This window comes from Bradyrhizobium sp. CCBAU 051011 (assembly GCF_009930815.1).
In the GTDB taxonomy this organism is placed as follows: Bacteria; Pseudomonadota; Alphaproteobacteria; order Rhizobiales; family Xanthobacteraceae; genus Bradyrhizobium.
Genome location: NZ_CP022222.1, coordinates 5,922,931 through 5,979,129 on the forward strand (window position 1 = coordinate 5,922,931; position 56,199 = coordinate 5,979,129).

The following is a 56,199-nucleotide window of genomic DNA, read 5'->3' on the forward strand; positions in this document are numbered from 1 at the left end:
GGCTGACGCCGATCGGTGGTCAGGACAAGATCTTCAACCGCGATGGATTGCTCGCCCACAGCTACATGCTCGGGCCGAGCGGACAATCCAACGGCTGCGTCTCGTTCAAGGATTACTACGCCTTCCTCGATGCCTACAAGAATAAGGGCATCCGCCGTCTCGCGGTGCTGGCGAAGGTTCAGTAGGGCCGTAACCGCCTCGGAAGGTGGCGTACTTGGTACGCGGCCGCAAACTCTTTCCACGTCATTGCGAGCGAAGCGAAGCAATCCACCCCTCCGCACGGGGATAGATGGATTGGCCCGTCGCTTCGCTCCTCGCAATGACGGCGGAGGGAGGTGCTGCGCGCTATGATCGCCCTGCTACAGTCGACCTCGGCGACGAAAAATTCCTGCGTGGGGGCTTGCAATCCCTGGATGCTTGCTTTATTTCCGCGCTCCTTCGCTTTGGCCATGGGTTCGGGCTCGTTGTGATCCCGACTGGCGCGGGCCGGTCTCCGGTTTCGTGTTCCGCCGAATGAAGACCGTGATTGTAGCTCATGGAGAGCATCGGGATAAAACCCGAAGGCATCGGTTCGATTCCGATCTGTCGCACAACAAAGGATAGCTCAGTTTGGTAGAGCAGATGACTATGAATCATCCTGTCGCGGGTTCGAATCCTGCTCCAGCGCTCCGTTTCAGCCTAAAAAGCTGATACCTCTGAAGGGGACCGGACGCGCGCTTCAGTCGCGGTCCGGCCGTCTTGCCGAAAGGCTTTTCGTCCGAACTCAGACACTGTGAGACCGGCTTTGCGCCGCGGTGGATACCGCTTGCGCTGATGCCGGGTGGCTACGTGCGAACGCTCGACTTGCGTCGAGCGATCGCACGCGTGCGCCCGTCGTCGCGCAGGCTCAAACCCGGCCCGCCGATTTTTCAGGAAGCGTCGTCCGCGTCCTCACGTCCTTTGCAAAACGAAACCCGCTTTCCGACCCCGCGAGGGCCGGAGGGCAAACCATGGAGGCGTGCCATGACCTGGCATTTGCTGATGAAGACGCTGACGGTGAAGGATGGCGAGCGCGCCTTGCTGACGCGCAACGGCAGGCTCGAGCGCGTGCTCGAACCCGGTCGTCACCGGCTGATCGATCTGCGGCGTCAGTTGATGGCGGAGATCTTCAACGTCGTTCGCACCGAATTTCCCGCGGAGCGCTACGCGGTGCTGAAGGCCGCGCGGCCTGATCTCGCGGCGGAATTGTTCGAGGCGGTGGAGACGAAGGCGAACGAGATCGCCATCGTCAGCCTCGACGGCCGTCCCGTGCACCTGATGACGCCCTGGCAGGCGCGCGTCTACTGGAAGGTCGCAACCTCAATCGATGTCGAGCGCATCGATGTGGCCAGCGATCCCCGCGTGACCGCGCGTCACCTGGCGATGATCGAGCGCAACCGTCCCACCATCGTGACGGAAGCGGTGGTCGAGAACCACGAGGCCGGTCTGCTCTACGTCGAGGGCCGGCTGGTGGAGCGGCTCGCGCCCGGCCGGCACGCGTTCTGGATCGCCGGCCGCAAGATCGAGGTGAAGCGCCTCGATCTGCGTCCCCAGGCGGTCGAGATCACCGCGCAGGAAATGCTGACGAAGGATCGCATCGCCCTGCGTGTGACCTTGACGGCATTCCGCCGGATCGTCGACCCCGAGCGCGTGGTCGCGGCCGTGCCCGACGTGGATGCGTGGCTGTACCGCCTGGTGCAGTTCGCGATCCGCGAGGCGGTGGCAGGCCGCACGCTCGACGAGGTGCTCTCGGCGAAGGCTGCGCTGGACGCGGAGCTGCGGGACTATGTCCGCGACCGTGTCGTGGACAGCGGTGTCGAGGTCACGGAGCTCGGTGTGAAGGATGTGATCCTGCCCGGCGAGATCCGTGAACTCGTCAACAAGGTCGTGGAGGCGGAGCGGGTCGCGAAGGCGAACCTGATCCGCCGGCAGGAAGAGACCGCGGCAACGCGCTCGCTCCTGAACACCGCCCGGTTGATGGAGGAGAACCCTCTGCTGCTGCGGCTCAAGGAGCTGGAGTCGCTGGAGCGGCTCGTTGAGAAGGTCGGCCGGATCGACCTGCATGCAGGCGACGGGCAGGGCCTCGACGCGCTGCTGAGCAAGCTGGTCCGCATCAAGTCCACGGAGAACGCGTAAGAAGAAGGGTCGCCCATGGGCGGCCCTTCACTGAATGAACGGAATGCGACAAGGAACGATAAGTTCGTCGGGGCCAAAACATGAGGGTATCTCAGACCATTGACGGCAACACCCTGATCGCCTGGGGCTTTCGACCCGGGCGCTGGTTCAAGGATGCCTTGGAGACCGCCAGCATCATGCGTGCCGGCGGCGCGGATGACGATGCGATCTTTGTCGCGCTGCAGGCCATGCAGCCGATCGAAACACTGATGCGGACCAACGGCCTCCAATTCTCGATGCTGATCGATGCCGAGAACGAGTTGGAACGTGACAACATCGCAGCGGTGGCCCAGCACATGGATGCGTTGATGCGAGTCCCGACGATCGTGGCCGGCGCCGTGATGCCCGATGCCTGCCCGTCGGGCACGGCGATCGGCACGATCCCGGTCGGCGGAGTCGTGGCATGTGACGATGCGATCCATCCTGGATTCCATTCGTCGGACATTTGCTGCTCGGTCGCCATTACCGTGTTTGCTCGCAAGGATGATCCCAAGCGCATTCTTGATGCCGTTCAGGATGTCACCCATTTCGGTCCGGGGGGCCGAGACGGCATTCACATGCCGCCCGACGAGATTATGTCGAAGTTTGCCGGCAATCCGTTCTTGAGGGGACTCGAGAGGTTCGCGATCGGTCACTACGCCACGCAAGGCGACGGCAATCACTTTGCCTATGTCGGTCACCTCAAATCGACGGGTCATGCCGCATTGGTGACGCACCATGGCTCTCGCGGCCTTGGTGCCCAGGTTTACAAGCGCGGAATGGCTATCGCCAGAAAGCACACGGCGATTCACGCGCCGAAGACCCCCGACCACAGTGCTTGGATCAAGGCGTCAAGCGATGACGGCCGTGCGTATTGGGAAGCTTTGCAGATCGTGCGACTCTGGACCAAGGCCAACCACCATGCGATCCACGACCTTACCGCCACGAAGATCGGAAATGGTGTCGCCGATCGCTTCTGGAACGAACACAACTTCGTCTTCAGAAAGACAGATGGCCTGTTCTATCACGGCAAGAGCGCTACCCCGAACTGGGCCGGTTTCTCGGATGATGATGACGGGCGCACCATCGTTCCGCTCAACATGGCCGAGCCGGTCCTGCTTCTGAAGCACAAGGACAACAAGGACGCACTTGGCTTCGCTCCGCACGGCGCCGGGCGCAACGTCGGACGCAAGGCTTTCCTGCGCGAGAACAAGCCTCGGCTGCCGACCGGCATCGATGCCCGCTTCTACTGCGGTAAGCCCGACCTGTCGGAACTGCCGGAGGCTTATAAGAACGCCGCATCGGTACGATCGCAGATCACGAAATACGGCCTCGGCGAGGTGATCGATGAGGTGATCCCGTACGGCTCGATCATGGCCGGCGATTGGGAAGCCGATGCGCCATGGCGGAAGGCCAGATGAGCGTCTGCGGTCCAGCATCGCTGGCGCCGTAAAACTGTTGCAGAAAAAGGACTGATCACCCCGCAAGACCGACATTGTCCGGAAATGGAACTTTGCTCACTGTTACCCTGCTACCCGTATTGTTACCGTATTACCCATGCGTATTTTGCGGTTGCGTCCGCCGGCCCATTTGCATCTAACTTCTTAAGGTCGCTGCGAGCAGACGGTCCGCCTTGCGGCCGCATGTTTGGAGTTTGTTACTTTGAGTGATGGTGTTGTTGTGAGTACGCGTTGAGAGAGCAGCTTTAGTCTATGTTGAAACGGCCGTTTCGCGACACTCCAAGTGCGGGGTTCTCCGGAGTGAAACCTGGCGACGCCATGAGCAATCGCCTTCTTGCAGCATTGCCTGCACCGGATCTCCATCTGCTGGAACCCGAACTGGAGATGATCGCGCTCGATCAGGACGCGGTCATTTCGCGGGCGGGTGACGATATTGAATACGTTGTCTTTCCTCATAGCGGCGCTATCGCGTTGATGATCGACATGGCGGACGGACACACGGTTGCTACCGCGGCAGTTGGGCGTGAGGGAGCTGTCGGCATGCTGTCGGTGCTCGGGCCATCACCTTCGACGACGACGGCTATCGTTCGTGCGGCCGGCACCGCCTCTCGGATTCCTGCATCGCGATTTTTCAGCGCTTTTAGCCGAAGCCCGGCGATCCGACGCATGGTTCAAACTCATGTCAGGGCGATGTTGGTACAGTTCCAGCTCGGTTTGGCCTGCAATGCGCTGCACCCGGTCGAAGCCCGCATGGCTCGCTGGCTGCTTCGCCTGCGCGACTGCGTCGACCATGATGCGCTCCCAATCACGCAGCATGCCCTCTCGCAAATGCTCGGCGTGCGACGTACGACCGTGACGCTCGTAATGCGTAACCTGCGAACGCGTGGAGCAATCAGGTCCGATCGACGAGGCCTGATTGAGATCGACCGGGCGCGGCTCGCGGCGGCAGCGTGCGAATGCCACAACGCCATGTGTCTCGAAGTCGAGGAAATCTTCGCGACGAATTCGACCGAATCCCGGATGGCGGCTCTGCCCGAGATCAAATCGCGCGATGCGATGTGAGCGCGTTTCGCGCGACCGTTTGAGCTACCACGTCGCGACTTGCCGCGAGCGCATTACAGGACGGCCCGTCAAGCAGCTGATGCAATCAGGTTTTCGGCCGCCGATCACGTTCAGGCGCCGACCCGGATGCTGCCTCGAGCCTCGCAATTTCCCGCAACACCTTCGCCGTCTGGAGCAGCTCCTTGCGCTCGGGACCCGGCTTCAGCCGCCGTGCTTCATCAAGAATGTCCTTGGCCTGCAGCAGCCAGGTGGATGTTTCATTTGAGATCTGCATCCGTGGCATGGCGTCCCCTCTATCGCGATCGTTACCCGATCCTTGTCAGCGATTACGCCGGGGCGCCCGCGCGGCGATGCCGCACCCGGATGCTCGGCTCGTCGACCCAGGCTTCGCGGGCAAACCACGGATGATCGGTGTGACAGATCACGCAACGCGTACGCGAAAAAAATACCGGGCGACGGCCGAAGCTTTCGCGATCGGTCTTGATGCCGGTGGGAATAGCCAATCCGGTTTGCGGACATTTGACCATAACCATACCCATGTCGCTCTCCCCTGCGATTGTCTTGATCGTTTGGTGCAAAAGCACCGGCCGGTTGGAATGCGCCCTGTTATCGGTGCGGGTTACTTGGGGGGCATCGCGCACCTTGTTTGGTCGAGCACGGGCAGTGGGGACTGCATGCTCGCCGGGCTCGTTTCCAACCGGCCGGATCTCCTCCAAATTCCTTGGGCGTGAACTGAGCGGGCCTTGTTAGCCTGCCTGGTGGAATACCTTGGTGAAGTGCTTCCTGATCGGCTCACCGGTTTCGGTCGCAAGCTTCTGGGCAAGGATCCACAATTCCTTGTTCTGGTCGGAAGCGGCGTCGAATGCCTTGCGCGTTTGCGCCGCGGACAACGTGAAAACGTCGGTCGCCGACTTGCTGCCGCAGAGATGGATCAGGAAGTCGAGCGCAGAGGCGGCATTGGCGTTTGAGATTTCAAACACCTTCAGCCCGTAGTCGGTCGCGCCTCTCGCATTGCTGGAATAGCTCTCGCGCAGCGCTTCCGTCATTTGCTCCGAAGCGGCCTTGATCTTCTCGAAGCCTTCTCGTGCGCGGGCCACGACCTGGTCGTTGGCTCCGATGCCAGGCAAGGCGATCTTCGAGAAATCCGGCAGCGGCGTCCCGAAGACATTGGTTCCATTTGGTGCCACTTTCATTTCGCTTTCACTCACGCAACATTACTCCTTCTCAAGCGAAAGCATTCTCCGCGACGCTCGTATGCGTCACGAGAGCTCACGCTCCGTGTTCGACCAGATTTTGGATGAGCTTTGATTTAGCCCCGACCCGATACAACTTTGCGTCAGGAGAAGCGGAACGTCGGTTCGAATTCCGACTCTCGCGAGAATTTTTTTTGAGAATTGTCAACCTAAACGATCGTATATTTACGGGAGGGTGTGCATAACAGGGATATCGCCGAGAGCGGGGAGCCTTTTATTCAGCGTGGCGTTGCACGCGACCCTTCACCTGCTGTGGCGGCTAGCCACGTTATTCGCCAAACAAAAACCCCGGCATCGCTGCCGGGGTTTTGCATTTTTCCTAACCGCTTTGGGTGACCGGACTTAGAAGTCCATGCCGCCCATGCCGCCGCCGGGGGGCATGCCGCCGCCGGCCGGAGCGTTCTTCTTCGGCAGTTCGGCGATCATGGCTTCGGTGGTGATCAGGAGAGCCGCGACCGAGGCCGCGTTCTGGATCGCCGCACGAACCACCTTGGTCGGGTCGATGATGCCCTTGGAGACCAGGTTGCCGTATTCGCCGTTCTGCGAGTCGAAGCCGTAGGAGTACTGCTCCTTCTCGAGGATCTTGCCGACGATGACGGACCCGTCTTCGCCCGCGTTGATCGCGATCTGGCGGGCCGGCGCGGAGAGCGCCTTGCGCACGATCTCGACGCCGGTCTTCTGGTCGTCGTTCTGGGTCCGGATGCGCTTGAGCTGCTCGGAGGCGCGGAGCAGGGCGACGCCGCCGCCCGGCACGATGCCTTCTTCAACCGCCGCGCGGGTCGCATGCATCGCGTCATCCACGCGATCCTTGCGCTCCTTCACCTCAACTTCGGTCGCGCCGCCGACGCGGATCACCGCGACGCCGCCCGCGAGCTTGGCCAGACGCTCCTGCAGCTTCTCACGGTCGTAGTCCGAGGTGGTTTCCTCGATCTGCGCCTTGATCTGCTGAACGCGGGCCTCGATGTCGGCCTTCTTGCCGGCGCCGTTGACGATCGTGGTGTTTTCCTTGTCGATCATCACCTTCTTGGCGCGGCCGAGCATCTGCAGCGTAACGTTCTCGAGCTTGATGCCGAGATCTTCCGAGATCGCCTGACCGCCGGTCAGAACCGCGATGTCCTGCAGCATGGCCTTGCGGCGATCGCCGAAGCCCGGAGCCTTTACGGCCGCGACCTTCAGACCGCCACGCAGGCGGTTGACGACGAGGGTGGCGAGAGCTTCGCCTTCGACGTCTTCCGCGACGATGACCAGCGGCTTGCCGGTCTGCACCACGGCTTCGAGCAGCGGCAGCAGCTCGTTCAGCGAGGAGAGCTTCTTCTCGTTGATCAGGATGTAGGCGTCGTCCATTTCAACGCGCATTTTGTCGGCGTTGGTGACGAAGTAGGGCGAGATGTAGCCGCGGTCGAACTGCATGCCCTCGACGACGTCGAGTTCGGTGTCGAGCGACTTGGCTTCCTCGACGGTGATGACGCCTTCGTTGCCGACCTTGGCCATCGCCTTGGCGAGGAAGTCGCCGATTTCCTTGTCGCCGTTGGCGGAGATGGTGCCGACCTGGGCGATTTCCTCGTTCGAGGTGACCTTCTTGGAGTTCTTGGCGAGGTCGGCGACCACGGCTTCAACAGCCAGATCGATACCGCGCTTCAGGTCCATCGGGTTCATGCCGGCGGCAACCGACTTGGCGCCTTCACGGACGATCGCAGCCGCCAGAACGGTCGCGGTGGTGGTGCCGTCGCCGGCAGCGTCCGCCGACTTCGAAGCGACTTCGCGCACCATCTGCGCGCCCATGTTCTCGAACTTGTCGTCGAGCTCGATCTCCTTGGCGACGGTGACGCCGTCCTTGGTGATGCGGGGAGCGCCGAACGACTTGTCGAGCACGACGTTGCGGCCCTTCGGACCGAGCGTGACTTTCACGGCGTTGGCGAGAATGTCGACGCCGCGCAGCATGCGGTCGCGGGCATCGACGCCGAATTTGACTTCTTTGGCTGACATATTTGGTTTCCCTGAGTTGATCTTTGTTTCTCACCCTGTCGGGGAGGCGCCTTGCGGGCGCTCCTCAGGGTGAGCGTGGCAGGCGAAGGGCTTAAGCGGCCTTCTTCTTGGAGGCGGGGACGTCGAGCACGCCCATGACGTCGGACTCCTTCATGATCAGGAGATCTTCACCGTCGATCTTGACCTCGGTGCCCGACCACTTGCCGAACAGGACGCGGTCGCCAACCTTGAGATCGATCGGGATCAGTTTGCCGGCCTCGTCACGGCCACCCGGGCCGACGGCGACGATTTCGCCCTGGGAAGGCTTTTCCTTGGCACTGTCCGGAATGATGATGCCGCCAGCGGTCTTCTCTTCGGCGTCGATGCGCTTGACCACGACGCGGTCGTGAAGCGGACGGAATTTCATGCAGTCCTCCTAAGTTTCTGAAGATGTTATCAGAATTGGAAATTTTGGCAGTCCGAGCCAGCGAGTGCTAACTCGGCTGCGACTGATTTAGGCCAGTCTTGTTCGGGGGACAAGGGTGTCTAGCAGAAAAATTGGCACTCAAATATGACGCCTGCCAATTTCATTAATCATGATTAATCGGGGCGCGGAATCCCGGGGCCCCGTTATTAGCAGATGCGGTAAGCTGCTGCTAACGCGTGAATTTTCAACAGTTCGTTAAACATTTAGACTTGTGATGGGTTGGTATCGTGCGTCACATTTCTCTCATGTGAGCGCATCTCCGCCGGGGTGGCTCGGTGTGTGGCCACCCACGTGAAATGCGCTTCCAGCAATGGAGGTTTGGCATGGTCTCGCGGGTTGGAGTTGCTTCCGACGACTTCCGGAAGCAGGTGCTGGGTTACGGGCTGACGACGGCGCAAATTCTGTACCGGATGCCGGATCACCCCTCATTGCTGCAGACCTATGTCTGGCAAAACTACGATCTGTTTCCGAAATTCCCCGCGCTCAAGGATTTCCTCGCCTTCTGGCAGGAAAAGCTTGATGGCCCGCTGTTTTCCGTCACGGTTGCGCATTCCAGGCTGATCAAGCCGGCCGAGCTGCGCGCGGTCGATGGCGTGTTCAGGCTGCATTGATTGAGGTGCCGCAGGGTGGGCAAAGGCGCTTGCGCCGTGCCCACCATCTGACACTCAGCTCGCGATGGTGGGCACGCTGCGCTTTGCCCATCCTACGAAATCCGATTTGTGTTAGCCTCCCGCCACAAACAAACAAAAGGGAGGCACCGATGGCCAAGAAGAAAGTCGCCTCACGCGCCGCGGCGCAGTCCGCCGTAAGGAAGAAATGGTCAGGCCACAAGACGGCGGCCAAGTCCTCGGCTCGCAAGACGATCAAGTCGAAGGCGAGGGGCGCGTCTGCCGCAAAGGCAAAGCCAGTCAAGAAGGCGCGGCCGAAGCAAACCATCGCCATCAGCCATCACCGCGAAGAAGATTTCAAGGCTGACGGCCTGCGCACCTACGCAAAATACCGCGACCTCGGAATTGCGGACGCTACCCACGGTCTGGCGCAGGCGCATGTGATCCGCTTGCAGGGTCCTTGTAATCCGGCGGAAGTTTCAAAACTGCACTACCACGACGTCGAATTCCAGATGGTCTACGTGCTCAAGGGCTGGGTGAAGACCTACATGGAAGGCCAGGGCGAGACACTGATGCAAGCGGGCAGCGCCTGGACCCAGCCGCCGCGCATCAAGCATCTGATCATGGATTATTCCGACGACGTCGAACTGCTCGAGGTGATCTTGCCGGCGGAGTTCAAGACGGTGGAATTGGCGAGTTGATTCCGTAGCCCGGATGGAGCCAACGGGTCGCGCGAATGCGCGCCCGATGACAGGCTCCGCGAAATCCGGGAACGTTGCGAGTGGTTGAACACGTGTCCGGGATTGCGCTGCGCTCCATCCGGGCTACGGGCTGATGAGCCTACGTCAACACCCCCACCATCGCGCCCATCAGGCACGTCGTCAGCGTACCTGACACAATCGACTTCAAGCCCAGCGCGTTGATTTCCTCGCGACGCTCCGGGGCCATCGTCCCGAGGCCGCCGATCATGATGCCGAGGCTGGCGAAGTTGGCAAAGCCGCACATCGCATAGAGCATGACCAGCCGCGAGCGCGGATCTAGCGCATCTGCGCCGAGCTTCGACAGTTCGACATAGGCGATCAGTTCGTTGAGGATGGTCTTGATGCCCATCAGGCTTCCGGCCGTGACGGCTTGCGGCCAGGGCAGGCCCATCAGCCAGCACACCGGCGCCATCAGGTAGCCGAGCAGCCGCTGCAGCGAGATTTTGGCGCCGCCAATCTCGGGCAACAGCCCCAAAATCGCGTTGGCGAGATAGACCAGCGCCACCAGCACCAGCAGCATGGCGACGATGTTGAGCAACAGCTCGAGCCCGGCCGTGGTGCCCTTGACGATCGCATCCATGGTGCTTGAGACGTGCATATCAGGATCTTCCAATGATCCTCCGGTGCGCTTGTCCGACGTCTCCGGCACCATGATCAGACTGATCAGGATCGCGGCCGGCGCGCCGAGCACCGATGCAATGACAAAATGCGCCGCCGCATCCGGGATCAACGGCGCAAGGAACGTGGCGTAGAGCACCAGCACCGTGCCGGCGATACCGGCCATGCCGCCGGTCATCACCAGAAACAATTCGCTGCGGGTGAGCTGCGCCAGATAGGGGCGGATGAACAAAGGCGCCTCGACCATGCCGAGAAAGATATTCGCCGCGGCGGACAGCCCCACCGCACCGCCGACGCCGAGCGTGCGCTCCAATAGCCACGCCATACCGCGCACGACCGGCGGCAGCACCCGCCAGTAGAACAGAAGCGTCGTCAGAACGCTCATGACCAGCACGATCGGCAACGCCTGAAAGGCCAGGATGAAATCCGCGCCCGGCGCCTTGAGATCGAAGGGAAGGGCGCCGCCGCCTAGATAGCCGAACACGAAGGAAGTGCCGGCGCGGGTAGCCGCCGAGATCGTGTTGACGGCGTCGTTGATGGCGCCGAACGCCTTGGCCACCGGCGGCAGCTTGAGCAGTACCAGCGCGGTGACGATGGTGACGGCCAGGCCAACCGCGATTTGCCGGATCGAAACCGCGCGGCGGTTCTCGCTGAGCGACCATGCGATTGCCAGCAATGCCAGCACGCCAAACGCCGATTGCAGTTGCAGCATGAATCCCCCGAAACCCCGGCAGCGATTATGCCAGCGCCGCAGGGCCGCGCAATGCCGTGTTGCGGGGCTGCCCGTTGACATCTGCATCGCGCTCGGCCACCCCGTCTGCCCATGTCCTCGACGATGCCGGTGGGCGCCCGCGAACTGCTCAGGCACGCCCCGTTCCTTTATTTCCTGCTGTCCCGCAGCCTGTCGCGCTTCGCCAGCCAGATCGCGGCGGTCGCGATCGGCTGGCAGATCTACGATCTCACCGGCAGCGCCTTCCAGCTCGGCATGGTCGGGCTGGTGCAATTCCTGCCGACGGCGCTTTTGGTTTTCGTGGCCGGCCATGCCGCCGACCGGTTCGAGCGCAAGCGGGTGGTGCAGCTTTGCCAGCTCGCGGAAGCGGCGACCGCGCTGTTCCTGGCGGTCTCGACTTTTGCCGGATGGCTCAATGAGGTGCAGATCTTCATCGCCACCTTCGTGATCGGCATCGCCGGCGCCTTCGAGAGCCCGGCAACGGCGGCGCTGCTGCCGCTGATCGCGCCCAGAGGCTCGCTGCAGCGCGCGACCGCGATTTCCTCCGGCGCGGCCCAGGTCGCGACCATCACCGGCCCCGCGCTCGGCGGTCTCGCCTACGTCTTCGCGCCGAGCCTGCCGTATCTTGTCATCGTCATCTTCTGGCTGATGGGCGCAGTTCTCACCGGCTTCATCCGCGCAGAGAAGCAGGACGTTTCGAAAGAGGATACGACAGCGGATGATGTGTTTGCCGGCGTCCGCTTCATCCGCAACAATCCGGCGATCCTCGGCACCATCTCACTCGATCTGTTCGCCGTTCTGCTCGGGGGCGTAACGGCGCTGCTGCCGATCTATGCCCGCGACATCCTGCAGACCGGCCCGCTTGGCCTCGGCGTCCTGCGCGCCGCGCCCGCGGTCGGTGCGCTCCTGATGACCGCCTATCTCGCGCGTCACACCATCAATCGCCATGTGGGATTGCGGATGTTCCAGGCCGTGATCGCGTTCGGCGCGGCGACGGTGGTGTTTGCGCTGTCGCAATGGATGTGGCTGTCGGTACTGGCGCTGGCGATGCTGGGCGCCGCCGACACGATCAGCGTGGTGATCCGCTTCTCGCTGGTGCAGCTCGCAACGCCCGACGAGATGCGCGGCCGGGTCGGCGCGGTGAACTTTCTCTTCATTAACGCCTCCAACCAGCTCGGCCAGTTCGAGAGCGGCGTCACCGCGGCGCTGTTCGGCACCGTGCCGGCCGCCGTGCTCGGCGGCGTCGGCACCATCGCGATCGCGCTGCTCTGGATGAAGCTGTTCCCGGCGCTGCGGAAGGTGGAGAGGCTGGAGTAGGGCGCTCGCGTCCCTCAGTCGTCATTGCGAGCGAAGCGAAGCAATCCATTGCGCCACCACGTGCGGAGGCGTGGATTGCTTCGTCGCTTCAGCGCAAAATTGCTTTCTCCTCGCAACGACGGCTGTGGAATCAGCCCCGTCCCACGAACGGCATCTTGGTCGCCATGACAGTCATGAACAGCACGTTGGCATCGAGCGGCAGGCCCGCCATGTAGGCCACCGCATCGCCGACCGCCTTCGCGTCCATGCGCGGTTCGTGCTTCATCGTGCCGTCGGGCTGCATCACGCCGGGGCCGGCGACCATGCGGTCGGTCATCGGCGTTGCGGCATTGCCGATGTCGACCTGGCCGACCGCGATATCATACATGCGGCCGTCGAGATTGCTCGCCTTGGTCAGGCCGGTGATCGCGTGCTTGGTCGACGTATAGGCGGCGGAGAACGGCCGCGGCGCATGCGCCGAGATCGAGCCGTTGTTGATGATGCGGCCGCCGCGCGGGTTCTGGTCCTTCATGATGCGGAAGGCGTGCTGGGTGCACAGGAAGGGGCCGGTGAGATTAGTGTTCACCACCGCCTGCCACTGCTCCAGGCTGAGGTCCTCGAAATTGACCGGCGGCGCGCCCATGCCGGCATTGTTGAAGAGCACGTCGAGTCGGCCATAGGTGTCCTTCACCTTGGCGAACAGCGCCGCGATCGAATCCGGCTTGGTCATATCGGCGGAAACGCACATGCTCTTGCCGACATTGTCGCCGAGCTTCTTGGTTTCCTCCAGCATCTCCATGCGGCGCCCGGCCAGCACCACGGTGTAGCCAGCGTTCATCAGCGCCAGCGATGCCGCGCGTCCGACGCCGGTGCCTGCACCGGTAACGAGCGCGATCTTGTTGGTTGTGTCGGCCATGTTTTTCCTCGCCTTTACTTCTTTGCTTCTGTTTCGGATTTGTAGGGTGGTCTGGGAATATTCTGGTGTGCCGCGCGCAGCGCCGCCGACCAGCGGGAGCGCAGATCGTGGAAATAGGGCTCGCCCGCCTCGATGCGGTGGTTGAGATCGGCCTCGCAGGCATCCGTGCGCACCACCAGCACGTCGATCGGCAGGCCGACGCCAAGGTTGGAGCGCATGGTCGAATCCATCGAGATCAGGCCGGTCTTCAGCGCCTCATACAGTTCGACGTCGTAATGCATCGCGCGGTCGAGCACCGGCTTGCCGTATTTGTGCTCGCCGATCTGCAAATAGGGCGTGTCGGTGGTGCATTCGATGAAATTGCCGGCGGTATAGACCATGAACAGCCGCATCCGCGAGCCCTTGATCTGCCCGCCGAACAGGAAGGAGACGTCGAAGGAGACGTCTTCGGATCGCAGCGCCGGGCCTTCGGTGGCGTGGACCTGGCGGATCGCGCGCCCGATGCGCTGCGCCGCCTGGAACATGGTCGGCGCGTTCATCAGCGTCTCGACCTCGCCGGTGGTGGCGTCCTCGATGCCCTCGGTCAGGGTCGACAGCACCGACTGGCTGATCGCCAGATTACCGGCGCTGGCGATCGCCATGATGCGCTCGCCGGGCTTTGAGAAAATATGCAGCTTGCGGAAGGTCGAGACGTTGTCGAGGCCGGCATTGGTGCGGGTATCCGCGATCATGACGAGGCCGTCCCGCACCAGAATTCCGCAGCAATAGGTCATTCCGAGTCCTCGACGCGTCGTTTTTCGGCGGCCAAACTAGTAGCCAATTTCGAGGGGCCATCCAACCCCAATTCCCCGTGGCGCGGCATCCGCCGGGCGGGTAAAACCTCCAGGGCGAGGGTAGGGAACGCATGCGGAAATCAGCTCTGATCGGCCCGGTCGCGGCCATCTGCTTGCTGGGTAGCGCTGGCGCGCAGGCAGGTCCCTGGGAAGACGGCATGGTGGCCTACAACCGCGGCGACTATGTGCCGGCGATCCGGCTGTTCCGTCCGCTGGCGGAAGCGGGCAATCCGAAGGCGCAAACCCAGATCGGACGATGTACCGCAAGGGCGAGGGCATGACGCCAAGCCCGGCCCGCGCCTTCATGTGGTTCAGCGTCGCAGCCAAACGCGGCGACGCAAAGGCGAAGGCCGCTCTGCGCGAGGTTTCGAAGGCCATGACGCCCGCGGAGATGTCGCAGGCCGAGGCCATGGCGCAGGCCTGCGAGGCCTCGAACTACCGAAGCTGCGAGTATTGATTACTCCGGCCGCCTCCGGCAGTCTGGCTGTTCGACAAGAACAAAAAGATTGGGAGACCACCATGCGCGCCACGCGGTCGTTGCTCAAACCCGTCGCATCCATCGCGCTGCTTTGCATCGCATTGGCCGGCCCCGCCGCAGCGCAGAAAAAGGGCGACACGCTCCGGCTCTATCACAATGACAATCCGCCCTCGACTTCGCTGCATGAGGAGGCGACGATCGCCTCGGTGACGCCGTTCGCGGCGATCTTCAACAATCTCGTGGTGTTCGATCCCGCCAAGGTGCACGAGAGCATCGACACCGTCATTCCCGACCTCGCCGAAAGCTGGTCGTGGGATTCCACCAACACCAAGCTGACGTTCAAGCTCCGACAGGGCGTGAAATGGCACGACGGCCAGCCGTTCACGGCCAAGGACGTGCAATGCACCTGGCGGATGCTGATCGGGAAGGGCGGCGAGACTCAGGACTTCAAGCGCAATCCGCGCAAGGTGTGGTACACGAAGCTGCAGGACGTCACGGTCAACGGGGATCACGAGGCGACGTTCGAATTGAGCGAGCCGCAGCCCAGCTTGCCGGTGCTGCTCGCGAGCGCGTTTTCGCCGGTCTATCCCTGCCACGTGCCGCAGCAGGTCATGCGCACCAAGCCGGTCGGCACCGGGCCGTTCAAATTCGTCGAGTTCAAGCGCGGCGAGTCGGTTCGCCTGGTGCGCAATCCCGACTACTGGAAGAAGGACCGCCCGTATCTCGACGAGATCACGTTCCGGATGATCGACAGCCGCGCGACGCGGATGCTAGCCTTTGCCACCGGCGAGTACGACCTCACTTTTCCCTCCGACGTCAGCATTCCCCTGATGAAGGACGTGAAGGCGCGTGCGCCGCATGCGATCTGCGAGATGACGACGACGGGAACGCAGATCAATCTGATGGTCAACCGCGTCAATCCGCCGTTCGACAATCCGGATATCCGGAAAGCGATGTCGCTGGCGCTCGACCGCAAACCCTTCAACACCATCCTGATGGAAGGATTGGCGCGGATGGGCGGGGCGATGCTGGCCAAGCCCGAGGGCGAGTGGGGTATGCCGCCGGACATGGTGTCGTCGCTGACAGGCTATGGTCCCAACGCCGAGAAGAATATCGCCGAGGCGCAGGCGATCATGCAGAAGCTCGGCTATAGCGACGCAAAGCCGCTGCAGATCAAGATCCAGACCAGGAACCTGCCGACCTATCGCGATCCCGCCGTGATCCTGACCGACCAGCTCAAGAAGATCTACATCACGAGCGAACTCGACATTCTCGATACGCCACGTTGGTACGCGCGGCTCGCCAAGAAGGACTATACGATCGGGCTGAACGTGACCGGCGTCAGCGTCGACGATCCCGACGGCAACATCGTCGAGAATTACTCCTGCAAGTCGGAGCGCAACTACACCCAGTACTGCAACGCCGAGGTCGACCGGCTGCTGGCGGCGCAATCGAGCGAGCTCGACCGCGAAAAACGGAAGAAGATGGTCTGGGAGATCGAGCGGCTACTGGTCGAGGATGCGGCGCGGCCGATCATCCTGCACTCGTCGGCCGCCAATTGCTGGCAGCCTTACGTAAAGAACTTCCAGCCGCACGCCAACAGCCAGTACAACAATCTGCGGTTCGAGGATGTCTGGCTGGACAAGTGATGGCGATTCCGCCGTCATTGCGAGCGAAGCGAAGCAATCCATCTATCCCCGTGCTGAAGCGTGGATTGTTTCGCGGAGCCTGTCATCGGGCGCGCATTCGCGCGACCGTTGGCTCGCAATGACCGGGATAGGCCTGTAAATTAATCTTACGACTGCGACTGGCTCTGCCACTGTCCCGGTCGCCCGGCCTGTTCGACCTTGACCGCGACCGTCAACGTCTCTGTGCCGCCGCCATAGCGGGTGCCGCGCACCGGCGCGGCGCCGAGGTAATCGAGCCCGGTCGCGACGCGGGCATGGGCGTCGGTGGTGCAGATGCCGTTGGCGGCATCGAATCCGACCCAGCCCAGATCAGGTACATATGCCTCCGCCCAGGCATGGCCGGCCTGCTGGTGCACGGTGCCGTCGGAGCGCAGGAAATGCCCGGAGACGAAGCGCGCCGGCACGCCGCCGGAGCGCGCGCAGGCGATGAAGATGTGCGCATAGTCTTGGCAGACGCCGCGCTTGAGCGCGAAGGCTTCCGCCGCCGAGGTGCCCGAATTGGTCGGGTCTTCGTCGAAGATCATGTGCTCGTTGATCTGCACCATCAGCGCATGCAGGAAGCCGAGCACGTCGCCGTCGGACTCCGAACGCATCTCGCGGGCGAACGTCGCCATCGCCGGGTTGACTTCGGTCAGCGCGGTCGAGCGCAGGAATAGGCTCGGCGGAAAGCGCTCGTCGGTGCCGCGCAGCACGCCGCCGGTGTCGTGGGTCTCGATCAGCCCCTCGACCTGGATGGTGAGGTCGGCGATCGGACCATGCGTTAATACATGGGTGACGTTGCCGAACGCATCCTGATGCGTGTCGAGCCGGGAATCGGTCGAGACGTCGATCTGCCATTCGGCGACGTACTGCCCGTCATGGCTGCCGGGCGTCATGCGCAGGATCTGGATCACGCCCGAGGCCGGGGGCTCGTAGCGATAGCTCGTGGTATGGGCAATTCGCAGGCGCATTGGATATCTCTTCTTTCGCGCCGTCATTCCGGGGCGATGCGAAGCATCGAACCCGGAATCTCGAGATTCCGGGTCTGGCGCTTGCGCGCCATCCCGGAATGACAGTGCTTGGTTAGATCAAATACTGCCTGGTGATGATCTCACCCAGCCTTGAATTGTCCGCGATGAATTCCTGGATGAATTCATGCACGCCGTGCTGGAAGATATCGTCCATATGGCTGTGTTCAAGGCGGTTTCGCACCCCGCGGGCATGCCGCTGAGAGGCGCCCTGGCGGCCATAGGCGACGCCGATCTGGTCAAGATTGCGCACCAGATTGCTGTAGCAGCTCGCCAGCGAGCGCGGGAGCGTGTCGTTGAGGATCAGGAGGTCGGCGATCAGCCAGGGTTTCAGCGTCTCGCGATAGACCCAGTGATAGGCCGTCAGCGCCGACACCGAGCGCAGGATCGAGGTCCACTGGTAGTAATCCAGCGGTCCCCCGACATGTTCTTCCTCGGGCAGCAGTACGTGATACTTCACGTCGAGAATGCGGGCGGTGTTGTCAGCGCGCTCCAGATGTAGGCCGAGCCGCGAGAACCAGTAGGCGTCGTTGCGCAGCATGGTCCGGTAGGCCGAACCGTCGAACCGCAGTGAAGTCTCCTGCACGAAACGGAGAAACCGCGCCAGTTCCTCGCGGCTGGACGTGCCTTTGCCCCAGACTTCCTGCAATTCGATCCAGGCCGAATTGATGGTGTCCCACATCTCCGATGTCAGTGCGGTGCGGACCGAGCGCGAATTGAGCCGCGCTGCCTCGATGCAGTTCTTGATCGAGGAGGGATTGGCGGGCGAGAACGCCAGATACTCGACGACGTTCTGCTCGTTGGCCTCCTGATAGGTCTCGTAGAAGCTGGTGCTGACACCGGCGGTCAGGAGCGCCGATTCCCACTCATTGGTCTTGCCGATATAGGCGGCGGGCAGGGCGGTGACACGCAGCGTCGCGTCGATGGTGCGCGCGATATATTCGGCGCGTTCGACATAGCGGGCCAGCCAGTACAGGTTTTCGGCAGTGCGCGACAGCATACGTGAAATTCGCTCTCTATTCGTCCAATATCCAGGTGTCCTTGGTGCCGCCGCCCTGGCTCGAATTGACCACCAGCGAGCCTTCCTTCAGCGCCACCCGCGTCAACCCTCCGGGCACGATGGTGACGTGCTTGCTGCCGGTCAGCACGAATGGCCTGAGATCGACATGGCGCGGCGCGAGACCGGCCGCGGTGCAGGTCGGGCAGGTCGACAGCGCCAGTGTCGGCTGGGCGATAAAACCCTCGGGCTCACGCTTGAGCTTGTCGCGGAACGCCTCGATGGTCGCCTTGGTGGCGGCGGGGCCGATCAGCATGCCGTAGCCGCCGGAGCCGTGGACTTCCTTGACCACCAGCTCGCTCAAATTGTCGAGCACGTAGGCGAGGTCCTTCGGCTCGCGGCAGCGCCAGGTCGGCACATTCTTCAGGATCGGCTCCTCGCCGAGATAGAATTTCACAATCTCCGGCATGTAGGAATAGATCGCCTTGTCGTCGGCGATCCCGGTGCCGACCGCGTTCGCCAGCGTGACATTGCCGGCCGCATAGGCCGACATCAGGCCGGGCACGCCGAGCGCCGAGTCCGGGCGGAAGGTCAGGGGGTCGAGGAAATCGTCGTCGACGCGGCGGTAGATCACGTCGACGCGCTTCAGTCCCTCGGTGGTGCGCATGAACACCTCGTCGTTCTTGACGATGAGGTCGCGCCCTTCGACGAGCTCAATGCCGAGCTTGTCGGCAAGGAACGAGTGTTCGTAATAGGCGGAGTTATAGACGCCGGGCGTCATCAGCGCGACCGTCGGCTCCGCCGAGGCAGACAACGGCGCGACCGAGCGCAGCGCTGACAGCAGTTCGTCCGGATAGCGTTCGACCGGAGCGATGCGGTGGCGGGCAAACAGGTCTGGAAACAGCCGCATCATGATTTCGCGGTTTTCCAGCATGTAGGAGACGCCGGAGGGCGTGCGCGCATTGTCCTCCAGCACGATAAAATTGTCGGCGTCGGTCCGGACGATGTCGATGCCGGCGATGTGCACGTAGACGTCGTGCGGCACGCTCTGGCCGTTCATCTCGGGCCGGAAGACCGGGTTCTGGAAGATCAGGTCGTCGGGAATGAGGTTGGCGCGCAGGATGTCGCGGCCGTGATAGATGTCGCGCAGGAACATGTTGAGCGCGCGGACCCGCTGCTTCAGGCCCTTTTCCAGAACCGTCCATTCCTTGGCCGACATGATCCGGGGGATGACGTCGAAGGGGATCAGCCGTTCCTGGGCTTCGGCGTCGCCATAGACGGCGAAGGTGATGCCGATCCGGCGGAATAAGAGTTCCGCCTCCTGACGGCGATATTCCAGGGCGTCCGGAGGCGTCTCCTTCAGCCAGCGGGAGAGCTCCCGATAGGCCGGGCGCAGGTCGCCGCCGGGCCCGTTCATTTCATCAAAGGCAACTGCCATAGATCCTGACTATCTCTCGAAGCCATGCGGCACAGTGCATGACTTCACGGGATGGTAGCAAGGCTCGGGCCAGCGCGATATGCATTGGCTCGCGGCATTTCGTGTGGGCGGCCGGCCGCGCTGCCCTAAAAAAAGGCTGCCGGGTGCTTATTTCGGCAGCAAAGCCCCGTGACTTCAAAGCGTTGCTTGCGCAAAGTACGGGGACAGGTGAGGGGAAGTCATGAGCGAGATCGTCACGGCGGGTATTCTGGTCATTGGCGACGAGATCCTGTCCGGCCGGACCAAGGACAAGAACATCGGCTTCATCGCCGAATACCTGACCAATATCGGCATCGACCTCAAGGAGGTCCGCGTCGTCGCCGATGACGAGGCCGACATCATCGCCGCCATTGATGCACTGCGGAATCGCTACACCTATGTCTTCACCACCGGCGGCATCGGACCGACCCATGACGACATTACAGCCGACAGCGTCGCCAAGGCGTTCGGCGTCGGCATCGATCATCATCCGGAGGTCGTGGCGCGCTTTCGCGAGCGTTGGAGCGAGCAGGATCTGAACGAGGCCCGGCTGCGCATGGCCCGCGTGCCCGACGGCGCCGAACTGATCCAGAGCGCCACCATCCTCGCGCCCGGCTTCAAGCTCGGCAACGTCATCGTGATGGCCGGCATTCCCTCGATCATGCAGGCGATGATGGATATCGTCTCGCCCAAGCTGAAATCGGGCGTGCGGATGCTGTCGGACTCGGTTCGGGCCAACGCGCGGGAAGGCGATATCGGCGGGCCGCTGCGGGACATCGCCAATGCCCATCCCGACACCATCATCGGCAGCTATCCGTTCATGGACGAGGACAAGAAGCCGAACACCAATCTTGTGGTCCGCTCCCGCGATCCCGAAAAGCTCAACGCCGCGATGACCGCGGTGAAGGAGATGCTGGCGGGATTGAACGTCCCGCGGTAGCGACGCGAGTGATCCGGTTTCGAAAGCTACGGAGAACAACAGTGACAAATCGTTCTGGAGCGCGCTCGTGACGGCGCCGCCGGAGAAAGCCTTTCCGGTTTCCTGGGACCAGTTTCACCGGGATTGCCGGGCGCTGACCTGGCGGCTCAACGAGGTCGGGCCGTTTCATGCCATCATCGCGATTACCCGCGGTGGGCTGGTGCCGGCGGCCATCGTGGCGCGCGAACTCGGCATTCGCATCATCGATACCGTCTGCATTGCCAGCTATGACCACACCAGGCAGGGCGACCTGCAGGCGCTCAAGGGCATTTCGGCCGACGTGGCAAAGCTCGGCGGCGGGACCGGAAAGGGCCTGTTGATCGTCGACGACCTCGTCGACACCGGCAAGACCGGACGGCTGGTGCGTTCGATGATGCCGGACGCGCATTTCGCGGCCGTCTATGCCAAGCCACAGGGCAAGCCACTGGTTGATACGTTCATTACCGAGGTGTCGCAGGATACCTGGATCCACTTTCCCTGGGATACCGCGCTGTCGTTCCAGCCGCCGATCCGTCCGTGACGGCAGGGATGTGATCTAGCCGTCATTGCGAGCGAAGCGAAGCAATCCATGCCGCCGCGGAAAGATGGATTGCTCGTCGCTTCGCACCTCGCATTGACGGTGGCGGCAATAGGTTGAGCCTTTCATGCCCCTGCAAAACCGCGTCACACCCACGGGCGACATCATCGCCACCCCGCACCGCGGCCTGTTCACCGGCAATCGCGGCATCATCCACGATCCCGCGACAAAGACGTTATTGAAAAAACGCTGGTCGAGCCCCGCCTGGATTACCTGCCTCTGCGAGTTCAGGGGCTGGCGGCGGCCGGTGATGGGCCGGCGGAGCTGGACCGAGCTGTTCTTTCTCGACGAGGCGACGGCATTCGCCGCAGGCCATCGTCCATGCTTCTTCTGCCGCCGCGACGACGCCAACCGCTTCCGCGCGGCGTGGGAGGCGGGTAATGGCGTTTCGGATATTCGGGCGCGGGAGATGGACGCCGTGCTGCATCGGGATCGATTGGAGCGCGGCAAGAAGCGGCTGCACCCACTGCCCATGCCGCTAGAGAAGCTGCCAGACGGAGCGATGGTGCAGCAGGGGGCGGAGAGTTTTCTGATGGTGCAGGGCAGGGCGCTGCAATGGTCGATGGCGGGTTATAGCGGAATAGATGGCGCGATCGAGAGCGCGCTGTTGCTGACGCCGCCATCGACGCTCCGCGCGCTCAGTGCCGGATATCGCCCGGTGCTACATCCGAGCGCGAGTTAGTTAGAAGGCGATGCCGCTTGCGCGGTCCGCTCTCTCTCCCGCTTGCGGGAGAGGGAATGGAAGCATCACCCGAGCCGCTGCCTTGCCAGTTTCGCGCCCGCGCCCAGCGCCGCAAGCTTCGCTTCCGCGATATCCCGTCGCATCGGCGCCATGCCGCAATTGGTTGTCGCGACGATGTTGCTCAGCGGCACGAATTTCGAGACGGCCTCGATCACCTTGACGACATCCTCGGCGGTCTCGATCGTGTCGCTGGCGACGTCGATCACGCCGGCCTGGATTACCTTGCCGGGGAGCAGCGCCAGCAGATCCAGCGGCACCTTCGAATTGCGGCACTCGATCGCGACCTGCTGGATCGGGCTTTTGGCGATCGCCGGGAAAATATCCTCGTATTGCCGCCACTCGCTGCCGAGCGTCTGCTTCCAGTCGGTATTGGCCTTGATGCCGTAGCCGTAGCAGATATGGACGGCGGTGGTGCAGGTCAGGCCTTCGGCGGCGCGCTCGAGCGCCTTGATGCCCCAGTCGGAGACTTCGTCCATGAAGACGTTGAAGGCGGGCTCGTCGAATTGGATCACGTCGACGCCGTCGGCCTGCAGCGCCTTGGCCTCGTTGTTGAGCAGTTCGGCAAAGGCGAAGGCCATCTTGACCTTGTCGCCGTAATACCGGTCGGCGACGGTGTCGGCGATAGTCATCGGGCCGGGCAGGGTGAATTTCAGCTTGCGGGTGGTATGGGTGCGGGCGACGCGGGCCTCATCCGCATGGACGCGGCCCTTCAGCGTCAGCGGCGCTGTCACCTGCGGTACCATCGCCTTGTAGCGGTCTTTGCGGATGCCCATCTCGACCTTGTGGGCGAAATCGATGCCCTCGACCTTCTCCAGGAAGCCATGGACAAAATGCTGGCGCGCTTGCTCGCCCTCGGTGACGATATCGACGCCGGCATCCTCCTGCAGCTTCACCGCCAGTATGGTGGCGTCGCGCTTGGCGCGGGCGAGTTCGTCGCCTTTCGAGCGCCAGGGGGCCCACAGTGTGTTGGGCTCGGCCAGCCATTCCGGCTTCGGTAAAGAGCCTGCGATCGTGGTTGGAAACAGCATAGGGGCCTCCCGCTCAGTTCTGATTGAGCGCCTGTCTGCCATGTCTTAAGATAGAGGTACAGAACAACAAAAGTCGCCTTCACGGGGAATATCCCGCAATCGGCAGCCAGGGGAGCCATGATCGACCTGCATTACGCGCCAACGCCGAATGGCTGGAAAATCTCGATCATGCTTGAGGAACTCGGGCTTCCCTATCGGGTCATTCCGGTCAACATCCGCGCCGGCGACCAGTTCAGGCCGGAGTTTCTGGCGATCAGCCCGAATAACCGGATCCCGGCTATCGTGGACCACGAGCCCATCGACGGGCAGGGGCCGTTTTCGGTGTTCGAGACCGGCGCGATCCTGATCTATCTCGCCGACAAGACCGGGCGTTTTCTGCCCACGGAGACGCGGGCGCGGTCCCAGGTGATGCAATGGCTGATGTGGCAGATGAGTGGGCTGGGGCCCATGCTCGGCCAGCACGGCCATTTCGCGCTCTATGCGGCGGAGAAGATTCCGTACGCGATCGAGCGTTACCGCGACGAGGCGGCGCGGCTCTACCGCGTGCTCGATGTCCAACTCGGCAAGACCGGCGCCTACGTCGCCGGCGACTACTCGATCGCCGACATCGCCTGCTTTCCCTGGACCATGACCCACAAGGCGCAGGGCTTCACGCTCGACGACTACCCGAACGTCAAGCGCTGGTACGCGGAAGTGCGCGCACGGCCGCAGGTGCAGGCAGGGCTAGCGATCGGCAAGTTCGTGAAGGAGCCGTTCGACGAGGAGGCGCGACGGAATATGTTCGGAGCCCGCGCGAAGGAATTGGCGGGGAAAGGGTAGGCCGTCGCGACGCCGTCATTGCGAGCGAAGCGAAGCAATCCATGCAACCGCGCGGAAGGTATGGATTGCTTCGTCGCTTCGCTCCTCGCAATGACGGTGGACATAACAGTGATCTCAAATAACAAGGGAAATCCCATGCTCGAGTTCTTCTTCGACTGTTCCAGCCCCTGGACCTATCTCGCCTTTCACAACATCCAGCCGCTCGCCAAAGAGCTCGGCGTCGAGATCAATTGGCGGCCGATCCTGGTCGGCGGCATCTTCAACACCGTCAATCCGAGCGTCTACGCGCAGCGCGAGACGCCGGTGCCGTTGAAGGCGCGCTACATGAAGAAGGATCTCGCCGACTGGGCGCGTTCGGCGGGCCTTGCGATCAAGATGCCGCCGACGGTGTTTCCGGTGAATAGCGTCAAGGCGATGCGCGGCTGCATCTGGCTGGGCAACAAGGACATGGTGCCGTTCGCCACTGCCGTGTTCGAGACATATTGGGGCGCCGACAAGGACATCTCGCAGGACTCGGTGCTGACCGAAATCTGCAAGAAGGTGGGCGTGGATCATGCAAAATTCTTCGAGGGCATCGGCCAGCAGGCGATCAAGGATCAGCTCAAGGCCAACACGGACGAGGTGATGGCGCGCGGCGGCTTTGGCTCGCCGACGATCTTTGTCGACAAGACCGACATGTATTTCGGCAATGACCGGATGCCGCTGATCCGCGAAGCGCTGGAGCGCGTGAAAGCGCGGGCCGCCTGATGCCGAGGGCTGTCGTCTGCCGCGAGCTCGGTCCGCCCGAGAGCCTGCGTCTGGAAACCTTTGCCGCGGTGCCGCTGGAGCCCGGGCAGGCGCGCGTCGCCATTCGCGCCGCCGGGTTGAATTTCCCTGACGTTCTGATGGCCGCAGGCGAATATCAGCTCAAGCCGGCGCTGCCGTTCACGCCGGGCATGGAAGCCGCCGGCGATGTCGTCGAGGTCAACGCGGCGGAAGGTGTGGTGGTGGGTGACCGCGTGATCGTCAAGATGCGGCATGGCGCCTATTCCGATGAAGCCGTCGCCACGCCGTCGCAGCTCGTCAAACTGCCGTCGACGTTCGACTATGCCGAGGGCGCGACCTTTCTGGCCGGCCATGGCACGGCCTATCACGCGTTGATCGATCGCGGCCGGCTTCAGCCGGGCGAGGTGCTGCTGGTGCACGGTGCCGGCGGCGGCGTTGGGCTCGCCGCTGTCGAGATCGGCAAGATGTTAGGAGCCACCGTGATCGCGACGGCGTCAAGCGACGAGAAGCTCGAGATTGCGAAGGCGAGGGGCGCCGATCATCTGATCCGCTACGACCGCGAACCGTTCCGCGACGCCGTCAAGCGTCTCACCGACGGGCAGGGCGCCGACGTGGTGTTCGATCCCGTCGGCGGCGAGGTGTTCGAGAACTCGATGCGCTGCATTAACTGGGGCGCGCGGCTCTTGATCATCGGCTTCACCGGCGGCATCGGTCTTGCGAAGACCAATCTGTTGATGATCAAGGGCGCCAGCGTGCTTGGCGTCCGTGCCGGCGAAGCAGTGCGGAGAGATCCCATGCTCGGCGAAGTCAGGATCAAGGCGCTGACGGAATGGGCGGAGGCTGGAAAGGTCCGTCCCAACGTCTCGCACCGCCTGCCGCTGGAGGATTATGCGAAGGCGATGCGGCTATTGATCGATCGCAAGGCGATCGGGCGGGTGGCGCTGGTGATGTAGGGTGGGCAAAGGCGCACTTGCGCCGTGCCCACCATTTCCGCTGCGCAAAAAGATGGTGGGCACGCTTCGCTTTGCCCATCCTACGATTTGAATTTCCCGGCGCGCAAAAATGCAATCGTCTGCGTAATTGCAACGCTATGTCGCATCAGCCATGGATGCGCGGTGTGAACGACCATATGGTCCGCCATGCGGTCGAGCCTGGTATTCGCCACCGACACCCGCCCGTCATGCGGCTTCGGCAGAAATACGGATGCTACCGGATCGATCGAGCGGTCTCCGGCGATGATGCCGACGGGATAATCGACGGGTGGAAGCATCGCATCGTCCACCGCACTCCGCCGTGTGCCGAGTTGCTGTCCGGCCGGGCCGAAGAAGACGCGGAAGGGCTTTGACTCCTTCAGCCGGTCGGCGATCTCGCTGCCGCTGTTCGGCGTGCCGAGCATCACCACGCGGCCGAGCCGTTTCGGCCGGTGTCTGGCAATGTAGACCCGCGCCAGCAGCCCGCCCATGGAATGGCCGACGAAATGGACGGAGCCGTCGATGTCGTGAGCAAAACGCTGGATGGAGGGATGAATGTCCTCCGCAAGCGCTTCCAGCCCCTTCCGGCGGCTCGCGTAGTCCTGGTTGAGGGTGGCGAAACCAGCGCTTTCCAGCGCCGCCTGCATTTTTCGAAACGATCGCGCCGTCCTGCTGATGCCATGCAGCAGGACGACGCCGTCTTGCGTCGCGTCGGCCGAAGCCGGCCGGTCGCTCACTTATACTCCCGCTCCTGCCACCACGGGAAATAGTCGGGCATGTCGCTCGATACCTTGTTCTTGAACTCGGCCGGCCGCTTTTCCAGGAACGACACCACGCCTTCTTTCACGTCCTCGGAGCGGCCGCGGGCGTAGATGCCGCGGCTGTCGACCTTGTGGGCTTCCATCGGATCGTCGGCGCCCATCATGCGCCACATCATCTGCCGGATCAGCGCCACCGACACCGGCGCGGTCTTGGCGGCGAATTCCTTGGCGAGCGCGCGGGCGGTCGGCAACAGATCGTCCGGCGGCACCACCTTGCTGACGAGACGGCCGGCCAGTGCCTCCTGTGCCGGAAAGACGCGTCCCGAGTAGCACCATTCCAGCGCCTGCGAGATGCCGACGATGCGGGGCAAGAACCAGCTCGATGCGGCCTCGGGGACGATGCCGCGCTGGGAGAACACGAAGCCGAAGCGCGCGGCTTCCGAGGCAATGCGGATGTCCATCGCGAGCTGCATGGTGACGCCGATGCCGACCGCCGGGCCATTGACCGCCGCGATAACAGGCTTCAGGCATTTGAAGATCCGCAGCGTCACCTGGCCGCCGCCGTCGCGTACCATGGGATCGCTGTAATCGACCGCGCCGCTGGCGAGCCGCTTCACCGGGCCACGCCGCGCATCGCGGTCGAACGTGTTGGCGCCGGAGGAAAGATCGGCGCCGGCGCAGAAGCCGCGGCCTGCGCCTGTTACGATGATGGCGCGGACATTGTCATCCTTGTCGGCGGCATCGAAGGCGTCGATCAGTTCCTGCTGCATCGTGCCGTTGAAGGCGTTGAGCTTGTCGGGCCGGTTCAGCGTGATCGTGAGAATCTGCTCCTCGACCTCGTACTTGATGGTCTCGTACGCCATGGGGTGTTTCCTTCCTTATCTTCTTGTTTGACTGCTCAACGCATCGTCTTGCCCGGGCAGAAGCGCGAAGCGCGTCGTCGCGCTAGACGTCCCGGGCATCCACGTCTTCTGTCCTTCGAGAGCGTAAAGACGTGGATGGCCACGACAAGCCCGGCCATGACGGAGGTATCCAGAAGCTACTTCTTCGGCGGCGTCGGCCACGGCTTCTGCGGGCCGCGCAGGCCTTCGAAAGCCTTGGCCATGCCGAGCACGCCGAGATCGTCGAACCGTCGGCCGATGATCTGGATGCCGATCGGAAAACCCTTGGCGTCGTAACCGCCATTGATCGAGAGCGCCGGGTTCTCCGCCATATTCCACGGCACGGTATAGGCAATGTGCTCGAACGGTTTATCCGGATCGTTCATCGGGGCGGCAAATTCGGCCGGGAAGTTTACCACCGGCGATACCGGCGAAATCACATAGTCGAGTTCGCAGAACAGCTTTGCAGCCGCGGCGCGGATCGCCATGGTGGCGTTGAAACCCCTGACGACGTCGACGCCGGAAAGCTTTGCGCCAGCTTCCGCCCATGTGTGGATATAGGGCAGCGTCTTGCCGCGCTCCTCGGGCGACAATTTTGACAGATCGTCCCACAACCGCGCCCGCCAGAAATTGTCGAGCCCGTCGAGTATCTCGCGGGTCAGGATGCCGCTAACCTCGCTGACGACGGCGCCGGCGGATTCCAACGCCTTGGCGGCGTTGACGACAACGTTTCGTACCTCGCCTTCCAGCGGTTGCCCGGCGCCGGCATCGAGCATCAGGCCGATCCGGACCTTGCGCGGGGACTTGTCGTGCGCCCGCCAGTTGATGGTGTCCGCGGGCAGGCTCATGCCGTCGCGGCGATCCGGCTTCGACAGTACGCACATCATCAGCGCCGCATCGTCGACCGTGCGGGTCATGGGGCCGGCGACCCGGCCGACATAGGGCGGATCGATAGGAACGCGCCCGAGGCTAGGCTTCAGCGCGACGAGGCCGCACCAGGACGCCGGCAGTCGCACCGAGCCGCCGATATCGGTGCCGAGATGCAGCGGGCCGTAACCGGCCGCGCCCGCGGCGCCTGCGCCGGAAGAGGAGCCGCCGGGATTTTTGCTGAGGTCCCAGGGATTGCGGGTGAGCGGATGGAAGCTGGAGAGCCCTGACGACAGCATGCCGTAATCGGGCATCGTCGTCTTGGCGAAGATGATCGCGCCGGCTTCGCGCAAGCGCGCGGCAGGTGGTGCATCCTTTTCCGCCGCCACCAGCGTCACGCTGGCTGATCCCAGCGGTATCGGCTGGCCCTTGGTGGCGATATTGTCCTTGATCGTCACCGGCACGCCGTCGAGCGTGCTGACCGGTTCGCCCTTCTGCCAGCGGTCGGTCGAAGCTTTCGCGACCGTGCGTGCGCCATCGGGATCGAACAGATAGAGCGCCTTGATGTGCGGCTCCCACGCCGCGACGTGCTCGATCACTTCTTCCAGCACTTCCGAGGGCGAGAACTGTTTTGCGCGATAGCCCGCGATCAGGTCGGTCGCGGAAAGGTCGTGCAGCGACGTGACTTCTTCTTCGGCGACGGTTCTATGCATGCTAACCTGCCGGGAGCCGGGTTTCGATGATGCGGGCGAACATGCTGGCGCCGATCGGCAGGATCTTGTCGTCGAGCACAAAGCCGGGATTGTGCACGGGCACCGAGCCGTCATGGCCGATCCAGAAATAGGCGCCGGGCACGACCTGCATCATGTCGGCGAAATCCTCGCTGCCCATCTTCGGGGCCGAGCGCGTCAACACGTTGGCCGGATCGACCACGGTCTTTGCCACGGCTTCGACCACCTTGGACTGTTCCTCCTCATTGACGAGCACGCTGAACGTATCGTTGATGTCGGCGGTGATTTCGCACTGGAAGGTTGCGGCAATGCCCGCACAGATCGCGCGCATGCGCTCGCGGATCAGCGCGCGCACGCCATCGTCGAACGCGCGCACCGTGCCGCCGAGCCTGGCCTCGCCGGGGATCACGTTGTTGGCGGAGCCGGCATGGATCTGCGTCACCGACAGCACCGCCGACTTCAACGGATCGACATTGCGGCTGACGATGGTCTGCAGCGCCTGCGCCAGCGTGGTCGCGATCACCACCGCGTCCTTGGAGCGCTCGGGCATCGCGCCATGGGCGCCATAGCCCTGGATGGTGATGTCGAAGAAGTCGGCGCCCGCCATCGCCGGTCCTGGCAGGATCGCGATCTCGCCGTGGTTCAGGTCCGGCGCGTTGTGCAGCCCATAGATCTCGTCGCAGGGAAACTTCTGGAACAGGCCGTCCTTGATCATGGCGCGGGCGCCGCCGAGCCCTTCCTCGGCGGGCTGGAAGATGAAATGCACGGTGCCGTCGAAATTCTTCGTCTCGGCCAGATAGCGCGCGGTGCCGAGCAGCATGGTGGTGTGGCCGTCATGGCCGCAGCCGTGAAAACGGCCGGGAATGGTCGAGCGCCATTTCAGGTTGGTATTTTCTTCCATCGGCAGCGCGTCCATGTCGGCGCGCAAGCCGATGCGCTTGCCGCCATTGCCCTTGCCCTTGAGGACGCCGATCACGCCGGTGCCGCCGAGGCCGCGATGCACTTCGATGCCCCAGCCCTTCAGCTTTTCGGCGACGATGCCCGAGGTGCGGACTTCCTCGAAGCCGATCTCGGGATGGGCATGCAGGTCCCGGCGGATGGCGGTGAGTTCGTCGGCAAAGCCTTCGATGCGTTCAATAGTAGGCATTGTCTGTTATCCCGTGGCTGAAGATTTTGAGCGTGACTGGGCGGATGGAGTGAAGGCAGCACCTTTCGGCTTGATGCGGATGCCCGGACGCAGGCGCGTCCAGGGCAGAGTGGCGGTATCTGCCGGCATCGCGCCGGGGGCGGCGCAGATCAGGAGCTTTTCGGCGATCGGCTCGAAATCGGCGCGGAAATGCACCGAGCTCTTGTTGACCAGGATTTTCTGTTCGGTCGGCTCGATGCCGACATAGCGGTACATCGATTGATCGGCGAGTTGCGCCTTGTAGGAACCGACGACCACTCTGATATCACCGATGCGCAGGCAAGCCGACGGTCCCATGTCCATGTCGCGGCCGCCGTAATAGGGACCGGATGCAACGAATTTCCCGTCCGACAGTTTCTCGACGACAAAAGTTTCCTTGTAGGGTGCGTCGCCCGGGATGCCGGACTTGCCGCCGAGATCGAGCGTGACCGTGGCGCCGACGCCGGCGGCATGCGCCGCCCTGGCCGACTCCGGGTCATAGATCACGCCGGTGGCACCAGACGCCTTGTTGCGCACCAGCGCGCGCAGCATGCCCGTGGTGTCGGAATCGCCGCCAGCGCCGGGGTTGTCCTGGGTGTCGGCGATGATGATCGGCCTGGTCGCCGATTTCGAAAGCTCCATGGCGAGGCGCACGCCGTCATCGGGCGAATAGATGCGGCCGTCGAAATCGTCCTCGTGGCTCTCGACCAGCGCGACGATGTTGTCGGCGGCGGCATCGGCATCGGCCTGCGTCCTGCCATAGGCGAACACGCTCGGGCCGCAATCCCTGAAATCCGCCGCCGGAAAGCCCGGCGCAAAGGACAGCGTCGGCACCGCTTCGGTTTCGAGCGCAGCGAGCTTTTCATAAATGCCCCTGGTCGGCTGGTCGTTGGTGCATTGCCAGGAGATCGGGATCAGGAACGGCAGTTGCCGGAACGCCTTTGCAAAGCGATGCTTCGTCTTCAGCAATAGCGCGAGGTGCCTTGCACAGGCGCGGCCGGTGTCGGCCATGTCGACATGGGGGTAGGTGCGATAGGCGATCAGCGCGTCGGCATGTGCGACCATCTCGGGCGAGACGTTGGCATGGAGGTCGAGGCTGGCGACCAGCGGCAGATCCGGGCCTATCACCTTGCGTACGCGGGCGAGGATTTCGCCTTCGCCATCGTCGTGCTGCTCGGTCACCATGGCGCCGTGCAGATCGAGATAGACGGCGTCGATCGGTCCGGCTTTGGCGATGCCGTCGACCATCTCCTTCATCACGCGTTCAAAGGCATCCGTCGTGACATGCGCCGAGGGGCTGGCGGCTGCGGAGATGGTAGGGACCAGTTCCCAGCCATTAGCTTCGGCCGTCTCGATGAAGCCGGCAAGGCCGACATTGATCTTGCGCATGACCTTCAGCACATCAGGCCCGTGCGCCATCGATGGCCAGCCGCCGCCATGAATGAAATCGGCATAGGTCGCCTTGGTCGGCGCGAACGTGTTGGTTTCGTGCAGGAAGCCGCCGACGGCGATACGGGTCATATGTCTCAGCCAGGTTTTTTCGGTGGGGGACGTTAAGCGGGAGATCGCGGCAAGCGCAAGCCGAGGAGCAATTCCGTTTTGCATGCCGCGTGGGCGTTAGTAATTGCCTCGCACAGCCACCAGCCCGTCATTGCGAGCAGAGCGAAGCAATCCATGCATCATCCACGCATGCGGAGGGATGGATTGCTTCTCGCTTGCTCCTCGGACGGGGAGGAGTCGTCGTTCATCCGCCAACAGTCCAAGCTTGCGGAAATAGGCGAAATCGCAGCCGGCATCGGCGGCGACCTGCCGCTCACGTCAGCGTCGCCAGCAAGCCCGCCATCAAACGGCCACGCTCGGCGAGGCTGTCGACTTCGATATGCTCGTTGAGCGTATGGGCATCGTTGCCGCGAACGCCGAGGCCGTCGAGGGTCGGAATGCCCATGGCGCCCGTAAAATTGCCGTCGGAGCCGCCGCCGGCGCTGCCATGCGGAAGCTCGACGCCCATTTGCCTCGCCACGCTGCGCGCGTGTTCATAAAGCGCCATCGTGCCGGCATCGGGTTCCCACACCGGCCGGGTCACACCGCGGGTGACCTTGAACGTGACATCATTACTGCTCCCGGAAAGCGCGAGCATCCGCTCGACGCCGCGATCGAGGTCGGCCTGCCGTTTGGCCATGCTGAGCGCCTCGCCGGTGCAGGTGGTGGCAACGCAATTGACCCATTGGCCGCCATGCACGACGCCGACCGAGAAAGTGCAATCTTCAGTCGTCATGCCGTCGATAGTGATAATCTGGCGTGCCATTTCGCGGATCGCGGAACGGCCGGCGGAGAGCGTGGCGCCGGCATGGCTCGGTTTGCCGATGGCTTCGAGATTGAAGCGGGCGATGGCATATCGCCCGGTGACCACGCCGTTGTTCGTGCGGCCAGGCTCCGGCACCAGCACATATTTGTTGCGCGCGGCTTCGGCCTCGATGATGTCGCGGGTCGATGGCGTACCGACCTCTTCATCCGGCGTAAACAGCACGGTGATTGGCAGCGGCGTCGTGAACGCGGCGCGGGCCAGTTGCCGGATCGCTTCGAGCGTGAGGTAGTTGCCACCCTTCATGTCGAATATGCCCGGGCCGTAGCATTTGTTGCCTTCGCGCCGCCACGCCAGCTTTTCCAGCGTGCCGACGGGATGGACGGTATCGAGATGGCCCGCGATCAGGATTCCAGGCTCGCCCTGCTTCGGGTGAGGGAAGCGCGCGCGAACGCAGCCGGCAAAGCCCTGCCGTCCGGCAATGCGCTCGATCGTCGCACCCATGATGGCCATTTCGCGCGCCGCAAGATCGAGCATGCGATCGACCGCACGCGCATCCCAGGTGGGGCTTTCGCATTCAACCCAGGCTCGCAAACCCTGCAGCATGGTCTCGGAATCAAAGGGAAGGTTGGCAGGATTCATGACGGGTCCTCCCGGTTGGGCCGGAATGTTTGGGTTCGGTGTGGACCCTTTACGAGAAGGAGCGGCGGCGAGTTTGTAAAGGGAAAACATGGCGCGTTCGGACCTTGCCGGTGCGGGGTAGGGGCAACGGTAAATCTGGCATCATTCTTGATTGTAGGTTTTTGAGGAGGCGTGTTGGCGGAGCTGAACCGGGGCTGCAATCCATCTGGCGGCGGGCGCAAGCCGGCCGCGAATGGACCTGTCCGGAGGGCTATCCTGATTTCTGCCTGAGCGCCGGCGTCACCAGTGTCGTCGGGTCAAAAGGGTGTTGTGAAGCTGAATATCGACCCTATAGTCCGGTCATAAACCGGGCAGGGGCCCGAACAATAGGCATTCGGGCGTCGAGACGACAACGGAGGTGAAGGAATGAACGCGTTCAGAAAAGCAATTCTTGCTGCGACTTGTGTTGGCAGCCTCGTGGCCATGGCGGCGCCGGCGCTTGCCCAGACCACGTTACGCGCCGTCATGCACTCGGATCTGAAGATCCTGGATCCGATCTGGACCACGGCCTACATCGTCCGCAACCACGGTTACATGATCTACGACACGCTGCTCGCCCAGGATGAAAAGGGCGAGATCAAGCCGCAGATGGTGGAGAAGTACGAAGCCTCGGCTGACAATAAGACCTATACCTTCACGCTTCGCGACGGCCTGTTGTGGCACGACGGCAAGCCGGTGACATCGGAAGACTGCATCGCCTCGATCAAGCGCTGGGCAGTCAAGGACTCGCTCGGTCAGAAGATGATGACCTTCGTCGACTCCATGGACGCGGTCGATGCTAAAACTTTCACCATCAAGCTGAAAGAACCGACCGGCCTCGTGTTGCTTGGCCTGTCAAAACCGTCGTCCAACGTGCCGTTCATGATGCCCAAACGCGTCGCCGACACGGACCCCAACAAGCAGATCGAGGATTTCACCGGATCCGGCCCCTTCGTCTTCGTCAAGGATGAGTGGAAACCGGGCGACAAGACCGTCTACGTCAAGTTCGACAAGTACAAGCCACGCGCCGAGCCCGCCTCGGGTCTTGCCGGCGGCAAGGTAGCCAAGGTGGATCGCGTCGAGTGGCGCGCCATTTCCGACGCGCAGCAGGCGGTCAACGCGCTGCAAAAGGGCGAGATCGACTACATCGAGCAGCCCAGCCACGATCTCCTGGGCACCTTGAAGAAGGATGCCAACATCTCAATCGTCGAGGTGCCGCAAATCAAGGCGCAGTACGTCTTCCGTCCGAACCACCTGCACAAGCCGTTCGACAACCCGAAGATCCGCCAGGCGCTGTGGTACGCCTTCAATCAGGAAGACTTCCTGATGGCGACCATCGGTGACGAGAACTATATCAAGGCGTGCAACGCGCTGTTCGTCTGCAACACGCAATTCGGCACCACCAAGGGGACGGACGGGCTTCTGACCTCCAATGCCAAGAAGGCGCAGGAGCTCCTGAAGGAGGCAGGCTACGATGGCACGCCTGTGCTGCTGATGCACTCCACCGACCTCAAGGTCCTGACCAACCTGGCGCCGGTAGCGAAGTCGCTGATGGAGAAGGCCGGCTTCAAGGTCGACATGCAGTCGATGGACTGGCAGACCCTTGTTGCGCGCCGCGCCAAGAAGGATCCACCGAGCGCCGGTGGCTGGAATGCCTTCCTGACGGCCTGGGTTGTGGCCGACGTGATGAACCCGGTCTCTGCCGCCTATGTGAATTCGGGGTGCGAAAAGGCTTCGTTCGGATGGCCCTGCGACGCAGAGATGGAGAAGCTGCGTGACGATTTCGCGCGCTCATCCGATCTGGCAAAGCAGAAAGAGATCGCGGAAGCCGTCCAGAAGCGCAATATCGAGATCACCGCCATGATCCCGGTCGGCGAGTATGTCCAGCCGATTGCCATTCGCAAGAACGTCAAGGGGCTCTTGATGGCGCCGGTCCCGGTGCATTGGAACATCGAAGTCACGAAGTGATGTGAAGGGCGCGGGCGGCTTCCCGCCGCCCGCTTCGTTTCGGGGATCGACCTATGTACGGTTACTTCTTTCGGCGATTGCTTGGCACGGTCCCCGTGATGCTGGTGGTCGCGGTTTTCATCTTTCTGATGCTGCGGCTGACTCCGTCCGACCCGGCGGCGGTCATCGCCGGCGACAACGCCACCACCGAACAGGTGGCGCAGATCCGCACCCAACTCGGCCTCGACCGGCCGATGATCGAGCAATTCGTGATCTGGTCGGGCAGGGTGCTGACCGGTAATTTCGGCGAAAGCTTCTTCTTCAAGAAGACGGTGGCCTCGCTGATCGGCGAGCGGATCGAGCCGACCCTGTCGCTGGCCTTGTTCACGATCCTGATTGCGGTGTTTGTCGCTGTTCCGCTCGGCGTATTGGCGGCGCACCGGCACGGTTCGTGGATCGACCGCATCGTGATGGGCTTTTCGGTACTCGGCTTTTCCGTGCCCGTGTTCGTAATCGGCTATCTCCTGATCTATTTGTTCGCGGTCTATTTGAACTGGCTGCCGGTGCAGGGCTATCAGCGAATCTCGGAGGGGGTTGGCGGCTGGGTGCAGCGGCTGATCCTGCCGTCGGTGACCTTGTCGGTGATCTATATCGCGCTGATCGCGCGCATGACGCGCACCAGCGTGCTGGAAGTGCTGTCGGAAGATTATATCCGCACCGCGCGGGCCAAGGGACAGTCCGAGCGAAAGGTGCTGTTCCGTCATGCGCTGCGCAATGCCGCCGTTCCGATCGTCACGGTGATCGGACTTGGCGTGGCGCTCCTGATCGGCGGCGTGGTCGTGACCGAAAGCGTGTTCACGATCCCCGGCCTAGGCAGGCTCACGGTCGACGCGGTGCTGGCGCGCGACTATCCGACGATCCAGGCCGTCATCCTGCTGTTTTCATTCGTCTACGTCATGATCAACCTGGCGGTTGATATGATCTATACCGTACTCGATCCCAGGATTCGCTACTGATGGTGGACGCGACGATCCTCGAACCCGTTCTGCCGGCCAGCCCGGGTAAGCCGGCCGCGTATCGCAAATTGCTGCGCAACCCGGGCGTGGTGTTCGGCGCCGCCGTCATTACTATCGTATTGCTGATGGGGCTATTCGCGGCCTGGCTCGGAACCATTGATCCGACGGCGATCAGCCCGATCGCACGAAACAAGGTCCCCGGCGCGGAAATCACAATGCGGACGGACACCGGCGAACGCATCAAGATGATCGCCAAGTTCGGCACGGACAGCCTGGGGCGTGACGTCTACAGCCGCGTGGTCTATGGCGCGCGCGTCTCGCTCTTTGTCGGCATCACGGTAGCGCTGATCAGCATCGCCTGTGGCCTGTTCATCGGTCTGCTCGCCGGCTTCTTCCGCATTCTGGATGCCGTGATCATGCGGATCATGGACGGGCTGATGGCGATCCCGGCCATCCTGCTGGCGATCGCAATGGTGTCGCTGTTCCGCTCCAGCGTGTGGACGGTGATCATCGCCATCACGGTTCCGCAGATTCCAGGCGTGGTCCGGCTCGTGCGCTCCATCGTGCTCAGCGTGCGCGAGGAACCCTATGTCGAGGCGGCGGTGACGCTCGGCACTTCGACCCCGAAACTGCTGTGGCGGCATGTGTTGCCCAATACGATCGCGCCGATGATCGTGCAGGGCACGTTCATCTGCGCGTCGGCCATCCTCATCGAAGCCATCCTGTCCTTCCTTGGCATCGGCGTGCCGCCGGAGGTGCCGACCTGGGGCAACATCATGGCCGAGGGCCGCCAGGTCTTCAGCCTGTATCCGCACAACATCATCTATCCCGGCGTGTGCCTTGCGCTCACGATCCTTGCCGTCAACGTTCTCGGCGACGGCTTGCGCGATACGCTCGATCCCAAGATGGCGAAGCGGGTGTGATGTGAGCAACACTGTCCTCGAAGTCTCAAATCTTTCCGTCGCCATCAACGGAGGCGACCGGACGCACGCGGTGCAGGGCATCAACCTGACCGTCGGTGCCGACGAGATCGTCTGCGTGGTGGGCGAATCCGGCTCCGGCAAATCGGTGACGGCGCAGGCCGTCATGGGCCTGCTGCCGAAGGGGGCGATGCAGGTCGAGAGCGGTTCGATCCGGCTGCAGGGTGATCAACTGCTCACCAAATCCGACGCCGAACTGCGCGCGGTCCGCGGCACCCGCATGGCCATGGTGTTCCAGGAACCGATGACCGCGCTCAATCCGGTCGAGCGCGTCGGCGACCAGATCCGCGAGGTGCTGGAGATCCACACCGGCCTCGACCAGAAGGAGCAGCGCGCGCGCGTGCTCGAGATCATGCGCGCGGTGCATCTGCCCGATCCTGAGCAGATGATCGATGCCTATCCGCACCAGCTCTCCGGCGGCCAGCGTCAGCGGATCATGATCGCGGCGGCGCTGGTGCTCGATCCGGCCCTGCTGATTGCCGACGAGCCGACCACGGCGCTCGACGTCACCACGCAGGCGCAGATCCTCAAGCTCGTGCGGGAAATGCAGGGGCGCACCAAAACCGGCGTGCTGTTCATCACCCATGATTTCGGCGTCGTCTCCGAGATCGCTGACCGCGTCGTGGTGATGCAGATGGGCCGGATCGTGGAGCAAGGCCCCTGCGAGGAGGTGCTGCGGAATCCACGCGAGGACTATACGCGAATGCTCTTGGCCGCCGTGCCGAGCATGACGCCGCCGAAGCGGTCGCCGGTGACCGGACCGGTGGTCCTGCAGACCGAGAATCTTTTCAAGACTTATGGCAAGCGCTCGCTGTTCCAGCCGAAGGCCCGCGTGGTGGCCGCGGTCAAGGACGTCTCGCTGACGATCCGGCGCGGTGAAACGCTGGGCATTGTCGGCGAATCCGGGTCCGGCAAGTCGACGGTGGCACGCTGCGTCGCGCGGTTGGTCGATACGTCAGCGGGCGGCATCAAGATCGACGGCGTCGATATCGCGGCGATGCGCGAGGCAAAATTCCGCCCGATGCGCCGGCGCATCCAGTTCATTTTCCAAGACCCATATCGATCGCTCAATCCGCGCCGCACGGTTGGCGAGGCGATCATCGAGGGGCCGATGAATTTTGGCCTCAGCCGCAAGGAGGCATTGCAGCGCGCGCGCGACCTGATGGCCGTGGTGCATCTGCCGCCGGCTGCGATCGATCGTTTTCCGCATCAGTTCTCCGGCGGCCAGCGCCAGCGGATCTGTATTGCGCGGGCGCTGGCGATGGAGCCTGAGTTGCTGATCGGCGACGAGCCCGTGTCGGCGCTAGACGTGTCCGTGCAGGATCAGGTGCTGAAGCTTCTGGACGAGGTGCGCCGCAGGTTTAATCTGGCGGTGCTGTTCATCACCCACGATCTGCGGGTGGCTGCCCAGGTCTGTGACCGGATCGCGGTCATGCAGCGCGGGGTCATCGTCGAGCAGGGCGCCACGGCTGAAGTCTTTGCCGCGCCCCAGCACGAATACACCAAGGCGCTGTTCGACGCCGCGCCCGGCCGGCATCAGGAATTTGCCGCCAGCGCGTGATGGCGTTGCGTTCCTTGCCATCATTGCAAGCGCAAGCGACTTGTCCCGCCTTTCGCTCTTTGAGCTCTGGCGGACAAGTCGTTGCTACACTCGCTAGCGCAAACGCTTCGCGTTTGTCGCAGGCCGTGACGGGGAAATCAGCAGTGGCTATCTCGCTCCAGCTCAGGCCCGTCATTCAGCAGCGGGGACCGGATTTGCGGATGTTGAGGCGAAGGGGAACGCCGATCGCGTGCGGGCTTGCTTGCCGTGGAATTCGATTTTTCGGGATGATGTTGTTCGTTCGGCATGTCGTCAGCGCTCCATTTTGCTGCACGACAACATCTTGACCGCCGTTGCGTTCCTCAAACCGGATGCGCCGCGAGATGTTCCAGCATTAATTCGCAGACACGTTCCGGCGCCTGATCCGCCGCAAAGTGCCCGACGCCCGGCAGCACCTCGAAGCGATAGGGTGCGGCGATGAAATCGACCGTGCCTTCGGCGGCGATGCGGCCGACGGTGTCGTCGGCGTCGCCCCATATATAGAGCGTGGGCACGCGGATCGGGCCGAGCGGCCCGCGGATCGCGCCGCGTGCGCGATACCAGGCCAGCGCAGCTTCCATCGCGTCCTTGTTGCCGAGCACGGCGAGATGCATCTCGATCGCCTCCGCGGGAACGCCGTTGGCGACGAGACGCTCGCGCAGCCATCCGGCGTCGTTCGCGAGCACGATAGCGGCGGCGTCAGGTTCCAGAAACGCCTTGTGATGTTTTGAGCGTTGCGCCTGCTCGCCGTCGGTTTCGAGCGCGCGATTGAACGCATTCGGATGCGGCCGCGAGAGAATCGTGAGCGAGGCCAGCCGTTCATGGTGGCGGTCGGCGATAGCCCAGGCGATGCTGCCGCCCCAGTCGTGGCCGGCGAGATGAAAGCGCGCCGCGCCATAGCCCGCGGCCGTAGCGATCGCCATCGCGTCGTCCATCAGGCGGTCGATCAGGTAATGCGAAAATTCGCGCGGATCGGGGCGGGCACCCGGCGAATAGCCGCGCTGGCTCGGTGCGATGGCGCGGTAGCCCATGTCGCCGAGCGCCGTCACCTGCGCGCGCCAGCAATGCATTGATTCCGCAAAGCCGTGCAGCAGCAGTACCAGCGGCGCGCCGGGCGGGCCGGCCGTGATGGCATCGAAGACGAGATGCGGCGCGATGGCGATTTGTTCTGATGCCGGCATGCGGCGATCCTGGACAGCCAATCGGGCCGATCCATGTCCGGGCCGATTTCAGCCGGGCGGGCGGAATTGTGCAACCCGGGAAAAGTGCTGTATTGGAAGCCGCATCAGAGGCCCCGAGGGGACGGACGTTTGCATTATCTGAGGTCAATTCTATTCGATGCCGCCGTGGTGATCCTGACGGTCGTCGTTGCATCGACGGTGCCGTTCATGGCGCTGTTCAACGCAAGCAGTGCGACGGTGCGTGCGGTCTCCCAGGTGTGGGCCAACGGCATCATGTTCCTGATGAAGTACGTCATAGGGCTGGACTATCGCGTCGAGGGGCGTGAGCACGTTCCCGACGGCCCCTGCATCATTGCCTGCAATCATCAATCGCTGTGGGAGACCGCGGCACTCTGCGTGATTTTCCCCGACGCCAGCATCGTCGCCAAGAAGGAACTCCGGAAGCTGCCATTGGTTGGGTGGTTTCTCGAGCACTATCCGATGATCCTGGTCGATCGCTCGGCGGGCCGCCATGCGCTGCGCCAGATGGTCGATGAAGCAAAGCGCGCGGTCGGCGAGGGGCGCAAGGTACTGCTGTTTCCGCAAGGCACGCGGCAGGCGATCGACGAGCCCGTGAAGTTTCAGTCGGCCGGCATTTCCGCGCTCTACACCAACCTCGAAGTCCCCGTGGTGCCGGCGGCATGCAATTCCGGGCTGTTCTGGGGCAAGAAGACCCTGATGATCCACTCCGGCATCATCACGCTCTCGTTCCTCCCGCCGATCGCGCCGGGCCTGCCGCGAAAGGAGTTTCAGCAGAAGATGGAGCGGATGATTGCGGAGGAGGCGAGCCGCTTGCTGACGGTCAGCGAGGCCAAGGTGCGCTAGCTTGCGCGGCGCGCGGCGAACCAGCCTGCGAGGGGCGCAAGAAATGCCAGGCACCAGATGAACTGTGAGATTCTCGGCGCGGCGAAAGCCACGGCCGTCCCGAGCACGAACACGCACAGCGGAAACAGCGCCGTCGCCAGCAACTGCGGATTGCTCTGGCCCCGCAGCGCCAGGACCCACAACAGCGCATTCAGCGCGGCGATCACGGTCAGGTGGAATCCATAGAGCACCGCGATCACGCCATCGACCCGATAGACGCCGTAGAGACCGTTCGTCACCGGCAGGATGATGATCGAGAGCAGAAAAAACAGATTGAGAAACACCACGCCCCGGCCGCCTTCCGGCGCCACGGCAAGCCGCCGGTGATGGCTGAACCAGAACAGCCCGGCGACGATGAAGCTGATCGTCAGCGCAATGATGGGGTGCGCGTAGACGTGAATCAGACCCATCCAGGTCGGCGGTTGCGTGAAACTGCTGGCCTTCGGCAGATCGTAGGCGAGCAGCGTCATGGCAACGCCAAAGATGGTGTTGCTTAGCATCTCCAGCCGGCGCATTTCGAAAAGACCGATTTGCGGCAATGTAGTCCCCCAAGTCTCCAGTCCGTCCCCGCCCGATTCAAGTTAAGCTTGGCAGAGCGTGGCTTGCCTAGCCGTAGCTCGCGGCCACAGGCCCGCCTTCGCCCATTGGGCTTCGGCGCGGCAGCCTTCACTCGCTGCGCGAGCGAAGGCTGGTGCGGGCGGTGGGACTCGAACCCACACGACGTTGCCATCGAGGGATTTTAAGTTTGTATTCCGCTGTCCCTGGCTGTCACCGGCTGATCGCCAGGAAACGCTGTATTTTCCAGCACTTTTCGTATATTATCCGTACAGCTGGGGACAGCCCGGTAGTCGGCGAGTACCCGAAACTCCTACCCTACACCCTACCCTGGGCCCCCGAGGGATTTTGCGAGGGACTGCTGAATGCCTCACTTTCTCAGCGAAGATTTCGTCCGCAACAGGCTCGGCAGGCTGATGGCCGGGCGTGACGAGCGGTTCTTTCGCGACAGCAAGCTCACCGGGTTCCTATTGCGCGTCCGGCGGGCCGCTGAAGGTAACATTTTACTGCGCGCGTGGTTCATCGAACAGCCGGTGCCCGGAAAGACGAACCCGCGCAAAGTCATCATTGGCGACTATCCGACGTTCCCGGCCGACAAGGCCCGCGAGCAGGCGCAGTCAATGCTGCAGGCGGTGAAGCGGGGCGACGATCCCGCTACCGAGCGGGCAACCAAGAAGGCAGCGCCGACGTGGGACGATTTGGTTGCCGTCTTCCGCAGCAAGTTCCTACCGAAGAAGAAACCTTCGACCCGCAAACGCTACAACGGCGTGATCGACCGAATCCTGACGCCCGCTTTCAAACGTTGCCGCGTCGCCGATATCAGCACGCCGATGGTGGCGGCCATGTATGCGCGGCGCGCTGATACTCCCGCCGACGCTAACAACGCCATGCGCACGCTCTCGAAGATGATGAGCTTCGCGATTGGCGAGGGAATGCGCCATGATCGGATCAACCCGTGCAGGGGGATCGAACGCTTCAAGAGCCGCGAGCGCGAGCGTTGGATTGACGAGAAAGAAATGCCGCTGTTTGTGGCGGAGCTGGCTAGGGCGCCGGTCGATCCGGTGCACGATCTGCTGCGTTTCCTGACCATCACGGGCTGGCGCGTAAGCGACGCGCGCTTGCTCGACTGGTCGGTAGTCGATCTGAAAAAGCTTGAGGTGCACCTCGAGGACAGCGTGACCAAAGGCCGGCCGACCGTGCTGTCGACCGACGCCGCGGCGCTGATCGACCGCCAGCCGGGCCGGGCGGGCGCCGTCTTTTCGAAGCGGGCTGGCCAACCGGTCGACTACGGGTATCTGCGCGAGACGCTGGCCGCCGTGCTGAATAAGGCTGGCATCAGGTCCGAGAAGCGCGCCTCCGACGGTGTGGTCGAGAGGGTCACGCCGCACACATTGCGCCATACCGCAGCAAGCTGGGCGTCGCTCGGCGGCGCCGATCCGTTCGAACTACGCGATACCTTCGCGTGGAAGACGTTGGCGATGGCCAACAAGTACGTGAAGGTCGCCGAGACCCGCGCCCGCCGCGGTGTCGAACGGCTGGCCGGTGCAATTAATCTCAACGGCAAGGCGTCCGCCCAAGTCACGAACATCGCCGGGGCGCGGCGATGAAGCAGGCGCAACACGCTTCTGAAGCCGAGGGGTTGTATGCTCTTGTACGACACGGCGAGCGGGTAGAAAAAGTCCCGGCGTGCACCGACGCGCGGTTGTGGATGGCTTGTGAGAAACACCTTCCCCACGACATCCTGCTTCCCGCGCTGCTTCGACTGACCGAGCTGATGGAACTTGCGCGTCAGGCGCATGCGGCCGCCAGGAAAGCAGATAGTAGGGCGGCTGGAATCCGCGGGCGCCCGGAGGGAGGCGTTGGCGCTGAGGTCGACGAGCTGATTGATCGCGGACTTTTCCAGAGCACGGCAAGGGCATATGTCGCCCGCAAACGTGCATTGCCGTACGAAACGGTCGCCGATCTACATCGACGACGGCGCAGGTACCGGAAATAACCCCGGATATGTTTCGTCTCCCGCGGTGAGGCTGACCGGTATAGATGGGGCGGCACCCATAATCACTGAGGTGCCGCCATGCGTGATGAGGACATTGACCGTACCGTTCGGCTGTTCAAGGAACGGTCTGCCTTCTGGACCAGCCAAGGCTACATCGGCGCAGCCCTGTACGAGGCCTTGGCCTCCGACGCCGCGCTTCCCGAGAATCTTTCCCCGAAGGTTATCGCCGCGCTCGAGAACGTGAAGCCGAGCGCCATGGCGCAGCGTCGGAAGCGCGGCGGACCGCCGTCGTTCCTCCGCAGTGCGCAAAACAAAATTGATTACCCGCGCGCCAGCTACTGCCTCTACCTGCGCGATCGGTTCGTCAACCGCCCGACCTCGCGCGCCGCGGCGGAGTACAGCCGCGCCATCCAGGCAACTTCATAGTCGAGGCGGCCGGGCGGCGCGCCCGAACACGAGATCGAGTTCCCTTCGCATGGCGAAGGCGCCCACCGGGGCGAAGCCCGGTTCGATCACAACAATCCAATGATCACAGGGATACAAACCATGTCACCCGCCTTCAACCTGCCGACCGAACGCGTCCTGCTCGGGACGACAGCGATGTGGAATGCGGAATCAAAGTGGACCGATCGCGACGGTTTGCCGATTCCGCCGACGCCGAAGCTCGTGATTGGCATGCGCCGCATCGTGCGGCGCTGGCTCGACCACACGCCCATCGACATCACCGAGCAGCCGCTGCCCGATGTCGACACGCTCAATGCGGCGATCCCGAAGCCCTGGCGGCCCGGCCTCAACGGTCAGGAAGAGCCGCCGTATGCAGTGCACTATGTTGTCCAGTTCTGTGACCCGCAGACCGGCCAGCTCTACACGTTCGTGAACAAGACCTACGGCTCGAAGCTTGCCTACGACCAACTCGAAGAACAGATCGCTGTCATGAGTGCCCTGCGTGGCGCGAACGTCGTCGCGGTCGTGCTCTTGGACCAGGCGCCGATGAAGACGCGGAACTACGGCATGAAATTGCGTCCGCACTTCAAGGTTATCGACTTCAAGGTACCGCCGGGCAGTGGAGCCGATGGTGAGCAGCTGACGCCGCAGTCGCCGCCGCCGCAGCTCAGCGGCGCAACCGGTGCAGCGGCTCCCGTGCCGAAGCCTGATACGAGCGCGGCTCCTGCCTTGGCGTCTCCGCCGTCTCCGGATCCTGAGACCAAGGCGGCGTTGACGCTCGACCAGATGAAATCGGCGAAGCCGGTGACGGTGGGCGAGATCATCAACGACGAATTGCCGCCCTGGGCCTGAGCGGCCACGCAGCACGGGAGGCCCGCGTGCGGGCCTCCCGGATCTCCGTAGGGGAGGCGGACATGCAGCACGTCTACTGGGACATCGAGACGTTCTCACAGGTCAACCTGAAGGATAGCGGCGCGCATATCTACGCGAATGACGAGACGACCGGCATTTTCTTTTTCTGCTACGCCGTCGACGCTGGCGAGGTGCAGACGTGGTGCCCCGGCGATCCCGTGCCGGCGCCGTTCGCCACCCCGACGGACTTCCTGTTCGTCTCTGACAATTTCGGCTTCGAGCGCGCCGTTCACGAGAACATTCTCGCCCGCCACTACGGCTTCCCGCCGATCCCGCTAGAGCACACCGACTGCGCCGAGCGCCGTGCGCTTGCCGCGTCATACCCGGCCGAGCTCGGCTTGCGCTGCGAAGCACTCGGGCTGCCGTTTCACAAGGACCCGGAAGCGCGCAAGGCGATGATGCGACTGGCGCGGCCGCAGACCAAGAAGAAGCTGAACAACAAACCGGAGGACCCGGCGCAGCGCGAACGCGATCTGGTTCTGTTGCTCGAGCGCTGCAAGAGTGACGTCCAAGCGACACGCGCCTGCTTCAATGATCCGCGCTTGCCGCCCTTGCTGCCGGAAGAACGCGCGCTCCTGCTGCTTGATGCCCGCATCAACTCACGCGGCATCGCAGCCCACATACCATTTCTCGAAGCCGCCCGCACGCTCGCGATCAACGAACGCAACGCGATCAACACTCGCCTCGATTACCTGACCGCCGGAGTGATCAAAAGTGTCGATCAGGTGCAGAGAATACGTGAGGCGGCGAATGCTTGCGGCCTGGATCTCGGTTCGCTCGGGAAGCGCTCGGTCGCCGCTGCCCTCGCCCGCCAACCGGAAGGCTTCGCGCGCGAGCTGCTGGTCCTGCGCCAGCGCGGCGCCTATAGCTCGACGCGCAAGTACAAGAAGTTGTTAGAGGTCGCTCACCCGGTTGATCACCGCATTCGTGATGCTTTGCGCATCTATGGTGCCGGACCCGGACGCTGGAGTTCGGTTGGCGCTGGCCAACTGCAGAACCTCGCCCGTAACGACCGCGAGCTCCCCGCCACGCTGGTCGACGCCGTGATCGCCGGTGATCGCGATGAACTGGCGCGCTGGGGCAATCCGCTGCAGGTCGTAAGCGCGGTCTCGCGCGCGGTGTTGTGCGCTGGCCCCGGGCAGCATCTCGTCTGCGCCGACTTCGCCGCCATTGAGTCGCGGGTGCTGGCGTGGTTGGCCGGCGAGACATGGAAGATCGACGCCTACAGGCGGTTTGACACGACCGGCAACAAGCTTATCGAGGTCTACCGCGTCGTCGCCGCGCGCATGCTCAACAAGAGCATCGAGACGATCAGCACGGCTGATCGGCAGAAGGGCAAGGCCACCGATCTGGCCTGCGGCTACGGCGGATCCGTTGGTGCATTGCGCCGCATTGTCGGTGATGACGGGCGCAGCGACGAGGTACTGCAGGCCGACGTGAACCTGTGGCGCACCGCGCATCCGGCCACGCGCAAGCTCGGGCGTAAGCTGGCGCGTGCAATCCGCGTTGCGGTGGGCATCGGACAGAACCGCCCGATCTTAGTCGCGGATGTCCCCCAGCCGCCGCTTTGCGTCGCGTTCGACGGCTACACCTTGACAATGACCCTCCCGAGCGGTCGCGCAATCCATTATCCGGGCGCGCGGCTTGTGCCCAACTCCAAATTCGAAGACGGCGAGGCCGATGTCGAGTTTTTCGACAATGCCAAGCGTCAGTGGAAGCGCGTCCGAGGGTGGTACGGCACGTTCCTTGAGAATGCGGTGCAAGCGATCGCGCGCGACCTTCTCGCTGCAGCTCTGCTGCGTGCCGAGGCACGCGGCTGGTCGGCCGTCTTCCACTGCCACGACGAAATTGTGATCGAGGCGCCGGAAGGCACGCTCCCTGATGCCGAGGTGCTGGCGATGCTCAAGGAGTCGCCGGTGTGGGCGATCGGCCTTCCGCTCAACGGCAAGGTTCACCGCGGGCCGACCTACCTTGAAGCACCGGCGACCAGAGAGCCACCCGAACCGGAGACCGAGCAGGAGCTAGTCGAGCACGCGGTCGACGCATTCGTCGCGGCGACACCGCCTAACCCGAACATCGCGAAGGGAGCGGACGAGGATTTTCTCGCCAGCCTCACCGACACGGTTGCGCCCCTCTATGACTTCGTCACCCTGCCGATGACGGAGAGCCAACACGTCTCCTGTCCGTTCCACGACGACCCGCAACCGAGCTGCAAGATTTACCCGGATCACTGGCATTGCTTCGGCTGCGGTCGCCGCGGCGGGCGGCTCGACTGGCTATGCGACGTCGAAGGCATGACCAAGCGTGAGGCCATCGATGCGCTGCAGGACTGGAGCGGACCGGTTCTGCGCGAGCAGCGCAACGACAGCGCCGCGCGGATCGCGCTCGCATTGCAGCTATGGCAGGAAGCCGGTTCGCTCGCCGGTACGCTTGGCGCACGGTACCTCGCGGAGACGCGCGGCATCGATATCACCCAGTTATCGCCGTCCATTCACGGGGTGCTGCGCTTCCATCCCTCCTGCATATTCGGCACGCGTGCGCGGCACCCGTGCATCGTTGCCCTCATGCGGGACCCGGTGACGGATGCGCCGACCGGGATCCATCGGATCGGTCTCGACCTAACCGGCAACAAGCTCGACCGCATGGCACTCGGGCGCATGGGCGTCGTCAAGCTGTGGCCACCGGATGGCGACCGCCTCGTCATCGGGGAAGGCATCGAGACCGTGCTCGCGGCTGCGACGCGTATCACCTACCGCGACGTGGTGATGACACCGGCATGGGCCGCCTTGAACGAAGCTGGGCTCGCCGGCCTGCCGGTGCTGCCGGGCATCACGCAGCTCACCCTGCTGGTCGACAACGACACCAACGGCGTGGGGCAGAAGGCTGCCGGCAACTGCAAGCGCACCTGGACTGCGGCCGGGCGCACGGTGGCGACACTGATTCCGAAACAGGAAGGTTGGGACTTCAATGACGTGATCTTACGGCAGGGCGCGGCATGAGCGACGACTCCAAGCTAAGCCCAGGCGGCAACGCGGCGGCCATTTCATTCTCGGACTTCGTCGCCTACGCACCGTCACGCTCGTGCATTTACCTGCCGTGTAAAACGCCGTGGCCAAATGCGAGCGTTGACACGCGCTTGCCGCGCATGCCGTTGCTCGACCGACATGGTAACCCGATTGTCGACGGCAGGGGCAAGCCGAGGACGATCGCGGCGAGCGAATGGTTAGAGAAGAACCAGAGCGTCGAAGCGTTCACCTGGATGCCAGGCGAGCCGGAGTTTATCAAAGACAGGCTAGCTGTCGACGGCGGTTGGGTTCGCAAGATCGGCGCCACGACGCTGAACACCTACCGCCCGCCTGATGTTGTGCCCGGCGACGCCGGCAAGGCGCAGCGATGGGTCGACCACTGGCGCAAGCTCTACCCGGACGACGCCGAACATCTGCTCGCCTGGATGGCCGCGCGGGTGCAGCGTCCTGAAGTTAAGCCCAACCACGCCATCGTGCTGGGCGGCAAGCCCGGGATCGGCAAGGACACACTGCTTGAACCGCTGGTGACGGCAGTTGGCGCCTGGAATTTCCGTGACGTGACGGCGAGTCAGTTATTCAGCAAGAATAACGAATTTCTGCGCGGCGTGATCTTACGCGTCAGCGAAGCGCGAGATATGGGCGAGCAAGGGCAAACCAGCCGCTACGGTCTCTACGAGCACGCCAAGAGCGCGCTGGCCATTCCACCTGACACGCTGCGGGTGAACGAAAAGTATCTGCGCGAATACCACATCTTCAATCGTTTCGGGATGATTATCACCACCAACTACCGGGACGCGCTCTACCTGCCCGACAATGACCGCCGCTATTTCATCACCTTTTCCGATCAAGCACCCGAGGAGTTTGGCCCGGCGTTCTGGAAAGATTTTTGGGGCTGGTACAGGAACGGTGGCATCGAACACGTCGTTGCATGGCTCCAGCAATGCGACCTTTCTGCCTTCGACCCGAAGGCAACACCGAGACGCACCGCATCATTCGACTACATGGTCGAGACCGAGCGCGGGGAAGAGTACGCCGAACTGCTCAACGCGATCGATGCGCTCGGCAACCCTAAGGCGCTGACGCTCGCGCAACTGATGGAAAAAGCCCCGTCGCTCGAGTGGCTTCACGATAGGCACAAGCGTCGGTTTATTAGGCACCGGCTCGAACAGTGCGGCTATATCGTCGTGACCAATCCCGAAGCCAAAGATCGGCTGTGGTACGCCAACAAGAAGCGGCAGGTGATCTACGCGCAGTCAGGCTTACCGAACGACCAGCGCCGCGCTGCCGCCATTAGGCTGCAAGACGAGCTCGACGGGCATCGTCAATGATTGGATCGGTTCATTGACGTGGTGATTACTGATCATTGACTTGGACACGTCAGTGATCGGCAGTACTCTAGACAGCAACACTGACGAGGCAGAAAAGCTTCTATTGACGGGCACAACCTCGACCACGTCAGCGATCGTCAGTGTCCGCTTCTCCTCTTTTTAGGAAATAGAAATTGTAGGTATCATAGTGAAGAAGAGGCCCCTTAAAACGTATAAAAAAGGTTGAGAGGGTCTTGCATTACTGATCGTGTGCGGCTGCTAGGGTAATCCTCGGTGGAGTCGAGGGCTCGGTTTGTTACTGCGCAGAACGACCAGCGGGTCAATCGCCGTTCAGGAAGAAGTGCGATATACTGGGCTTCAATCCCCAATGAGCCGGTAGGATGTCGTTGAGCCAAAAACCAAAAGCCGAGGTGCTATCACCCCGCAATAAGATGTCGCTGGACACGCTTGTCGGGGTCAGGGGCGAGATGGCAAGGCTCTATCGGCTTGCGTTGAATGGAAGGATCCCGTCCGACGAAATGACCCGGTTTATCTACGCATTGAAGGAAATCCGTGCTTGCCTTGAGGCGGAGGTCTTGGTCGACGTTCAAGAGCGACTAGCCGCGCTGTCGCGAAATATGGGGAACCACAATGGTCACCGTGTCATCCATCAACCGACTGGTCCAAGCAGTTGACCGGATCGAGAGCCAGAGCCAGCCGCGTCCGTGGAAGGTTGTGACGGTGCCTCGCGGTTATCACGAGGACCCGGATGCCGCGCGAGATCGCCACTATGCGGCGCATCCCGAGGATCGGGGGGCGGATGTCGTGATCTGGCATTTTCGCGATGATAAGGAAAGCGACGAGAGCTAGTTGTTATTCCGCCGGCTGAACCTTCGTAGGAAGAATCAGTCGACGCCGGCTCCGTCACGCCTCCCTCCAAGGATCACACCGCGAGGCGGTCCGAGCAAGCGCGCGACCGTCATCGACTGCCACTTGCCACCGCTTTACCTCACAAAGCCCTTGCCTCGTAGTCCTGTTATGACAATACTACGGGCGTAGTATAGTTATGAACCCAAGGACTAGATTCCCATGCAGGCCGCCATTGCCTACACTCGCCTGAGCAAACCCAACAAGAAGGGTCGCCCCGGCATCGGTCTCGAAGCCCAGCAGGCGGCGCTTGCCGCCTTCGCCAAGGCGGAAGGGTTCGATCTGATCGAGACCTTTGCCGAGACCGAGACCGGTGAGGGAAGCGACGCGCTAGAGAAGCGCCCGCAACTGGCCGCCGCCATGAAGATGGCCAAGAAGCACAAGGCACCCGTGATCGTCGCCAAGCTGGATCGCCTCAGCCGTGATGTACACTTCATCTCGGGCCTGATGGCGCACAGAACGCCATTTATCGTCGCAGAGCTGGGTGCTGACGTCGATCCATTTGTCTTGCACTTATATGCCGCGCTCGCCGAGAAAGAGCGCCGGATGATCTCCCAGCGCACCAAGGACGCGCTCGCATCGCTGAAGGCGCAGGGTAAGAAACTCGGCGGCCTGCGTCCCAAGACGGCGATGCGGATGCAGGCCGCCGACGAGCGTGCCGAGGCGCTGCGCCCCGTGTTCACCCAGCTGCGCGAGCTGTCGGCCAACGCCATCGCCCGCGAGCTGAACGAGCGCCAGATCGCGACACCGAGCGGTAAGCCGTGGTCTGCGGTGACCGTGCTGCGAGTGCAGCGCAGGCTGAAAGGGTTGTCATGAAGGCGCTGACGCGGGTCGGCGAAGCCGTGTGATCCATGACCAACGTCGCCAGTGCGGGGGGTGGGTGACCACCGGGGGGATATGTCGGGATTTGTTCGGTCTGGGACTCCTGTACCAGTTATGGGCCTATATCTCCGAGATCCCGCCGACGTTCTGCCCCTTTCTTCGACATTTCGGCGCCGCAGAATTATCAGGCCCGGGGCAAACCGATGATCCAGCACGTCAACGACATGATCGAGACCACGCACCGCCTAACGCAGCATCGATCTAGCGCGTTTGGCTTGCGCCTCGTCCTCTAATTGGCGGAGTCGCTCGATTTGCGTTCTGAAGCTCGCGGGTAACTCTCGATCCACTGTGAATGAGGACTGCAGTCTCTCGCCGATCTCTCGAACGATCGAGCGGCTATGCCGGGAGTCAATGTCAATGGTGTTTGGCATAACGGTCTTCTCCACACCTGCGCAGAAGGCAAGTTCTAATGCAGACGTTGCTCGTTCTGATCAGGGTGAAGCGCGGCTCTCTGCGCGAGACACACGTTTCGATTAAGGCCTTTAAGCCCCTCGATCGTGATGCGCGTACTGATGCTGCGATAGTGCTCAATCTTCTTAGGACGGCCCTCGCAAGAACACGATCATGAGCCCCATTGCGACCAGGCCGTACAAGCCCGTCACTGTAATGCCGAGACGCATACTGCTCATGATGCCCTCGGAAGGGAGCTTGATCGGTCTGCTGGGCATTGCACGTCCTCATGCAATTTGCCTACCCGAATAGATCACGTCGAAATCGGAAAATCGTTCCGGCCCGAGGTGTATAAATTTGAACACCTGGTTCCGTGAGTTCCCATCGTGCAGTGCCGAGGTTCCCAAACCCCGGCTCAGGGGCAGGGGCGCGATTGCCGCGATCGAACGCCCTAATCCCCCAAAACGATGAAGCCACGCCCATGCCCGCTCTAATCGACGGCATTCGACCACGACAACACGCAAACGAAGGACCACCCCAAAATGTCATTCGACATGAACAACGACTATTCGGCCGCAGGCCCGGAAACGCAGGGTGAAGAGACTGACGCTCGACACGACCCCACGGTCCGCGCTCACCCCAGTCCCGGCACAACATCAGCCCGCCGATACGTTCCCGCTTGATCGCGTCAAGCTCAGCCATCAATTCCGGATAGAGCGCGGCGCCTGTCTCGTCGAAAAGCGGAATCCAGCTTTCGCTTCTGGTTTTCTCGTCGATCACCCTAAAACCATGTTAGGCCGCTCTTTTGGACGGTAGTGCTCGACTTTGAAGGTCGCGATATGTCCTCGCCCCGCTGCAGCCATTCCCAGCCGATCAGCGCGGCTGTCGCAAGCGATTGCAATCCAAGCTCAGCAGCCTTGGTCCGGAAAGTCTGCAATTCCTCGAAGGTCGCCGATGAACCGGCGCATAACCACGTAGCATTAAAATCATGGGCGTTCCGGTCGGGGGCGACCCCGGGTCCGGGTGATCGGGTTTCAAGTCGAGCGGGTACCGCTACCGGTGACAGCCCTACATTTGCGCGCCGCAGCGCGCATTCATCCTGCGAAAGAACAAATCTGTTCTGAGGTCGTTGCCCCTGGACCTATAGGAGGTGACAAATGAAACGGGCTTTGGTGATGGTCGGCGTGATGGTCTTTTCTAGCCCGGCTTTGGCTGATCCCAACCCGACTTTGGGGGGCCGCTGGGGTTACGACCGCGGTGATTACTACGGCCGCAGCTACAACGAAGCACGCGAGTACAAGCAGGAATTTTACAGGGGGCCGTGCAAGATCGAGCGCAAACGGGAGCGCAATGGCGAATACAAAGAAGAGACGAAGTGCAAAGGCTACCGCTAATGCAGTAGAGGCCGCCTCAGTTCGGCGGCCTCATTTATTTCAAATAATCACTCGCTGTGCCGAAAACTCGGACCTCTGGTGAGGTCTGCTGTCGCGCCACGGAATTATATCTTCCACTTTATTCGTCGTAATCCTCGTAAGGCCTTGGACCGTAGTAAGGCCTCGGACCATAGTCCCTGTCGGAAGGCCTTGGCCCATAATCTCGATCGTAGCGCCGGGGCCCGTAATCTCGATCTCGCCTTTCGTACTCGCGATACTCACCACGCGGGGGTGCTGTGTCGCCCTGAGCGAAGACCGCGCGGCACTGATCGCTGAGTTGCGGAGTATTTCGCCGTAAACACGCCACGATCCTATTCACATCGGGGATTTGCCCACCGCATAGCCGCCAGACGTCGGGCGTGCAGGCCTGTTGTTGTGCCCACGTTCCCCGATACTCTTGCGAAAACGCGGTACTTTGAAGGGTGATGCCGCAACCCATCGCTATTACAAAGCTCAGGAAAGTTCGATGCGCTCGCATGTCTACCTTTCTTTGGATTGAAATTCGTCCTGCGATTGAAATAAATGCGACGTGGGAAGGTTCGCGTCGCACAACAACTTGTGAACCGGGGAAGCGCCGGGCTCGCGGCAAAGTCCCAAGCGTGGTCTCGCGGAAGGGACGCCCGCCCCGCGACCGTTAGAATTGATCCTGGCTGAGCGGGACCGGGGCGGGCGTGGGTCGCGAGGGCTTCGCACTGATCTATCTCGATCCGGCGACGCCGACCGTGCGGGCGTGCGGCATGAGGTCGGCGGTCCTTGTCACGAATATGCCGGTTGCGCCAAGGAGCAGCAGCAGAGCTGAGACGATGATGGCGAGGTAGAAGCGATCCATTGAAGTCAAAGAGGGTCGCTGGCTATCGTTCCGCTCGGGCTACTGAGGCACTTCCTGACCGACCGTTGCCGATGAGGCAGCAGGTGCTGATTTCACCGACGCATCTTCGTCCGCATCACTCGTTGTAATGGTGGCTACGACATCGGCGGCCATCGTTTCAAGCAATGCGACCTCGTTTTCTTCCAGTGTGCGGGGTTCGGAGTCGAGAATGCAGAGCGCTCCCAGTATCAGGCCGTCGGCTGCGCGCAGCGGCGCGCCTGCGTAAAAGCGCACGTCCCACTGCTTGATCGTCTCGTTATCGGCGAAGCGCGGATCGCGCTCGATATCCTTAATCACCAACGTCTCGTCGTTAGCCACAACGTAATTGCAGATCGCGTGTTCGCGGTCCATCGGCAGCAGCGTGCCTGCATCATCGGTGATCGCATCCGGCAATTTTCCGCTTTGTCCGACGAAGTATTCGCGGTCTTTATCGATAGTGGTGATCACGGCAACGCTGGTATCGAATACGTCGGCCGCGCGTTTGGCGAGTGCGTCCAGCGCTTCACGTTTGTCACCTTCCAGGACCCCGGTCGCCTTGAGCGCCTCGACACGCTCTGCGTCGTTGTCAGGCACGGGGGCTTGTTGGGCTGCCTTGGCTTCTTCAGGGTCGATGATGCGGTGAATACGATGAACCGCCTCCTCGACCGAAGTCACGACGGCATCGGCTTTGAGCTTTTCGAGGAATTCGTCGGTCAACAGTTCCGGCGGCGCCCTCCATAGCGCCAGAACGATGCGCATATTCGGCCATCGTCGTCGCAGACGCCGGCAGGCGTGGCGGGCCGGGATGGCTGGATTCGGCGTAAAGTAACTGAGGCAGACAATGTCCGCGCCCTTCAGGTCGAGCTTGGCAAGATAGTCGGCATTGACGCTTGCAGCGGGTTGGGAAGCTGCGGCGATCCCTTCGAAAGCGAGCGCATGGGCCAGCATCTCGCCGGCGAGGGCATCGATCTCCCATTTTCCTCCGATGCACAGGACCCTGGGCTTTGCCTCCGGACTCAGGGAGGAGGGGAAATCATCTCTTAGATCGTCGAGCAGCGTGTCCATTCCGCTTGCCAGGCGCAGGCGGTGCTCGGTGCTTGCGTTCTGAAGATACTCCTCGCTTGCCAGACGAAGGACCTCAATGCCGATTGTATCGTAGAATGATATGACCGAAGACTTTTCGATCTCGGTGCCTGCGATCTCGACAGCTTCGTCGGCATCATTTGCAATCAGCCGCTGATAGATGCGGGCCGGAACATCCAGTGCAGGCGTCGAGCCGAGCATGGTGTCGAGGAAGCGTAGCTGCGGCAGATTGCGCCCGAGAACCAGCAGGCAAACCGTGAGGGGGGTGGAGAGGATCAGCCCTACGGGGCCCCAAAGCGCTGTCCACAATATTGCGGCGGCGATCAGCGATATGGCGGACAGACCGGTGCTGGATCCATATAGCAGCGGCTCGACGATGTTGTTGCTAATCAACTCGAGGGTGACGATCAGCGCAACGGTCCAGAGCAGCATGCTCCAGCCGCTGTCGACGGCAAAGGCGAGCGCGACTGGAAAGATTGCAGCAATCAGCGGGCCGACATAGGGGACGAAGCGCATGACCGCGCCGATGGCGCCCCACAGCAGGGCGCCGGGTACGCCGAGGATCCAGAGGCCGGCAGCTAGCGGCACGCCGTAACTGACGTTTACGAGTAGCTGCATCAGAAGGTATCTGCTGATACGTGCGCCAGCCTCCTTAATCGCATCGGTCGAGCGATGGAAGTTTCCTCCCAACAGGCGCAGCAACCGGTCGCGAAGATCGCCGATATCAAGCAGCGCCAGAAAGACGAAGATCAGGATGATGCCGGCGGTGGCCAGGGGCTCCGCTGAGCGCACAACCCAGGCAAACACCTGCTCGAACGGCGTTTGCGGTGTGGGGACGATTTCGACGCGCTGCGGCGCCGGTCCGTCCGCGGGTCTAGTGTCCTTTGACTCCACCTCCTTCTGTAAGCGTTCGACGGTTCTCAGCACGCCGTCCAAAAATCCCGGGGCCTTGAGATTCTGGCGCAGATCCGACAGCTTCGTCAGTATTGTCGATTGGTAGGCCGGCAATTCGACGGCGATCGAACGGACCTGTGCGCCGAGAATGACGCCTAGTCCAACCAGAGCGCACACGACGGTGACTATGACGAGGCTCGTTGCGAGCAGTCTGGGCAGGCCGAGCCGGGCAAGCCAGGTGACCGGCGGGTTCAGAGCGAACGTGATGAGGAATGCAATCGCGAGCGGTATGAGTATTTCGCGGCCGTAATACAGGCCGGCAAGGAGGATAGAGGCCGACACCAGAGCGGCCGCAACTTTTACAGTATCCAGTTCGCGAGACGTGACCGGGGCCGCGCGAACCTGGCTTGGTGATGGAAGCCCTGAGGCTGTAGGCAAATTATGCATTTTGCTCCGCCTCACACGAAAACGCGAACGGACCCAGCAAGTTCCTTCATGCCAATGTCGCGAGCGTGCCTCGTCACGCCGAACTGCCGCCGAAGCTCATAGTTGCTAAGGGCGGCCCGGAAAAACCAGATTCTGAGATCCGTTGGCTAGTGTAGGCATGGGCAGTTGCGGTTGGTTCAGAATCGAAAAAAATTCTTGGTGTGCCGCGTCTCTCTCTATTGAGAGAGGCGATAGGCCGCCAACCGCGCCCGCCTCCTACAGCTTCGGAACCATCGTGGTCCAGCGGGCTTGGTATTCAACAATGGAGTTTCCAATGGCCGATAAGATCTCGACCGCCGAAGGCGACACGGGCAAGCAAGTTTTGCAGCGGCGACATGACGCCGGTAGCGGGGCGAACGAAACCACCGATGGATTA

Annotated in this window: 52 protein-coding genes and 2 tRNA genes (2 of these 54 cut by a window edge); 33 read left to right on the forward strand and 21 right to left on the reverse strand. The window is 62.5% G+C overall.

The features are described 5' to 3' along the window. The 6 genes from ACH79_RS27660 to ACH79_RS27685 all read left to right on the forward strand — a co-directional run. On the forward strand, positions 1–185 hold the end of the coding sequence (locus ACH79_RS27660; RefSeq protein WP_202639050.1) for a DUF2778 domain-containing protein. 958 nt of this gene lie to the left of the window's left edge; only the last 185 of its 1,143 coding nucleotides appear in the window; the start codon falls outside the window, past its left edge; it ends in the stop codon at positions 183–185. 337 nt (positions 186–522) lie between these two features. Further along, positions 523–590: transfer RNA gene (locus tag ACH79_RS27665), tRNA-Leu, on the forward strand. Positions 591–597: 7 nt separating this feature from the next. Beyond that, positions 598–663 (forward strand) — tRNA-His (locus ACH79_RS27670). Between the two features lie 339 nt (positions 664–1,002). Beyond that, a complete protein-coding gene (locus ACH79_RS27675; protein ID WP_161856611.1) occupies positions 1,003–2,154 on the forward strand; it encodes an SPFH domain-containing protein in 1,152 nt (383 codons plus the stop codon). Positions 2,155–2,234: 80 nt separating this feature from the next. Next, the gene (locus ACH79_RS27680; RefSeq protein WP_161853757.1) at positions 2,235–3,593 is read left to right on the forward strand and encodes an RtcB family protein; all 1,359 of its coding nucleotides are present in this window, start codon (positions 2,235–2,237) and stop codon (positions 3,591–3,593) included. 357 nt (positions 3,594–3,950) lie between these two features. Beyond that, positions 3,951–4,694: a Crp/Fnr family transcriptional regulator gene (locus ACH79_RS27685; protein ID WP_161853758.1), complete on the forward strand. Its 744-nt coding sequence runs from the start codon at positions 3,951–3,953 to the stop codon at positions 4,692–4,694. A gap of 85 nt (positions 4,695–4,779) precedes the next feature. On the opposite strand, the gene ACH79_RS27690 is transcribed toward ACH79_RS27685, so the two are convergent. The 5 genes from ACH79_RS27690 to ACH79_RS27710 all read right to left on the reverse strand — a co-directional run bounded on the left by ACH79_RS27690 (position 4,780) and on the right by ACH79_RS27710 (position 8,339). Then, positions 4,780–4,977 (reverse strand): hypothetical protein, encoded by a 198-nt coding sequence (locus ACH79_RS27690; RefSeq protein ID WP_161853759.1) that lies wholly within the window; start codon positions 4,975–4,977, stop codon positions 4,780–4,782. A gap of 43 nt (positions 4,978–5,020) precedes the next feature. Continuing rightward, positions 5,021–5,233: a hypothetical protein gene (locus ACH79_RS27695; RefSeq protein WP_065754203.1), complete on the reverse strand. Its 213-nt coding sequence runs from the start codon at positions 5,231–5,233 to the stop codon at positions 5,021–5,023. Between the two features lie 207 nt (positions 5,234–5,440). Further along, positions 5,441–5,887, reverse strand: coding sequence for a phasin family protein (locus ACH79_RS27700; protein WP_161853760.1), 447 nt, complete (start codon positions 5,885–5,887; stop codon positions 5,441–5,443). Positions 5,888–6,289: 402 nt separating this feature from the next. Further along, positions 6,290–7,933, reverse strand: a complete 1,644-nt coding sequence (gene groL, locus ACH79_RS27705; protein ID WP_161853761.1) for a chaperonin GroEL — start codon at positions 7,931–7,933, stop codon at positions 6,290–6,292. A 91-nt stretch (positions 7,934–8,024) separates the two neighbouring features. Further along, positions 8,025–8,339, reverse strand: coding sequence for a co-chaperone GroES (locus ACH79_RS27710; RefSeq protein ID WP_161853762.1), 315 nt, complete (start codon positions 8,337–8,339; stop codon positions 8,025–8,027). A gap of 383 nt (positions 8,340–8,722) precedes the next feature. Here ACH79_RS27710 and ACH79_RS27715 point away from each other — a divergent pair, with 383 nt between their 5' ends. Together ACH79_RS27715 and ACH79_RS27720 are read left to right on the forward strand one after the other, a co-directional pair. Continuing rightward, complete coding sequence (locus ACH79_RS27715) at positions 8,723–9,010, forward strand: usg protein (RefSeq protein WP_057833772.1); 288 nt, start codon at positions 8,723–8,725, stop codon at positions 9,008–9,010. Positions 9,011–9,159: 149 nt separating this feature from the next. Then, a complete protein-coding gene (locus ACH79_RS27720) occupies positions 9,160–9,708 on the forward strand; it encodes a cupin domain-containing protein (protein WP_161853763.1) in 549 nt (182 codons plus the stop codon). 139 nt (positions 9,709–9,847) lie between these two features. Here ACH79_RS27720 and ACH79_RS27725 read toward each other — a convergent pair whose 3' ends face one another. Then, a complete protein-coding gene (locus tag ACH79_RS27725; RefSeq protein WP_161853764.1) occupies positions 9,848–11,098 on the reverse strand; it encodes a NupC/NupG family nucleoside CNT transporter in 1,251 nt (416 codons plus the stop codon). Between the two features lie 111 nt (positions 11,099–11,209). Between ACH79_RS27725 and ACH79_RS27730 the strand changes: the two genes are divergently transcribed. Beyond that, positions 11,210–12,433 carry an MFS transporter gene (locus tag ACH79_RS27730; protein WP_161853765.1) on the forward strand — a complete coding sequence of 408 codons (1,224 nt, stop codon included), beginning with the start codon at positions 11,210–11,212 and terminating at the stop codon, positions 12,431–12,433. Positions 12,434–12,563: 130 nt separating this feature from the next. Here the strand turns inward: ACH79_RS27730 and ACH79_RS27735 are convergent, their stop codons facing one another. Further along, positions 12,564–13,328: an SDR family oxidoreductase gene (locus ACH79_RS27735; protein WP_161853766.1), complete on the reverse strand. Its 765-nt coding sequence runs from the start codon at positions 13,326–13,328 to the stop codon at positions 12,564–12,566. A gap of 14 nt (positions 13,329–13,342) precedes the next feature. Then, complete coding sequence (locus tag ACH79_RS27740) at positions 13,343–14,101, reverse strand: proteasome-type protease (RefSeq protein WP_161853767.1); 759 nt, start codon at positions 14,099–14,101, stop codon at positions 13,343–13,345. A 131-nt stretch (positions 14,102–14,232) separates the two neighbouring features. Between ACH79_RS27740 and ACH79_RS27745 the strand changes: the two genes are divergently transcribed. The 3 genes from ACH79_RS27745 (at position 14,233) to ACH79_RS27755 (ending at position 16,288) form a co-directional block, all read left to right on the forward strand. After that, the gene (locus tag ACH79_RS27745; RefSeq protein ID WP_161853768.1) at positions 14,233–14,442 is read left to right on the forward strand and encodes a hypothetical protein; all 210 of its coding nucleotides are present in this window, start codon (positions 14,233–14,235) and stop codon (positions 14,440–14,442) included. Beyond that, the gene (locus ACH79_RS27750; protein WP_161853769.1) at positions 14,439–14,618 is read left to right on the forward strand and encodes a hypothetical protein; all 180 of its coding nucleotides are present in this window, start codon (positions 14,439–14,441) and stop codon (positions 14,616–14,618) included. The genes ACH79_RS27745 and ACH79_RS27750 overlap by 4 nt, the downstream gene beginning before the upstream one ends. 62 nt (positions 14,619–14,680) lie before the next feature. After that, positions 14,681–16,288 (forward strand): ABC transporter substrate-binding protein, encoded by a 1,608-nt coding sequence (locus ACH79_RS27755; protein ID WP_161853770.1) that lies wholly within the window; start codon positions 14,681–14,683, stop codon positions 16,286–16,288. A 146-nt stretch (positions 16,289–16,434) separates the two neighbouring features. Here the strand turns inward: ACH79_RS27755 and ACH79_RS27760 are convergent, their stop codons facing one another. The 3 genes from ACH79_RS27760 to ACH79_RS27770 form a co-directional block, all read right to left on the reverse strand. After that, positions 16,435–17,277 (reverse strand): transglutaminase family protein, encoded by an 843-nt coding sequence (locus ACH79_RS27760; RefSeq protein WP_161853771.1) that lies wholly within the window; start codon positions 17,275–17,277, stop codon positions 16,435–16,437. 112 nt (positions 17,278–17,389) lie between these two features. Beyond that, on the reverse strand, positions 17,390–18,334 hold the full coding sequence (locus ACH79_RS27765; RefSeq protein WP_161853772.1) for an alpha-E domain-containing protein: 945 nt from the start codon (positions 18,332–18,334) through the stop codon (positions 17,390–17,392). A gap of 16 nt (positions 18,335–18,350) precedes the next feature. Continuing rightward, positions 18,351–19,769, reverse strand: coding sequence for a circularly permuted type 2 ATP-grasp protein (locus ACH79_RS27770; RefSeq protein WP_161853773.1), 1,419 nt, complete (start codon positions 19,767–19,769; stop codon positions 18,351–18,353). Between the two features lie 220 nt (positions 19,770–19,989). Here ACH79_RS27770 and ACH79_RS27775 point away from each other — a divergent pair, with 220 nt between their 5' ends. From ACH79_RS27775 to ACH79_RS27785, 3 genes are all read left to right on the forward strand, one after another. Further along, on the forward strand, positions 19,990–20,727 hold the full coding sequence (locus ACH79_RS27775) for a molybdopterin-binding protein (RefSeq protein ID WP_161853774.1): 738 nt from the start codon (positions 19,990–19,992) through the stop codon (positions 20,725–20,727). 67 nt (positions 20,728–20,794) lie between these two features. Next, positions 20,795–21,286: a xanthine phosphoribosyltransferase gene (gene gpt, locus ACH79_RS27780; RefSeq protein ID WP_161853775.1), complete on the forward strand. Its 492-nt coding sequence runs from the start codon at positions 20,795–20,797 to the stop codon at positions 21,284–21,286. A gap of 124 nt (positions 21,287–21,410) precedes the next feature. Then, positions 21,411–22,025, forward strand: coding sequence for a hypothetical protein (locus ACH79_RS27785; RefSeq protein ID WP_161853776.1), 615 nt, complete (start codon positions 21,411–21,413; stop codon positions 22,023–22,025). A 65-nt stretch (positions 22,026–22,090) separates the two neighbouring features. On the opposite strand, the gene ACH79_RS27790 is transcribed toward ACH79_RS27785, so the two are convergent. After that, positions 22,091–23,113 (reverse strand): methionine synthase, encoded by a 1,023-nt coding sequence (locus ACH79_RS27790; protein ID WP_161853777.1) that lies wholly within the window; start codon positions 23,111–23,113, stop codon positions 22,091–22,093. Between the two features lie 117 nt (positions 23,114–23,230). Here ACH79_RS27790 and ACH79_RS27795 point away from each other — a divergent pair, with 117 nt between their 5' ends. From ACH79_RS27795 to ACH79_RS27805, 3 genes are all read left to right on the forward strand, one after another. Beyond that, positions 23,231–23,932, forward strand: a complete 702-nt coding sequence (locus ACH79_RS27795; RefSeq protein ID WP_161853778.1) for a glutathione S-transferase N-terminal domain-containing protein — start codon at positions 23,231–23,233, stop codon at positions 23,930–23,932. Positions 23,933–24,067: 135 nt separating this feature from the next. Beyond that, entirely contained in the window at positions 24,068–24,679 is a 612-nt protein-coding gene (locus tag ACH79_RS27800; protein ID WP_161853779.1) for a 2-hydroxychromene-2-carboxylate isomerase, read from the forward strand. Then, positions 24,679–25,650 (forward strand): NADPH:quinone oxidoreductase family protein, encoded by a 972-nt coding sequence (locus ACH79_RS27805; protein WP_161853780.1) that lies wholly within the window; start codon positions 24,679–24,681, stop codon positions 25,648–25,650. The genes ACH79_RS27800 and ACH79_RS27805 overlap by 1 nt, the downstream gene beginning before the upstream one ends. 80 nt (positions 25,651–25,730) lie before the next feature. Here ACH79_RS27805 and ACH79_RS27810 read toward each other — a convergent pair whose 3' ends face one another. The 6 genes from ACH79_RS27810 to ACH79_RS27835 all read right to left on the reverse strand — a co-directional run bounded on the left by ACH79_RS27810 (position 25,731) and on the right by ACH79_RS27835 (position 33,017). Further along, positions 25,731–26,405, reverse strand: a complete 675-nt coding sequence (locus ACH79_RS27810; RefSeq protein WP_161853781.1) for an alpha/beta fold hydrolase — start codon at positions 26,403–26,405, stop codon at positions 25,731–25,733. Next, positions 26,402–27,292 (reverse strand): crotonase/enoyl-CoA hydratase family protein, encoded by an 891-nt coding sequence (locus ACH79_RS27815; protein ID WP_161853782.1) that lies wholly within the window; start codon positions 27,290–27,292, stop codon positions 26,402–26,404. Before ACH79_RS27815 ends, ACH79_RS27810 begins: the two co-directional genes overlap by 4 nt. A gap of 176 nt (positions 27,293–27,468) precedes the next feature. Next, a complete protein-coding gene (locus tag ACH79_RS27820; RefSeq protein WP_161853783.1) occupies positions 27,469–28,890 on the reverse strand; it encodes an amidase in 1,422 nt (473 codons plus the stop codon). 1 nt (position 28,891) lies between these two features. After that, a complete protein-coding gene (locus ACH79_RS27825) occupies positions 28,892–30,055 on the reverse strand; it encodes a M20 aminoacylase family protein (protein ID WP_161853784.1) in 1,164 nt (387 codons plus the stop codon). Positions 30,056–30,061: 6 nt separating this feature from the next. Further along, entirely contained in the window at positions 30,062–31,594 is a 1,533-nt protein-coding gene (locus ACH79_RS27830; RefSeq protein WP_161853785.1) for a M81 family metallopeptidase, read from the reverse strand. Between the two features lie 292 nt (positions 31,595–31,886). Beyond that, on the reverse strand, positions 31,887–33,017 hold the full coding sequence (locus ACH79_RS27835; protein WP_161853786.1) for a M20/M25/M40 family metallo-hydrolase: 1,131 nt from the start codon (positions 33,015–33,017) through the stop codon (positions 31,887–31,889). A gap of 405 nt (positions 33,018–33,422) precedes the next feature. On the opposite strand from ACH79_RS27835, the gene ACH79_RS27840 reads away from it, so the two are divergent. The 4 genes from ACH79_RS27840 to ACH79_RS27855 are packed head-to-tail and all read left to right on the forward strand — an operon-like array spanning position 33,423 to position 38,539. Next, positions 33,423–35,003: an ABC transporter substrate-binding protein gene (locus ACH79_RS27840; RefSeq protein ID WP_161853787.1), complete on the forward strand. Its 1,581-nt coding sequence runs from the start codon at positions 33,423–33,425 to the stop codon at positions 35,001–35,003. A 53-nt stretch (positions 35,004–35,056) separates the two neighbouring features. Beyond that, on the forward strand, positions 35,057–35,998 hold the full coding sequence (locus ACH79_RS27845) for an ABC transporter permease (RefSeq protein ID WP_161853788.1): 942 nt from the start codon (positions 35,057–35,059) through the stop codon (positions 35,996–35,998). Continuing rightward, positions 35,998–36,921: an ABC transporter permease gene (locus ACH79_RS27850; protein ID WP_161853789.1), complete on the forward strand. Its 924-nt coding sequence runs from the start codon at positions 35,998–36,000 to the stop codon at positions 36,919–36,921. Before ACH79_RS27845 ends, ACH79_RS27850 begins: the two co-directional genes overlap by 1 nt. 1 nt (position 36,922) lies before the next feature. Continuing rightward, positions 36,923–38,539 carry an ABC transporter ATP-binding protein gene (locus tag ACH79_RS27855; protein WP_161853790.1) on the forward strand — a complete coding sequence of 539 codons (1,617 nt, stop codon included), beginning with the start codon at positions 36,923–36,925 and terminating at the stop codon, positions 38,537–38,539. A gap of 341 nt (positions 38,540–38,880) precedes the next feature. Here the strand turns inward: ACH79_RS27855 and ACH79_RS27860 are convergent, their stop codons facing one another. Further along, entirely contained in the window at positions 38,881–39,738 is an 858-nt protein-coding gene (locus tag ACH79_RS27860; RefSeq protein WP_161853791.1) for an alpha/beta fold hydrolase, read from the reverse strand. A gap of 129 nt (positions 39,739–39,867) precedes the next feature. Here ACH79_RS27860 and ACH79_RS27865 point away from each other — a divergent pair, with 129 nt between their 5' ends. Beyond that, positions 39,868–40,602 carry a 1-acyl-sn-glycerol-3-phosphate acyltransferase gene (locus tag ACH79_RS27865; RefSeq protein WP_161853792.1) on the forward strand — a complete coding sequence of 245 codons (735 nt, stop codon included), beginning with the start codon at positions 39,868–39,870 and terminating at the stop codon, positions 40,600–40,602. On the opposite strand, the gene ACH79_RS27870 is transcribed toward ACH79_RS27865, so the two are convergent. Beyond that, positions 40,599–41,156, reverse strand: a complete 558-nt coding sequence (locus tag ACH79_RS27870) for a TMEM175 family protein (protein WP_161856612.1) — start codon at positions 41,154–41,156, stop codon at positions 40,599–40,601. The two genes, ACH79_RS27865 and ACH79_RS27870, sit on opposite strands and share 4 nt — an antisense overlap. A 405-nt stretch (positions 41,157–41,561) precedes the next feature. On the opposite strand from ACH79_RS27870, the gene ACH79_RS27875 reads away from it, so the two are divergent. The 9 genes from ACH79_RS27875 to ACH79_RS27915 all read left to right on the forward strand — a co-directional run bounded on the left by ACH79_RS27875 (position 41,562) and on the right by ACH79_RS27915 (position 52,474). Further along, entirely contained in the window at positions 41,562–42,803 is a 1,242-nt protein-coding gene (locus tag ACH79_RS27875) for a tyrosine-type recombinase/integrase (RefSeq protein ID WP_161853793.1), read from the forward strand. After that, a complete protein-coding gene (locus tag ACH79_RS27880) occupies positions 42,800–43,192 on the forward strand; it encodes a hypothetical protein (RefSeq protein WP_161853794.1) in 393 nt (130 codons plus the stop codon). The genes ACH79_RS27875 and ACH79_RS27880 overlap by 4 nt, the downstream gene beginning before the upstream one ends. Positions 43,193–43,270: 78 nt before the next feature. Further along, entirely contained in the window at positions 43,271–43,618 is a 348-nt protein-coding gene (locus tag ACH79_RS27885) for a hypothetical protein (protein ID WP_161853795.1), read from the forward strand. A 120-nt stretch (positions 43,619–43,738) separates the two neighbouring features. Next, positions 43,739–44,488 carry a hypothetical protein gene (locus ACH79_RS27890; RefSeq protein ID WP_161853796.1) on the forward strand — a complete coding sequence of 250 codons (750 nt, stop codon included), beginning with the start codon at positions 43,739–43,741 and terminating at the stop codon, positions 44,486–44,488. 62 nt (positions 44,489–44,550) lie between these two features. Continuing rightward, positions 44,551–47,547 (forward strand): DNA polymerase, encoded by a 2,997-nt coding sequence (locus tag ACH79_RS27895; RefSeq protein ID WP_161853797.1) that lies wholly within the window; start codon positions 44,551–44,553, stop codon positions 47,545–47,547. After that, complete coding sequence (locus ACH79_RS27900) at positions 47,544–48,902, forward strand: primase-helicase family protein (RefSeq protein ID WP_161853798.1); 1,359 nt, start codon at positions 47,544–47,546, stop codon at positions 48,900–48,902. Before ACH79_RS27895 ends, ACH79_RS27900 begins: the two co-directional genes overlap by 4 nt. Positions 48,903–49,532: 630 nt before the next feature. Further along, positions 49,533–49,751: a hypothetical protein gene (locus tag ACH79_RS27905; protein WP_161853799.1), complete on the forward strand. Its 219-nt coding sequence runs from the start codon at positions 49,533–49,535 to the stop codon at positions 49,749–49,751. A gap of 219 nt (positions 49,752–49,970) precedes the next feature. Further along, on the forward strand, positions 49,971–50,624 hold the full coding sequence (locus ACH79_RS27910; protein ID WP_161853800.1) for a recombinase family protein: 654 nt from the start codon (positions 49,971–49,973) through the stop codon (positions 50,622–50,624). Positions 50,625–52,237: 1,613 nt separating this feature from the next. Continuing rightward, positions 52,238–52,474 (forward strand): hypothetical protein, encoded by a 237-nt coding sequence (locus ACH79_RS27915; RefSeq protein ID WP_161853801.1) that lies wholly within the window; start codon positions 52,238–52,240, stop codon positions 52,472–52,474. A gap of 907 nt (positions 52,475–53,381) precedes the next feature. On the opposite strand, the gene ACH79_RS27920 is transcribed toward ACH79_RS27915, so the two are convergent. Continuing rightward, the gene (locus tag ACH79_RS27920) at positions 53,382–55,784 is read right to left on the reverse strand and encodes an AI-2E family transporter (RefSeq protein WP_161853802.1); all 2,403 of its coding nucleotides are present in this window, start codon (positions 55,782–55,784) and stop codon (positions 53,382–53,384) included. Between the two features lie 313 nt (positions 55,785–56,097). Between ACH79_RS27920 and ACH79_RS27925 the strand changes: the two genes are divergently transcribed. Continuing rightward, positions 56,098–56,199 carry the 5' portion of a hypothetical protein gene (locus ACH79_RS27925; protein WP_161853803.1) on the forward strand. The gene runs 117 nt beyond the window's last position, so the window shows 102 of its 219 coding nt (coding positions 1–102); it begins with the start codon at positions 56,098–56,100; its stop codon lies beyond the right edge, outside the window.

Excerpts from the sequence above, each read along its gene's own strand:
- ACH79_RS27860 (WP_161853791.1), bottom strand. The coding sequence starts at position 39,738 with ATGCCGGCATCAGAACAAATCGCCATCGCGCCGCATCTCGTCTTCGAT.
- ACH79_RS27920 (WP_161853802.1), bottom strand. The coding sequence starts at position 55,784 with ATGCATAATTTGCCTACAGCCTCAGGGCTTCCATCACCAAGCCAGGTT.
- ACH79_RS27875 (WP_161853793.1), top strand. The coding sequence starts at position 41,562 with ATGCCTCACTTTCTCAGCGAAGATTTCGTCCGCAACAGGCTCGGCAGG.
- ACH79_RS27890 (WP_161853796.1), top strand. The coding sequence starts at position 43,739 with ATGTCACCCGCCTTCAACCTGCCGACCGAACGCGTCCTGCTCGGGACG.
- ACH79_RS27900 (WP_161853798.1), top strand. The coding sequence starts at position 47,544 with ATGAGCGACGACTCCAAGCTAAGCCCAGGCGGCAACGCGGCGGCCATT.
- ACH79_RS27680 (WP_161853757.1), top strand. The coding sequence starts at position 2,235 with ATGAGGGTATCTCAGACCATTGACGGCAACACCCTGATCGCCTGGGGC.
- ACH79_RS27830 (WP_161853785.1), bottom strand. The coding sequence starts at position 31,594 with ATGACCCGTATCGCCGTCGGCGGCTTCCTGCACGAAACCAACACGTTC.
- ACH79_RS27690 (WP_161853759.1), bottom strand. The coding sequence starts at position 4,977 with ATGCCACGGATGCAGATCTCAAATGAAACATCCACCTGGCTGCTGCAG.
- ACH79_RS27715 (WP_057833772.1), top strand. The coding sequence starts at position 8,723 with ATGGTCTCGCGGGTTGGAGTTGCTTCCGACGACTTCCGGAAGCAGGTG.
- ACH79_RS27870 (WP_161856612.1), bottom strand. The coding sequence starts at position 41,156 with ATGCGCCGGCTGGAGATGCTAAGCAACACCATCTTTGGCGTTGCCATG.
- ACH79_RS27820 (WP_161853783.1), bottom strand. The coding sequence starts at position 28,890 with ATGCATAGAACCGTCGCCGAAGAAGAAGTCACGTCGCTGCACGACCTT.
- ACH79_RS27755 (WP_161853770.1), top strand. The coding sequence starts at position 14,681 with ATGCGCGCCACGCGGTCGTTGCTCAAACCCGTCGCATCCATCGCGCTG.
- ACH79_RS27785 (WP_161853776.1), top strand. The coding sequence starts at position 21,411 with ATGCCCCTGCAAAACCGCGTCACACCCACGGGCGACATCATCGCCACC.
- ACH79_RS27815 (WP_161853782.1), bottom strand. The coding sequence starts at position 27,292 with ATGGCGTACGAGACCATCAAGTACGAGGTCGAGGAGCAGATTCTCACG.
- ACH79_RS27885 (WP_161853795.1), top strand. The coding sequence starts at position 43,271 with ATGCGTGATGAGGACATTGACCGTACCGTTCGGCTGTTCAAGGAACGG.
- ACH79_RS27850 (WP_161853789.1), top strand. The coding sequence starts at position 35,998 with ATGGTGGACGCGACGATCCTCGAACCCGTTCTGCCGGCCAGCCCGGGT.
- ACH79_RS27880 (WP_161853794.1), top strand. The coding sequence starts at position 42,800 with ATGAAGCAGGCGCAACACGCTTCTGAAGCCGAGGGGTTGTATGCTCTT.
- ACH79_RS27710 (WP_161853762.1), bottom strand. The coding sequence starts at position 8,339 with ATGAAATTCCGTCCGCTTCACGACCGCGTCGTGGTCAAGCGCATCGAC.
- ACH79_RS27825 (WP_161853784.1), bottom strand. The coding sequence starts at position 30,055 with ATGCCTACTATTGAACGCATCGAAGGCTTTGCCGACGAACTCACCGCC.
- ACH79_RS27840 (WP_161853787.1), top strand. The coding sequence starts at position 33,423 with ATGAACGCGTTCAGAAAAGCAATTCTTGCTGCGACTTGTGTTGGCAGC.
- ACH79_RS27730 (WP_161853765.1), top strand. The coding sequence starts at position 11,210 with ATGTCCTCGACGATGCCGGTGGGCGCCCGCGAACTGCTCAGGCACGCC.
- ACH79_RS27770 (WP_161853773.1), bottom strand. The coding sequence starts at position 19,769 with ATGGCAGTTGCCTTTGATGAAATGAACGGGCCCGGCGGCGACCTGCGC.
- ACH79_RS27765 (WP_161853772.1), bottom strand. The coding sequence starts at position 18,334 with ATGCTGTCGCGCACTGCCGAAAACCTGTACTGGCTGGCCCGCTATGTC.
- ACH79_RS27905 (WP_161853799.1), top strand. The coding sequence starts at position 49,533 with ATGGTCACCGTGTCATCCATCAACCGACTGGTCCAAGCAGTTGACCGG.
- ACH79_RS27775 (WP_161853774.1), top strand. The coding sequence starts at position 19,990 with ATGAGCGAGATCGTCACGGCGGGTATTCTGGTCATTGGCGACGAGATC.
- ACH79_RS27745 (WP_161853768.1), top strand. The coding sequence starts at position 14,233 with ATGCGGAAATCAGCTCTGATCGGCCCGGTCGCGGCCATCTGCTTGCTG.
- ACH79_RS27795 (WP_161853778.1), top strand. The coding sequence starts at position 23,231 with ATGATCGACCTGCATTACGCGCCAACGCCGAATGGCTGGAAAATCTCG.
- groL (WP_161853761.1), bottom strand. The coding sequence starts at position 7,933 with ATGTCAGCCAAAGAAGTCAAATTCGGCGTCGATGCCCGCGACCGCATG.
- ACH79_RS27790 (WP_161853777.1), bottom strand. The coding sequence starts at position 23,113 with ATGCTGTTTCCAACCACGATCGCAGGCTCTTTACCGAAGCCGGAATGG.
- ACH79_RS27695 (WP_065754203.1), bottom strand. The coding sequence starts at position 5,233 with ATGGGTATGGTTATGGTCAAATGTCCGCAAACCGGATTGGCTATTCCC.
- ACH79_RS27725 (WP_161853764.1), bottom strand. The coding sequence starts at position 11,098 with ATGCTGCAACTGCAATCGGCGTTTGGCGTGCTGGCATTGCTGGCAATC.
- ACH79_RS27845 (WP_161853788.1), top strand. The coding sequence starts at position 35,057 with ATGTACGGTTACTTCTTTCGGCGATTGCTTGGCACGGTCCCCGTGATG.
- ACH79_RS27720 (WP_161853763.1), top strand. The coding sequence starts at position 9,160 with ATGGCCAAGAAGAAAGTCGCCTCACGCGCCGCGGCGCAGTCCGCCGTA.
- ACH79_RS27760 (WP_161853771.1), bottom strand. The coding sequence starts at position 17,277 with ATGCGCCTGCGAATTGCCCATACCACGAGCTATCGCTACGAGCCCCCG.
- ACH79_RS27740 (WP_161853767.1), bottom strand. The coding sequence starts at position 14,101 with ATGACCTATTGCTGCGGAATTCTGGTGCGGGACGGCCTCGTCATGATC.
- ACH79_RS27750 (WP_161853769.1), top strand. The coding sequence starts at position 14,439 with ATGACGCCAAGCCCGGCCCGCGCCTTCATGTGGTTCAGCGTCGCAGCC.
- ACH79_RS27915 (WP_161853801.1), top strand. The coding sequence starts at position 52,238 with ATGAAACGGGCTTTGGTGATGGTCGGCGTGATGGTCTTTTCTAGCCCG.
- ACH79_RS27895 (WP_161853797.1), top strand. The coding sequence starts at position 44,551 with ATGCAGCACGTCTACTGGGACATCGAGACGTTCTCACAGGTCAACCTG.
- ACH79_RS27700 (WP_161853760.1), bottom strand. The coding sequence starts at position 5,887 with ATGAAAGTGGCACCAAATGGAACCAATGTCTTCGGGACGCCGCTGCCG.
- ACH79_RS27835 (WP_161853786.1), bottom strand. The coding sequence starts at position 33,017 with ATGAATCCTGCCAACCTTCCCTTTGATTCCGAGACCATGCTGCAGGGT.
- ACH79_RS27800 (WP_161853779.1), top strand. The coding sequence starts at position 24,068 with ATGCTCGAGTTCTTCTTCGACTGTTCCAGCCCCTGGACCTATCTCGCC.
- ACH79_RS27685 (WP_161853758.1), top strand. The coding sequence starts at position 3,951 with ATGAGCAATCGCCTTCTTGCAGCATTGCCTGCACCGGATCTCCATCTG.
- ACH79_RS27675 (WP_161856611.1), top strand. The coding sequence starts at position 1,003 with ATGACCTGGCATTTGCTGATGAAGACGCTGACGGTGAAGGATGGCGAG.
- ACH79_RS27910 (WP_161853800.1), top strand. The coding sequence starts at position 49,971 with ATGCAGGCCGCCATTGCCTACACTCGCCTGAGCAAACCCAACAAGAAG.
- ACH79_RS27735 (WP_161853766.1), bottom strand. The coding sequence starts at position 13,328 with ATGGCCGACACAACCAACAAGATCGCGCTCGTTACCGGTGCAGGCACC.
- ACH79_RS27805 (WP_161853780.1), top strand. The coding sequence starts at position 24,679 with ATGCCGAGGGCTGTCGTCTGCCGCGAGCTCGGTCCGCCCGAGAGCCTG.